Consider the following 55680-nt stretch of genomic DNA (forward strand, 5'->3'; position numbering starts at 1 on the left):
TTGTAGTTGGGGTGCGGCTCGGCACCGAAGACGGTGATGTCGTACATGTCCGGGGCGAGCTTCAGGAGCTCCTCCAGCGTGCGTACGCCGGCCATGCCGTTGCCGACCATCACGAGCTTGAGTTTCTTCATGGGGTGGGGCCTTTCAACGAATCAAGCAAAGGAAGCACGCGGTGCGCGTGCAAAGTGCGTGGAAAGCACATGGAGAATGGCGCCATGAGCTTTGAAGTGGACATCGGCTACAGCAGCCAGCGCGGACCGCGCGAAGTGAACGAAGACTTTGCCGGTGCCGTCAACGCACCGCCGGGAGACGAGTCGCGCGGGCTCATTGCCGCCATTGCCGATGGCGTGTCCACCGGCGGACGCGGCCTGGAAGCGGCGCAGACCACCGTGATGGGCCTCCTGGCCGACTACTTCGCCACGCCCGACACCTGGGAGCCGACCGCCGCGCTCGACCGCCTGGTGGCGGCGCAGAACGCCTGGCTTGCCGATCACAACCGCCGGCGCCAAGGCAGCGCGACCGCGCTCACCACGCTCACGGCGCTGGTGCTGCACGGCCACAGCTACACGCTCGCGCATGTGGGCGACACGCGCGCATGGCGCGTGCGCGCCGACGGCGAGCCGGCCATGCCGCTGACGCAGGACCATGCCTTCGAGCATCCCGACATGCGCAGCCGCTTGACGCGCGCCATCGGCCTGGACGACCAAGTGCGCGTCGACTACGCGCAGGGCGATGTGCGCGTGGGCGACTGCTTCGTGCTCACGTCCGACGGCGTGCACGGTGTGCTCAAGCCGCAGCGCCTGGCCGCTATCGCCTTGCAGGGCAGCGCCGAGCAGGCGAGCGAGGCGCTGGTGAACGCGGCTCTCGAGGCCGGTACGCGCGACAACGCGACCGCCTTGGTCATTCGCGTTGTCGGCCTCGACCCGCGGCAGCTGGACGACGAGCTCGGAGACGGCCGCCGACTGGCCCCGCCGCCCTTGCTGAAGGTGGGCGACGTGCTCGACGGCTACGTGGTTACCGCCCTGGTGGCCGACACCGGCGTGCACCTGCTCTACCAGGGACGCAATGCCGCCACGCGCGAACTGGTCGCGCTCAAGACGCTGCACCCCTCGCGCGCCAGCGATCCGCAGGAGCGCGCGATGCTCGCGCACGAAGCCTGGCTGGGCCAGCGCGTGGGAAGCGGTGGATTCGTGCGCGTGCACGAGCGTGCCGAGAACGCCAGCGCGCTCTACATCGTGTTCGATTGGCACGGCGGACGCACGCTGGAGCAGATGCGCAAATCCGGCGCGCGCGGTGCGGTGGCCGAGGTGGTCGCCGCGGCCATCGACGTGACCAAGGCCCTGGGCCGGCTGCACCGCCACGGCGTGGTGCACCGCGACATCAAGCCCGGCAACCTGCACCTGGGCGATGACGGCCGCTGGCGCATTCTCGACCTGGGCGTGGCGCTGTCGGGCCGCGAAGGCGCGGCCCAGCGCGAGCTGCATGCGGGCACGCCCAGCTACATCAATCCCGAGCAATGGGAGGGCGCCCCCGCCGACACGGGCAGCGACCTGTTCGCGCTCGGCGTCACGCTGTACCAATGGCTTGGCGGACACTTGCCCTACGGAGAGATCGAGCCCTACCAGGTGGCGCGCTACCGGCGCGACCCGGCCGCGCTCTCGCGCCTGCGGCCCGACGTGCCCGTGTGGCTCGACCATCTGGTGCGCAAGGCCGTTGCACGCGATCCGCGCGAGCGCTTCGAGACCGCCGAGGAAATGCTGCTTGCCCTGGAGCGGGGCGCGTCCCGCCCGGTGGGTGCGCCGCCCGCCACGCCGCTGATCCGCCGCGACCCGGCCGCGCTCTACAAGATCGCGCTCGCCGTGTCGCTGCTGTTCAACGCACTGCTCGTGGTGTGGCTGCTGTTCTTGCCACGCTGACGGCGAACGGACAAGGGTCATGGCCGCGTTGCCTTCGGCGGGGCGGTGTACTTGGCCGGAGCCGGTGAGGGCGTGGTGCGCGCACGGCCGCCTTTTTCGGCCCAGGTGCGTGTCCAGCGGATCTGCATCACGCGCATCACGCCCAGCATGACGAGCGACAGCACGCCGAAGAACACGAAGCCCCACACGTAGCTGCCGAGGTATTGCTTCGACAGGCCCATGGCGTTGGGCACCAGGCCGCCGCCCAGCGCGCCGATTTCGCCGATCATCGAACCGGCCACGGCGGTGCTGGTGGGCCAGCGCAGCGGCACCAGCTGGAACAGCGCGCCGTTGCCCGCGCCCAGGGCGGCAAAGCACAAGATCAGGAGCAGCGTGGTGAGCGCAAGCGATGCCGACGAGATGCCCACCAGCACGAGACCGACGGCCACCACAAGCAGCACTACGGTCAGCGTGTTCACGCCGCCCCAGCGGTCGGAGATCCAGCCGCCGACGATGCGCACCGCCGCGCCCATGAAGGCCGCCAGCATGGTGAGTTGCCCCGCCTGCACCTTGCTCACGCCGAACTGGTCGTAGTAGTAAGAGGGCAGGAAGGTGATGAGACCGATGAAGCCGCCGAAGGTCACGCCGTAGATCAGGCTGAACACCCAGCCGTCTTTTTCGAACAGGCAGGCGATGTGTTCGCGGAAGCTCGCGTGGCTGTCGACATCGGGCGGCTCCTTGGCGAACAGCACCATCACGACCATCGGCACCAGAATGGCGGCGGCCGCCACGGCATACACCGCCTGCCAGCCGAGCCATTGCGCGAGCGGCGGCGCCACCAGCACCGACACCGCCGTGCCCACGTTGCCGGCGCCCACCAGGCCCATGGCCAGGCCCTTGTGCTGCGGCGGGAACCAGCCCGAACCCAGCGACAGCGCCACGCCGAAACTGGCGCCCGCAATGCCCAGCAGCACGCCCATGGCCAGCAGGTCGTTGAAGCTCTTCACGAAGAAGAAGCCGAACAGCATCGCCACCGCGATCAGGCCCATCTCGACCAGCGTGGCGTTCTTGCGGCCGATGTATTGCGAGAGGATGCCGAGCGGAAAGCGCATGAGCGCACCCGCGATGATGGGCACCGACAGCATCAGCCCCTTTTGCGCAGGCGAAAGATCGAAGGTTTCGCCGATGAACGGCGCCATGGCGCCGTTGAGCACCCAGATGCAGCAGGAGAACGAGAAGTACAGAAAGGCCGCGAACAGCGTCGGGCCGTGGCCTGAGTGCAAGAAGGTCCTGAAACTGGACATGGCGTTCAATCGTGCGAAATGCCGCGGCGCAGCCTTTGGAGGGCCGAGTCGACAGACGGGGTTGGGGCGGAATGCCGGCAGCGAACGCTGTCGGCGTGGGGGTGCTTCCCGGCCATTGCGCAGCCAGGATGGATGCAGGAGCCTGCAGCCTCACCAAAGCGGTGCTTCGTTACACCGCACCCGTGTCGATGCAAGAGACGTGCCTGCGCAAATGCGCGGGCGTGGCCTATGCTTGCCGTGCCCCCAACCGCTTTTCCATGATGTCCCTTCTTGTCGTTCTGCCCAATGATTTCGCCGAATCCGCGCCGCTGCCGGAGCCTCTGCAGCAGGCGCTGGCGAGCACCGGCGTCGCTGCCGTCGAGCGGAGCACCTGCCACACGCTGGTGCAGAAGGTGGGTGCGCTTGCACCGCAACAGGTGATGGCCTGGCTGCCCGCACCGGCGCAACAGCTGCAGGCGCTGCTCGATGCTGTCGGCGAATGGAAGGCCACGCCTCCTTGCGGGCTGAGCCTCGTCAGCGCACCGCTGGACAGCGCCCAGCACGAAGCGCTGGTTGCTCTGGGCGTGCATGCGTGGCTGCCGATCGAAGCTTTCGATGGCACCTCGCTTCGCGCGCTGATGACCCTCGCGCCGGTCCGGCGTGAACGCGAGGCCGCGCTGCGCACCGAACTCGACGGCTTGCGCACGCGCATGGATGAACGCAAATGGGTCGACCGCGCCAAGGGCCTGCTGATGTCGTCCCGCGGCATCGGGGAGGACGAGGCCTTCGGCTTGCTCCGCGGCGCGGCCATGCATGCCAACCTGCGGCTGGGCGAGGTGTCGCGCTCGGTAATCGAGGCCGCGCAGTGGGCCGACGCGATCAACCGCGCCGGGCAACTGCGCATGCTGTCGCAGCGGCTGGTGCGGATTGCCGCTCAGATGCTTGCCGGCATCGACGTGCAGCGTGCGCGCGTGTTGCGCACGCAATCGGTCGAGCGGGTGCAGCAGAACCTGGATCACCTGGCCACCCTTGAGCTGGGCGCCCCGGGCGCGGGCGCGCTGGGCGATGTGCAGGTGGCGTGGAGCGGGCTTTCCGCCGCGCTGGCGGCGCGCGCGGTGCCGCAGGCGCTGGCTGACATCGACAAGCTCGGCGACGAGCTGCTGGCCGCGGCCGAGGCGCTGACCGATGCGCTCGAAGCCTCCGGCGCGCGGCGTGCGCTGCGCATCGTCAACATCTGCGGGCGGCAGCGCATGCGCGCACAGCGCCTGGCCAAGGACGCGTTGCTGGCTTCGGCGCTCGCTGCAGGGCCTTCGCGCGAACGGCTGCTGCCGACCATGAACGAGTTCGAGGCGGCGCTGCTGGAGCTGGAGCGCGCGCCCCTCAGTTCACCCGAGATTCGCGCCGCACTGGCGGCCGCGCGGGACGAATGGCTGCGCCTGGTCGGCGGCGTGCAGGCACTCGAAAGCCCTGAAGGCCGCGCCACGCTGGTGCGTTCCAGCGAAGCGCTGGTGGACACTTTCGAGCGGCTCACCGCCTGGTACGAGCACAGCCTGCAAGTCATCATGTCCTGACTCCGGTTGTGCCGTGCCGGCGGTGTCAGGCCGCAACCTTCTCCACGTGCGCCTGGCGCGTGTAGAGAAAATCGATCACCGCCTTGCGGGCGTGCACATAGGTCGGGTCTTCGGCCAGTTCGACGCGGTTGCGCGGACGTGCGATGTCGACCTTCAGGACTTCGCCGATGGTGGCGGCCGGGCCGTTGGTGAGCATCACGATGCGGTCGCTCAGCAGCACCGCTTCGTCGACGTCGTGCGTGACCATGACGACGGTGCTCTGGGTCTTCTGCACGATGCCGAGCAGTTCGTCCTGCAGCTTGGCGCGCGTGAGCGCGTCCAGGGCGCCGAAGGGTTCGTCCATCAGCAGCACCTTGGGTTCCATCGAGAGAGCGCGTGCAATGCCCACGCGCTGCTTCATGCCGCCTGAGATTTCGCCGGGGCGCTTTTGCGCGGCAGGCGTAAGGCCGACCATTGCGAGCGCCGCATCGGTGCGTGCGCGCAACTGCGCCTTGTTCTCGGTGGCGGCAAAGACGCGCTCGACGGCGAGGTACACGTTCTCGAAGCAGGTGAGCCAGGGCAGCAGCGAGTGGTTCTGGAAGACCACCGCGCGCTCGGGGCCGGGGCCTTTGATTTCGCGGTTGGCGCACAGAAGCACGCCTTGCGTGGGCGTCGTCAGACCGGCAATCAGGTTCAGCAGCGTCGACTTGCCGCAGCCCGAATGGCCGATGAGCGTGATGAACTCGCCCTTGGCCACGTTCAGGTTGATGCCCTGCAGCGCCAGGAAGCTGCCCTTGGCGGTCTTGAAGCGCTGCTCGACGTTGTGGATCTCGATGTACTTGGAATCATCATTCATGACTTCACCTCTTCAAACGTGAACGCGGTTGCAAGCTTGATGAGCGCGAACTCCAGCACCAGGCCGACGATGCCGATGACGAAGATCGCGATGATGATGTTGGCGACGTTGAGGTTGTTCCACTCGTCCCACACCCAGAAGCCGATGCCGACGCCGCCGGTGAGCATTTCGGCCGCAACGATCACCAGCCAGGCGGTGCCCACGGCCAGGCGAACGCCGGTCAGCATGTAGGGCAGCACGGCGGGGAAGAGAATCTTCGTGAAGATCTTCCATTCGCTGAGGTTGAGCACCTTGGCCACGTTCATGTAGTCGCTCGGCACGCGCTGCACACCCACGGCGGTGTTGATCACCATCGGCCAGATCGAGCAGATGAAGATGGTCCAGATGGCGGCGGGGTTGGCGCCCTTGAACACCAGCAGGCCGATTGGCAGCCAGGCCAGCGGCGACACGGGGCGCAGCAGGCTGATCAGCGGATTGAACATGCGCGAAAGAAACTCGAAGCGTCCGATGGCAAAGCCAGCCGGAATACCGACTGCAGCCGCGAGCCCGAAGCCCAATGCCACGCGCTGCAGCGACGAGAGCACGTTCCAGCCCACGCCCTGGTCGTTCGGCCCCTTGCTGTAGAACGGATCGCTGAACACCGTGAGCGCCTGCTGCCAGGTGGCGAGCGGCGAAGGAAAGCCGGTGGTGCTCTTCATGGCGACCAGCTCCCAGATCAGCACCAGCAGGCCGAAGCCCGCGAGCGGTGGCAGCACGCGCATCCAGAAGGCGCGCAGGTCGATGGAAAAGCGTGGTTTTTGCTCCCTCTCCCCTCTGGGGAGAGGGGTGGGGTGAGGGGCAGCCTCGGCGCGGGGCGCACCTTCACCCCGGCCCTCTGCCGCACGCGGGGGAGAGAGAGATGCGTCCATCGGCGAATGAAATACAGCACTGACCATGGTGTGTTTCTCCTCAGGCGTCTCAGACGTGGATCTTGAAAGAGTCGGCATATTTCTTCGGGTCCTTGCCGTCCCACACGGAGCCGTCGAACAGCTTGCTGGTGCGCATCACGTCCTTGGGAACCGGCGTCTGCGTGGCGGCGGCGGCCTGCTTGTAGATGTCGATGCGGTTGATCTCGGTGGCCACCTTCAGGTAGTCCGGATGCTCCTTCAGCAAGCCCCAGCGCTTGTGCTGCGTGAGGAACCACATGCCGTCCGACAGGTAGGGGAAGCTCACGGCGCCGCCGTTGTAGAACTTCATGTGGTTGGGATCGTCCCAGCTCTTGCCCATGCCGTTGACATAGCGGCCCAGGATGCGCTGGTTGATGGCATCGACGCTGGTGTTGACGTAGCTCTTGTCGGCAATGGTCTCGGCCATCTTGTTCTTGTTCTGCAGGCCGGTGTCGATCCACTTGCCCGCTTCGATGATGGCCGCGGTCACGGCGCGCGCGGTGTTGGGGTACTTCTTGACGAAGTCGCCCGTGGTGCCGAGCACCTTCTCCGGATGGTCCTTCCAGATGTCCTGCGTGGTGATCGCTGTCACGCCGATGCCGTCCATGATCGCGCGCTGGCCCCAGGGCTCGCCCACGCAGTAGCCGTCCATGTTGCCGACGCGCATGTTGGCCACCATCTGCGGAGGCGGCACGGTGATGTTCTTGACGTCCTTGAACGGGTCGATGCCGGCCGAGGCCAGCCAGTAGTAGAGCCACATCGCGTGGGTGCCGGTGGGAAAGGTCTGCGCAAAGGTGTATTCGCGCTTTTCGGTGGCGATGAGCTTGGCGAGCGAGGCGGCATCCACCGCACCCTTGTCGGCCAGCTTCTTCGACAGCGTGATGGCCTGGCCGTTGTTGTTGAGGGTCATGAGCACGGCCATGTCCTTCTTGGGGCCGCTCAGGCCCAGGTGCATGCCGTAGACCAGGCCGTAGAGCACGTGCGCCATGTCCAGGTCGCCATTGGAGAGCTTGTCGCGCACGCCGGCCCAACTGGCTTCCTTGCTGGGCACGATCTTCACGCCGTACTTCTTGTCGATGCCCAGCACCGAGGCCATCACCACGCTGGCGCAGTCGGTCAGGGGAATGAAGCCGATCTTCACTTCTTCCTTTTCCGGCTTGTCGGAGCCCTGGGCCCAGACGGCGGCGCGCAGGGCGGGATCGATTCCCACGGCGCCAATGGCGGCGGCTTGCAGTACGCGGCGGCGGCTGAGGCGGGTTTTCAGCAGGTCGGTCATGTGGCGGGGCTCCGGTTGAAGAACAACAACAAACAAAAGGAAGGACAGAAAACAAAAAAGGCGTCCCGCACCGCGCAGGGGCTGCTCGAAAACGAGCCCTTGCGGGATGGGGGACGCCTTTGTCCAATTTCGGTGGGCAACACCCGCCGTTGGGTGCTGCCTGCCTCGGACCCAGGGGTCCATGTACTACTTCAGCAAACTGCGTGCCAGCTTTATCGACCGTGTTTTGCTATCGCCTTGCTATCGAATAGGCAGCAAAAGAGCGGCTGCCACTGGGTGCGCAGGGCAGCTGAGACGGAAAGTCGGCGCCATGCACGCTTGTTGTGCGCCGCACCATTTCGAACGCAATGCACGCGGCCGTTCAGCGCCGCGACGCCGTATCCAGGGGCAGGTAGTCGGCCATGGCGAGCATCGACTCGGCCACGTCCACCAGGCGGCGCTTCTGGTTCATGGCGGTCTGCAGCAGCATCTTGTGGGCTTCGTTCTCGCTCATGCGGCGGTGCGCCATCAGGAGGCCCTTGGCGCGTTCGACCAGCTTGCGCTCGTTGAGGGAGGCGCGAACGGTTTCGAGCTCTTCGCTCATGGCCTGCAGCCGGTGCGATTGCTCCTGCACCATGTCGAGCACCGAGCGTTCGAGGTGCCGCCCGTACTGCGCCGGCGCCGTGGCCTCCGCACCAATGTCGTCGAAGAAGACCGCGCCTTCGGCCTGCGGCGCGAGGGTGCCGAGCACCTTCTGGTATTTCTGCAGTTCGCCGCGTGCCTGCGCGATCTTGCGGGCGCAGAGTTCGCGCAGTTCTTCCGCCAGCCGGTGTTCGACGGTCTTCATGGCGTCGATGCGGAGGGTGCAGCAGTCGAACCAGTTCTGGCTCAGCCGGGGATCGGGCGCAGCCGCCGATGCCGCCTGGGCCGAGGCCACGCTCATGCGGCGCAGGCGCTCGATCTCGGCCATGACAGCGTCGGACTGGCTCTGGTGCCAGAGCGCAAGCACGCCGCTGCTCGAGAAGTCGATGAACACCTGGAAGCAGCGCTCCTGCAGCTCGATGAGGTGCAGCCATTGCTGGCGCTGCGCTTCGTCGGTACGCCCCACCGCCAGTGACGCGGCTCCGAAGGCGCGCTCCTGGCCGGCAAACTCCTTGCCCTGCATGAAGTTGAACATCGCGACGAGCAGGCGCGAAATCTCGGGGTCGGTGGCGCCGTCGGCTGCCTCGAACACCACCGCCAGCAGGCCGGCAACGAGCTTGGCGAAAGCGGCGGTGGCCTGCGCGGGCGTCAGTTCGAGCGCGGCGACGCGGCGGCGCAGCGCGGGCAAGCCGTCCAGGCCGGGAAGCACCCAGGCAATGCGGCTGAAGAGGCGGGCGCTGTTGCCCGCGGTGGCGCCCGGGCGGCCTTCGGTTTCGAGCTGGTCGAAGCCGGCGCGCACCTCCTGTTCGAGCGCCAGGCATTCGGCGATCTGCGGGTCGCGCTGGTCGGCAAAGCGAACCCCGCGCGAGGCGAGAAACACGTTGGACATGCCGCGCTCCCGCTGCAGCGCATGAACCAGCCGGGCGATCAGCCCGACCAGGTCGCTGGTGCGCGCGAGCTGGTCGAGCTCGTCGATTTCGCACTTTCTGGCGGCGATCAGGAAATTCAGTCCGGATTTCATGGCGGGGAGGGGAGGCAAAAGGTGTGCTGCAACATCCGTGCCGCACGGGCATTCGGCGCCGCCTACACTCCTGCGGATGCTTCTTCTGGGAATCGAATCCTCCTGCGACGAAACCGGCGTGGCGCTGGTCGAATCGCACGGCGACGCGCTGCCGCTGTTGCGCTCGCACGCACTGCACAGCCAGATCGCCATGCACCAGGCCTACGGCGGCGTGGTGCCCGAACTCGCCAGCCGAGACCACATCCGCCGCGTGCTGCCGCTGACCGAAGCCGTCATGGCGGAGGCCGGTCGCTCGCTGGCCGAAATCGACGTGGTCGCCTACACGCGCGGCCCGGGCCTTGCGGGGGCCTTGCTGGTGGGCGCGGGCGTGGCGTGCGCCCTGGGGGCGGCGCTGGGCAAGCCGGTGCTCGGGGTGCATCACCTCGAGGGGCACCTGCTGTCACCCTTCCTGAGTGCGGATCCGCCGGAGTTTCCGTTCGTGGCGCTGCTCGTTTCGGGCGGGCACACGCAACTGATGCGGGTCGACGGCGTGGGGCGCTACGAGCTGCTGGGCGAAACCATCGACGACGCGGCGGGCGAGGCTTTCGACAAGAGCGCCAAGCTCATGGGCCTGCCGTATCCGGGTGGCCCGTGGCTGGCCAAGCTGGCGGAAGAGGGCAATGCCGAGGCGTTCAAGCTGCCGCGGCCCCTCCTGCACAGCGGTGATCTGGATTTCTCATTCGCCGGGCTGAAGACCGCGGTGCTGACGCAGGCCAAGAAGCTCGGCGCCGGGCTGGAGGCGAGCAAGGCCGACCTGGCCGCTTCCACGCAAGCGGCCATCGTCGAGGTGCTGCTGAAGAAGTCGCTGGCCGCGCTCGGGCAGACCGGCCTGAAGCGGTTGGTCGTCGCAGGCGGCGTGGGCGCCAATCGAAGCCTGCGGGAGCAACTGAACGCCGCCTGCGCCAGGCGCGGCGTGCGGGTGCACTACCCCGAGCTGCACCTGTGCACCGACAACGGCGCAATGATCGCAATGGCGGCCGCCATGCGGCTGCAGTCGGGCCTGGCGCAGGCCAGCGCGCGCTATGCCTTCGACGTCAAGCCGCGATGGCCCATGGCTTCGCTGATGGCATCCGAGGCGGCGCCGCAGGTGCCCGCGTAGCAGCGGGGCGCTGCGCCCGGCCAAGCGACGGCACCGGCAGCACGTCGAGCATGTTGCGCCACAGCTGGCGCCACTGCGGCCAGTCGTGGCCGCCTTCGGTGGTGAACACGCGGCCTTCGGGCAGCGCATCCGCCAGCAGCTTGTGGTTGCTCGCAAAACGGTCGCTCAGGCCGAACCCCAGGTAGAGCTGCGGCAGGTTCTTCGATCTTTGGGGTTCCAGGTATTGCTGGAACCAGGGCCACAGCTTGCGGTCGACTTCCTCGTCGGGCTGGGGGCCGGTGGGCGCCTGCCAGGTGCGCAGGCCGCCGGCCTTGTGGATTTCGGCGCCCAGAACGCGCCGCCCCAGGTAGGGTGCCAGCGCGACGATGCCGTCGACCGAGCCCGGCCTGGACAACTCGTGGATCAGCGCGCCGAAGCCGCCGATGGAAATGCCCACGAGCCAGATCGACTTGTAGCCCTTGGCGCGCTGCGGCTCGATGACGTCCGCATGCAGGCGGTCGCTGAGCGTCTGGTCGTAGTAGTAGGAAACGTCGGCGTCCACCAGCAGCGAGTCGGCGGCCAGATGGCGCTCTCGCACGGCGCTGATGAAACCTTCGCGTTCGAATTCGTCGGGTTTGAGATAGGCACCGGGCAGGAATACCAGGAGCGTATCGGACCGTTCATTGTCATTGGCTGACTTGAGGTGCGTGATCATGGCGTGCCTTAAGGGGCACCCGAATCCGCACCGTCAGCGATTCGGTGCGTTTGCGAGACGCCCACGAAGAAGAAAAGAAGAAAAATGTGAATACGTCACATGATGTGACGTTATTCACTGCCCTATTGTGATTAGGGAGCGTCTTCAAAGTCAAAAACAATAGTTAACGACACTTTCCTCTCGTGGGCATTGCAAGATCAGTTGATCTGCAGCTCCGAAACGCGGCTCACCGGCACTTGCTTGCCCAGCTTCAGCGTGAGCACGCCGTTCTCGAGCTTGGCTTCGCTCGCGCTCACGTCGATGTCTTGCGGCAGCTCGTACGCGGCCTTGAACTGGCGCTTGGCTTCGGCCTTGCTGTCGATGCGGACCACGGTGCCCTCGATGCCGATGGTGAGGTCTTCGCGCGAAAGGCCGGGCACATCGATGGAAAGCGTCCAGCTCTTGTCGTCCTGTTCGACGAGCGGCGACTTGCGTGCGCCGGCAAAGGCTTCGTTGACGAAACGCTCGAAGGCGCGGTCGTACGAACGCGGAGCGAAGCGGGCGGTATGAAGGGCGGGTGCGAAAAACATGAAAGAACTCCTGAATGAACACAATGGGGACAAGAATGTGTGTCCCTTACACTGCGCGGCCATTCAATGCTGAGTGCCGCTTGCCACCACATCTAGGCGCGGCCGCAACCGTTTCAAGACAATGAATCCCCCCTTTATTTGGCGTCGCAAGGCCTTGAAATTTGCGGCGCTGGCGCTATGCGCGGCCCCCTTTGCCGCAGCGGCGCAAACGCCGCCGGCGCCCATCCGCCTGGCGCTGATCGAAAGCATGAGCGGTCCCTTCGCCAACACCGGAGAAGCGGTGTTTCGCAATCTGCTGTGGGCCGTGGAGCGCGTGAATGCGCGCGGCGGCGTCAAGCTGCCGGGTGTGCCCGGCGGTGCGCGGCCGCTGCAGCTCGACCGCTACGACAGCAAGGGGCAGAACGAAGAAGCTCTGTCGGCGTTGCGCGCGGCCATGGACGACGGTGCGCGCATCGTGCTGCAGGGCAACTCGTCGGCCACCGCCGCGGCGTTGGTCGATGCCATTGAAAAGAACAACGAACGCGATCCGTCGCGGCGCGTGATCTTTCTCAACTACGCGGCGGTCGATCCGGTGCTCACCAACGAGCGCTGCAGCTTCTGGCACTTTCGCTTCGATGCCCATGCCGACATGCGCGTGGCCGCGCTGATGGATGTGGTGAAGGACGATGCAACGCTCAAGCGCGCCTATCTCATCGGTCAGGACTACAGCTTTGGCCAGGCGGTGCTGCGCGAGACGAAACGCCAGCTCGGCGTGCAGCGGCCCGATGTGGAAATCGTCGGGGACGAGCTGCACCCGATGGGAAGGGTGAAGGACTTCGCGCCTTATGCCGGCAAGATCATTGCAAGCGGCGCGCAGGCGGTGTTCACCGGCAATTGGGGCAACGACCTCACGCTGCTCGTGAAGGCGGCGCGCGAGGGTGGCTTCAATGGCACCTTCTATACCTTCTACGGCAACGCTCTCGGTGCGCCGGCCGCCATCGGCGATGCAGGCATCGGCCGCGTGATCGCGGTGGCCGACTGGCTGCCCAACGTGCAGACCGCGCAGTCCGAGGCGTTCTATCGCGCGTTCCGCGCGCGCTTTCCCAAGCCTGCCGACGACTACGTGCACATGCGCATGCAACTGCTGGTGGAGTCGCTGGCGCAGGCCATCGAGCGCGCCGGCAGCGTCGAGGCGGCGGCCGTGGCTCGGGCGCTCGAACAGGCCGATGTGAGCCTCTACGGACAGCGCGGACGCATGCGCGCGGCGGACCATCAGTTCCAGCAGCAACTCGTGGTCGGCGTGATGGACAGGCAGGGCAGGCCGGGCGTGCAGTTCGATGTCGAAGGCTCCGGCTACGGCTTCCGCGTGATCAAGACCATCGCACCCGAACGCGCCGAACTGCCGACCACCTGCAAGATGAAGAGAAGCTAGGAAAACCAACTCATGCGTGAAGCCATCCACAACCTCGAAGCCTCCAAGATCCGCGAGGTTGCCAATGCCGGACTGGGCCGCGACGACGTGCTCGCGTTCTGGTTCGGCGAAAGCGACGAGGTCACGCCCGAGGTGATCCGCCAGGCGGCCATCGACTCCCTGCAGCGCGGCGAAACCTTCTACGCGCACAACCTCGGCCTGCCGGAACTGCGCGAGGCGATCGCCGGCTACACCAGCAAGCTGCACCCCCAGGTCGATGCTTCGCGCATCGCTGTGACCTCCGGCGGCGTCAGCGCGCTGATGCTCGCGGTGCAGGCGCTGGTCGATGCAGGCGACGAAGTGGTCGCGGTCACGCCGGTGTGGCCCAACCTGACGGCGCAACCCGCGATTCTTGGCGCGGTGGTGCGCACGGTGTCGCTGCTGCCTGCCGATGGCCAATGGACCCTGGACCTTGCAGCCTTGCGGAAGGCCGTCACGCCGAAGACCAAGCTCCTGATCGTCAACGCGCCCAACAACCCGACCGGCTGGACCATGACGCGCGAAGAGCAGCAGGCCGTGCTCGACCACTGCCGCGAAACCGGCACCTGGATCCTGGCCGACGAGGTGTATGAGCGGCTGTATTTCGAGCCCACGCCCAACGGCTGCGCGCCGAGCTTCCTGGACATTTCGAAGCCTGACGACCGGCTGGTGGTGACACACAGCTTCTCGAAGAGCTTTCTCATGACCGGCTGGCGCTTGGGGTGGCTGGTGCTGCCGCCCGCGCTGGTCGAGGGCATCGGCAAGCTGATCGAGTTCAACACCTCCTGCGCAAGCGTCTTTACCCAGCGCGCCGCCGTGGCCGCCATCGAGCACACCGCGGAGATCACGCCCCGCGTGGTCGCCCACCTGAAACAGTGCCGGGACACCCTGGTGCCGCTGCTGGAAGCCTTGCCCGGTGTGCAGGTAGCCCCGGCCAAGGGCGGCATGTACGCCTTTTTCCGCCTTGACGGCTTCGGCGACTCCCTCGAGCTTGCCAAGCGCCTGGTGGTAGAGGCTGGCCTTGGCCTGGCCCCGGGCAATGCCTTTGCCCCGGAAGCCCAGGGGTGGCTGCGCTGGTGCTTCGCTTCGAAGGACCCGCAGCGCCTTGTGCAGGGGGTGGAGCGCCTGAAAACCTGGCTATCCAGACAGTAAACGCGCAAATCCCGGGCGAGCTATAATCCCGAGGCTTTGCATGCCGCAAGGCGCACGGTGAGGGCAGTTCCAGCGCTCACCGCAAGTCAAACATCCCGGAACAAGGAAATTCAACATGATCGCAGCCTCCATCAAGGCCGAAGTCGTCAAAGACAACGCCCGCGCCGCCAACGATACCGGTAGCCCCGAAGTGCAAGTCGCACTGCTGACCGCCCGTATCAACGAGCTCACCCCCCACTTCAAGACGCACGCCAAGGACCACCACGGCCGTCGCGGCCTGCTGCGCATGGTGAGCCGTCGCCGCAAGCTCCTGGACTACCTCAAGTCCAAGGACGCCGATCGTTACACCGCGCTGATCGCCAAGCTGGGTCTGCGCAAGTAAACCGAATCGCATGAAAAAACGCCTGGGTTAGTCCGCTAGCTCAGGCGTTTTTTACTTCGCGATCCACTTTCGGAGTGCCAAAACAGAGCGAAGCTGTGTCATTCCAACGAAGTTCCCGCCGAGCTTCGCTGGAATGGCATCGTGTTCTGAGAAGCCTCCGTCCCTGCGAAACCTGTGATGAATACAGGTCCATCGCTATCAAAACAGGAGCAAACATGAGCCTCTTCAACAAAGTCACCAAGTCCTTCCAATGGGGCGACAAGACTGTCGTCATGGAAACCGGTGAAATCGCCCGCCAGGCCAGCGGCGCCGTGGTGGTCGACATCGACGGAACCGTGGTCCTGGCGACCGTGGTGGCCTCCAAGTCGGCAAAGCCCGGACAGGACTTCTTCCCGCTGACCGTCGATTACATCGAGAAGACCTATGCCGCGGGCAAGATCCCCGGCAGCTTCTTCAAGCGCGAAGCCAAGCCCAGCGAACACGAAACGCTGACCAGCCGCCTGATCGACCGTCCGATCCGCCCGCTGTTCCCCGAAGGCTTCCTGAACGAAGTGCACGTGGTCATCCACACGCTGTCGCTCAACCCCGAAGTCGACGCCGACATCGCCGCCATGATCGGCGTGAGCGCCGCGCTGTCGATTTCCGGCATTCCGTTCAGCGGCCCGATCGGCGCTGCGCGCGTGGGCTACATCAACGGCCAGTACGTGCTGAATCCGGGCCAGACCGCCCGCAAGGATTCGCAGATGGACCTCGTCGTGGCAGGCACCGAAGCCGCCGTGCTGATGGTCGAATCCGAAGCGCAGCAACTCAGCGAAGAAATCATGCTGGGCGGCGTGGTGTTCGGCCACGAACAAGCCAACATCGCGATCAACGCGATTCATGAACTCGTGCGCGACGCCGGCAAGCCGGTGTGGGACTGGCAGCCGCCGGCCGAAGACGAAGCCTTCGTCGCCAAGGTCAAGAGCCTGGCCGAAGAAAAGCTGCGCGCCGTCTATCAAATCCGCAGCAAGCAAGCCCGCACGCAAGCCCTGCGCGAAGCCAATGCCAGCGTGATGAACACGCTGAAGGAAAGCGGCGAGCCCTTCGACGCCGGCAAGGTCAACGACCTGCTGTTCTCGATCGAATCGAAGATCGTCCGCAGCCAGATTCTTTCGGGCGAACCCCGCATCGACGGCCGCGACACGCGCACCGTGCGCCCCATCGAGATCCGCAACTCCGTGCTGCCGCGCACCCACGGCTCGGCGCTGTTCACGCGTGGCGAGACGCAGGGCCTGGTCGTGACCACGCTCGGCACCGAGCGCGACGCACAGCGCATCGATGCGCTGGCCGGCGAGTACGAAGACCGCTTCCTGTTCCACTACAACATGCCTCCCTTTGCCACCGGTGAAGTGGGCCGCATGGGCTCGACCAAGCGCCGCGAAATCGGCCATGGCCGCCTGGCCAAGCGCGCGCTCGTCGCGGTGCTGCCGACCAAGGAAGAGTTCCCGTACACCATTCGCGTGGTGTCGGAAATCACCGAATCGAACGGCTCCTCGTCGATGGCTTCGGTCTGTGGCGGCTGCCTCTCGATGATGGACGCCGGCGTGCCGATGAAGGCGCACGTGGCCGGCATTGCCATGGGCCTGATCAAGGAAGACAACCGCTTTGCGGTGCTGACCGACATCCTGGGCGACGAAGATCATCTGGGCGACATGGACTTCAAGGTGGCCGGCACGACCAACGGCATCACCGCGCTGCAGATGGACATCAAGATCCAGGGCATCACCAAGGAAATCATGCAGGTCGCGCTGGCGCAGGCCAAGGAAGCGCGCATGCACATCCTGGGCAAGATGCAGGAAGCCATGGGCGAAGCCAAGACCGAGGTGTCGCAATTCGCACCGCGCCTGACCACGCTCAAGATCAATCCCGAGAAGATCCGCGACGTGATCGGCAAGGGTGGCGCGGTCATTCGCGGCCTGCAGGAAGAAACCGGCACGACGATCAACATCGACGAAGACGGCACCATCACCATTGCCTCGACCGATCCGGAAAAGGCGGAGTTCGCCAAGCGCCGCATCGAGCAGATCACCGCTGAAGTCGAAATCGGCAAGGTCTACGAAGGTCCGGTCACCAAGATCCTGGACTTCGGCGCGCTCATCAACCTGCTGCCCGGCAAGGACGGCCTGCTGCACATCAGCCAGATCGCGCACGAGCGCGTCGAGAAGGTGACCGACTATCTGAGCGAAGGCCAGATCGTCAAGGTCAAGGTTCTCGAGACCGACGAAAAGGGCCGCGTCAAGCTGTCCATGAAGGCCCTGACCGAGCGTCCGGCCGGCATGGAATTCCAGGAACGTGCACCGCGTGAAGATCGTGGCGACCGCGGTGATCGCGGCGGCGAGCGTCGCGAGCGTTCGGACCGCGGTGACCGTGGTGGTGACCGCGGCGGCGAACGTGCTCCTCGTTTCAACAACGAGCAGCAACAGCCGCGCAACGAGCAGCCGCAGGCCCCCGCCGGCGAGCAGCCGTACGCACCGCGCGAATCGCAAGAGTAAGAAGGGCGCAACGGCAGCTTTGCCGCCGTTGCCAACTTTTTAAACAGCTAACCACGCCCGGAACACGGGCGTTGCAGGCCAAAGACCATGAAAGCCATTGAAATCACTTCGTACGGCGCCCCTGAGGTGCTGCGCGCCGTGGAGCGTCCCGATCCGGTGGCCGGCGTGGGCGAACTGTTGATTCGCGTCGCAGCCAGCGGCGTGAACCGTCCGGACGTGTTGCAGCGCAAGGGACACTACCCGGTTCCGCCGGGCGCCTCCGACCTGCCGGGCCTCGAGGTGGCCGGCGAGATCGTGTCGGGCGACGCCGCGGCCCTGGCCGAGGCGGGCTTCAAGGTCGGCGACCGCGTCTGCGCGCTGATCGCCGGCGGCGGCTATGCCGAGCTGTGCGTGGCCCCCGTGGCGCAATGTCTTCCGGTGCCCAAGGGGTGGAGCGATACCGAGGCAGCTTCGCTGCCCGAGACCTTCTTCACCGTCTGGAGCAACGTGTTCGAGCGGGGGCGCCTGCAAAAGGGCGAAACCCTGCTGATCCAGGGCGGCTCGAGCGGCATCGGCGTGACGGCGATTCAGATCGCCAAGGCGCTGGGTGCCACCGTGATCGTCACGGCCGGCAGCGACGACAAGTGCGAAGCCTGCAAGCAGCTGGGCGCGGACCACGCCATCAACTACCGCACGAGCGACTTCGCCGAAGAGGCGAAGAAGCTCACCGGCGGCAAGGGCGTGGACGTGATCCTCGACATGGTCGCTGGCGACTACGTGGCGCGCGAGATCGAATGCATGGCCGAAGACGGCCGGCTCGTGATCATCGCGGTGCAGGGCGGCGTCAAGAGCGACTTCAATGCGGGCCTGGTGCTGCGCAAGCGGCTGGTGATCACCGGCTCGACGCTGCGTCCCCGGCCTGTGGCGTTCAAGGGCGCCATTGCCAAGGCGTTGCGCGAGAAGGTCTGGCCGCTGCTCGAAGGCGGCGCGGTCAAGTCCGTGATCCACAGCACCTTTGCGGCGGGCGGCGAACCCAGCGGCGCAGCGCAGGCGCATGCACTCATGGAATCCAACCAGCACATCGGCAAGATCGTGCTGACATGGTGACGGGCAACAACACGATGACAACCAAGAAGAAGCTGATCGCCGGCAATTGGAAGATGAACGGCAGCCTGGCTGCCAACGAGGCGCTGGTGAAGGCCCTGTTGCAGGGCTTGGCCGCTGCGCCGGCCAGTTGCGAGGTCGCGCTTTGCGCGCCGGCTCCGTATTTCGCGCAGCTGCAATCGCTGCTGGCGGGTTCGAAGGCCATTGCACTTGGTGCACAGGACATTTCGGCGCATCCGCAAGGTGCGTTCACCGGCGAGCAATCGGCGGCCATGCTGAAGGAATTCGGCGTGCGCTATGCCATCGTCGGCCATTCGGAACGTCGCCAGTACCACGGCGAAACCGATGAAGCGGTGGCGGCCAAGACCGCGGCTGCGCTCGCGAACGGCATCACGCCCATCGTCTGCGTGGGCGAGACGCTGGCCGAGCGCGAAGCAGGGCATACCGAAGAAGTCGTCAAGCGCCAACTGGCCGCGGTGATCCACGTCAATGGCCACTGCATCAGCGAGATCGTCGTTGCCTATGAGCCCGTCTGGGCCATCGGAACCGGCAAGACGGCAACGCCCGAGCAGGCGCAGGCCGTGCACGCCGTGCTGCGCGCACAGCTGCATCATGCGGCCAGCGAACATGCGGCCGGCATCTGCATCCTCTACGGCGGCAGCATGAACGCGGCCAACGCCGCCCAGTTGCTGGCGCAGCCCGACATCGATGGCGGCCTCATCGGCGGCGCTTCGCTCAAGGCAGCAGACTTTTTGCAGATCATTTCCGCTGCCGCTCGCTGAACGCGAGGGGCGGCTGACATCAATTAGGAGTAAGAACGAATGAATGTGGTCCTCAATCTCTTGGTCGGCGTGCAGATGCTGTCGGCCCTTGCAATGATCGGGCTGATCCTGATCCAGCACGGCAAGGGCGCCGACATGGGCGCGGCCTTCGGCAGCGGCAGCGCCGGCAGCCTGTTCGGCGCGAGCGGCAGCGCGAATTTCCTTTCGCGCACCACGGCAGTGCTGGCGGCGGTGTTCTTTGTGTGCACGTTGCTGCTGGCCTACTTCAGCCACGCACGGCCCGCCGGCGGCGGCAGCCTGCTGGAGCGCGCAGCCGTCGGGGCACCTGCCACGCCTGCTTCCGCTCCCGCAGGGCAAATTCCCGGCCAGATTCCTTCGGGTACCTCGGGCGCTGCGCCGGCCAACGCGCCTGCCTCGGCTCCTGCCGCGCCTGTTTCGGGCCCGGGCCAGATCCCGAACAAATAATCAAGTTGTTTTCATGGAGTCGCCAGTGAGAAACGGCTCCATTTCAGGGTAAACTCTAAAGCTGTTCGGAAAGCCAAACACCTTCACAGGTACCTCATGCCATCCGAACAAAAAACCGCGGTCGTGGTGAAATTGGTAGACACGCTATCTTGAGGGGGTAGTGGCGAAAGCTGTGCGAGTTCGAGTCTCGCCGACCGCACCAAATCTCACCGGCAGAAAACTCATCCAGAGCGTTTCTGCCGGTGGCAAGCGGTGAAAATCTCCCGATGAACCTCGATTCCTATCTCCCCGTCCTTTTGTTTATTTTGGTCGGTGTCGGTGTAGGTGTCGCACCGCAAGTCATCGGCTACATCCTGGGTCCCAACCGGCCCGACGCAGCGAAGAACGCTCCCTACGAGTGTGGCTTCGAGGCCTTCGAGGATGCGCGCATGAAATTCGACGTGCGCTATTACCTCGTCGCCATTCTCTTCATCCTGTTCGATCTCGAGATTGCCTTTCTCTTTCCGTGGGCCATTGCGCTCAAGGAAATCGGCGCCGTCGGCTTCTGGGCCATGATGATCTTTCTCGCCATCCTCGTCGTGGGCTTTGCCTACGAGTGGAAAAAAGGCGCGCTCGACTGGGAATGACAAGGAATCATCAAAATGGCCATTGAAGGCGTCATGAAGGAAGGCTTCGTCACCACCACCTACGACTCGGTGGTGAACTGGGCGAAGACCGGATCACTCTGGCCGATGACTTTCGGTCTGGCTTGCTGTGCCGTCGAAATGATGCACGCAGGCGCGGCCCGCTACGACATCGATCGTTTCGGCATGCTGTTCCGGCCCAGCCCCCGGCAGTCCGATCTGATGATCGTGGCCGGCACGCTGTGCAACAAGATGGCGCCCGCTCTGCGCAAGGTCTACGACCAGATGCCCGAGCCGCGCTGGGTTCTTTCCATGGGCTCCTGCGCCAACGGCGGCGGCTACTACCACTACAGCTATTCGGTGGTGCGCGGCTGCGACCGCATCGTGCCGGTGGACGTCTATGTGCCGGGTTGCCCGCCCACCGCCGAGGCCTTGCTCTACGGTGTGATCCAGCTGCAGCAGAAGATTCGCCGCACCAACACCATTGCCCGCGCCTGAGAGACTGCCGACGATGACCGACTTTGCAATATCGCCGGAGGTGCTGCGCGCCACCATCGCCGAGACCCTCGGCGCCAAGGCCAAGAGCGTGACGATCGCGCTGGGCGAGGTGACCGTGGTAGTCGGCGCTGCCGACTACATCGAGGCCGCCACGCTGCTGCGCGATGCGCCCGGCTGCCGCTTCGAGCAGCTGATCGACCTCTGCGGCATGGACTATTCCGACTACCGCGAAGGCGAGTGGCAAGGCGAGCGCTATTGCGTCGTCACGCACCTGCTTTCGGTGAGCCTCAACCAGCGCGTTCGCCTCAAGGTGTTTGCGCCGAACGAAGACCTGCCCGTGGTCGATTCGCTCCAGCCTGTGTGGAATGCCGCCACGTGGTTCGAGCGCGAAGCCTTCGACCTCTACGGCATCGTGTTCGAGGGGCATGACGACCTGCGCCGCATCCTTACCGACTACGGTTTCATCGGCCATCCGTTCCGCAAGGACTTCCCAGTGTCGGGGCACGTCGAAATGCGCTACGACGAAGAGCAGAAGCGCGTCATCTACCAGCCGGTCTCCATCGAGCCGCGGGAAATCACGCCGCGCGTGATTCGCGAAGACAACTACGGCAGCGGTTTGCACTGATATGGCCGAAATCAAGAACTACACACTCAACTTCGGTCCCCAGCATCCCGCAGCGCACGGCGTGCTGCGCCTGGTGCTCGAGCTCGACGGCGAAGTGATCCAGCGCGCCGATCCGCACATCGGCCTGCTGCACCGCGCGACCGAAAAGCTCGCCGAATCGCGCACCTTCATTCAGTCGCTGCCCTACATGGACCGCCTCGACTACGTGTCGATGATGTCCAACGAGCATGCCTACTGCCTGGCCATCGAGCGGATGATGGGCCTCGAAGTGCCGATCCGCGCGCAGTACATCCGCGTGATGTTCGCCGAGATCACCCGCCTGCTGAACCACCTCTTGTGGCTCGGCGCGCACGGTCTCGACTGCGGCGCGATGAACATGCTCATCTATTGCTTCCGTGAGCGTGAAGACCTGTTCGACATGTACGAAGCCGTGTCGGGCGCGCGCATGCACGCGGCGTACTTCCGTCCAGGCGGCGTGTACCGCGACCTGCCGGATGCAATGCCGCAGTACAAGGTCAGCAAGATCAAGAATGCGAAGGCCATCGAGAAGCTCAACGAGAACCGCCAGGGCTCGCTGCTCGACTTCATCGACGACTTCTGCAAGCGCTTCCCCAAGATGGTCGACGAGTATGAAACGCTGCTCACCGACAACCGCATCTGGAAGCAGCGCACGGTGGGCATCGGCGTGGTCACGCCGGAGCGCGCGCTGAATCTCGGCTTCACCGGCCCCATGCTGCGTGGCTCGGGCGTGGAGTGGGACCTGCGCAAGAAGCAGCCCTACGACGTCTACGACCAGATGCAGTTCGACGTGCCGGTCGGCAAGACCGGCGACTGCTACGACCGCTACCTGGTGCGCGTGGAAGAAATGCGCCAGGCCAACCGGATCATCCAGCAGTGCTCGGCATGGTTGCGCGCCAACCCCGGTCCGGTCATTACCGACAACCACAAGGTCGCCGCGCCTGCGCGCGAATCGATGAAGGCGAACATGGAGGAGCTGATCCACCATTTCAAGCTCTTCACCGAAGGCTTCCACGTGCCCGAAGGCGAGGCCTATGCCGCCGTCGAGCACCCGAAGGGCGAGTTCGGCATCTACCTGGTGAGCGACGGCGCCAACAAGCCGTACCGCCTGAAGATCCGCGCGCCCGGTTTCCCGCACCTCGCCGCCCTCGACGAAATGTCGCGCGGCCACATGATCGCCGACGCTGTCGCGGTGATCGGCACGATGGACATCGTGTTCGGCGAAATCGACAGGTGAGAAAGAGCGAATGACGACTTCCTCGACCCACCATGACACGGCGCCTACGGCGCCTTCTGCTCCTCTGAGGCCCGCGATTATCGAGCGCTTTGCGCGCGAGGTTGCCAAGTACCCTGAAGCGGGCAAGCAATCGGCCGTGATGGCCTGCCTGGCCATCGTGCAGCAGGACGAAGGCTACGTGAGCATGCAGCGCGAGCGCGAGATCGCCGAATACCTCGGCATGGCGCCCATCGCCGTGCATGAGGTCACGACCTTCTACAACATGTACAACCAGCACCCGGTGGGCAAGTTCAAGCTCAACGTGTGCACCAACCTGCCTTGCCAGCTGCGTGACGGCGTCACAGCGCTCGTTCACCTCGAGAAGAAGCTCGGCATCAAGATGGGCGAGACCACGGCCGACGGCCTGTTCACGCTGCAACAGAGCGAATGCCTGGGCGCCTGCGCCGATTCGCCCGTGATGCTGGTCAACGACCGCACCATGTGCAGCTTCATGAGCAACGAGAAGCTCGACCAGCTCATCGACGGGCTGCGTGGTTCGACCAAAGGGGAGGCCGCATGATGTCGCCCGAACAAGTGCTCCAGCAGTTCCAGGCCACGGGCGTCCAGACCTGCTTCCATGACCGCCACATCGAGCCGCAGATCTATGCCGGCCTCGACGGCACCAACTGGCGCCTGGCCGACTACGAAGCGCGCGGCGGCTACCAGGCGCTGCGCAAGATCCTCACCGAGGGCCTCACGCCCGACCAGGTGATTGCCGAAGTCAAGGCCTCGGGCCTGCGCGGCCGCGGCGGCGCGGGCTTTCCCACGGGCCTGAAGTGGAGCTTCATGCCCCGCCAGTTCCCGGGCCAGAAATACCTGGTCTGCAATTCCGACGAAGGCGAGCCGGGCACGTGCAAGGACCGCGACATCCTGCAGTTCAACCCGCACATCGTGATCGAAGGCATGGCCATCGCCGCGTATGCAATGGGCATCAGCGTGGGCTACAACTACATCCACGGCGAGATCTTCCAGAGCTACGACCGCTTCGAGGAAGCCCTCGAGGAAGCGCGCGCCGCCGGCTACCTTGGCGACGGCATCATGGGCAGCACGTACAACTTCCAGTTGCACGCGGCCCACGGTTTTGGCGCCTATATCTGCGGCGAAGAAACCGCACTGCTCGAGTCGCTCGAAGGCAAGAAGGGCCAGCCGCGCTTCAAGCCGCCGTTCCCGGCCAGCTTTGGCCTGTACGGCAAGCCGACCACCATCAACAACACCGAGACCTTCGCGGCGGTGCCCTGGATCATCCGCAACGGCGGCCAGGCCTACCTCGAGTGCGGCAAGCCGAACAACGGCGGCACCAAGATCTATTCGGTGAGCGGCGACGTCGAGCTGCCCGGCAACTACGAAGTGCCCATGGGCACGCCGTTCTCCAAGCTGCTTGAACTGGCCGGCGGTGTTCGCAAGGGCCGCACGCTCAAGGCCGTGATTCCCGGTGGATCGTCGTCGCCGGTGCTGCCGGCGTCGATCATGATGGAATGCACGATGGACTACGACTCCATCGCCAAGGCCGGCTCCATGCTGGGTTCGGGCGCGGTCATCGTCATGGACGACAGCCGTTCGATGGTCGAGTCGCTGCGGCGCCTCTCGTATTTCTATATGCACGAATCCTGCGGCCAGTGCACGCCTTGCCGCGAAGGCACGGGCTGGCTGTATCGCGTGGTGGACCGCATCCACAACGGGCAGGGCAGGGCGTCCGACATGGACCTGCTCAACTCCGTGGCAGACAACATTCAGGGCCGCACGATCTGCGCGCTCGGCGACGCGGCGGCCATGCCGGTGCGCGCCATGATCAAGCACTACCGTCACGAGTTCGAGGCCTTGATTCCGGGCTACGTCCCGAAAGCGCCTGTCCAGGCCTGAGCGCGAGAAACACATATATGGTTGAAATCGAACTCGACGGCAAGAAGGTCGAAGTGACCGAAGGCAGCATGGTGATGCATGCGGCCGACAAGGCGGGCACGTACATTCCGCACTTCTGCTATCACAAGAAGCTCAGCATTGCGGCCAACTGCCGCATGTGCCTGGTCGACGTGGAAAAGGCGCCCAAGCCGATGCCGGCCTGCGCCACGCCCGTCACGCAGGGCATGATCGTTCGCACCAAGAGCGAAAAGGCCATCAAGGCGCAGCAGTCGGTCATGGAGTTCCTCCTGATCAACCACCCGCTGGATTGCCCCATTTGCGACCAGGGCGGCGAGTGCCAACTGCAAGACCTGGCGGTGGGCTACGGTGGTTCTTCTTCGCGCTACGAAGAAGAAAAGCGCGTCGTGTTCCACAAGGACGTCGGCCCGCTGATCAGCATGGAAGAGATGAGCCGCTGCATCCATTGCACGCGCTGCGTCCGCTTCGGCCAGGAAGTGGCCGGCGTGATGGAGCTCGGCATGACCCAGCGCGGCGAGCACTCCGAAATCGAAACCTTCCTCGGCGACTCGGTCGACTCGGAACTCTCGGGCAACATGATCGACATCTGCCCGGTCGGCGCGCTCACGAGCAAGCCGTTCCGCTATAGCGCCCGCACCTGGGAGCTGTCGCGCCGCAAGTCGGTGAGCCCGCATGACTCCACCGGTGCCAACCTGATCGTCCAGGTCAAGAACAACCGCGTGATGCGCGTGGTGCCGCTCGAGAACGAAGACGTCAACGAATGCTGGATTGCCGACCGCGACCGCTTTTCGTACGAAGGGCTCAACGGCCCTGAACGCCTCACGCAGCCCATGCTCAAGCAGGGCGGCCAATGGCAGCAGGTCGACTGGCAGACCGCGCTTGAATACGTGGCCAACGGCCTCAAGCAGATCAAGGCCGACCACGGCGCGCAGAGCATCGGCACGCTGGTCAGCCCGCACAGCACGCTCGAAGAACTGCAGCTTGCCGCCATGCTCACGCGTGAGCTCGGCAGCGACAACATCGACTACCGCCTGCGCAATGCCGAATTCACGGCGTTCGAAGGCGTGCGCTGGCTCGGCACCTCGATCGCATCGCTCACGCAGCTGCAGCGTGCATTCGTGATCGGCTCGAACCTGCGCAAGGACCACCCGCTGTTCGCGCAGCGCATCCGCCAGGCCGTGCGCAAGGGCGCCGCGCTGTCGGTGCTGACCTCGTCCGACCTGATGGCCGACCGCGAAGCGTGGGCCATGAGCGTGGCGCAGGCGTCGATCGTCGATGCCGGCCAGTGGGTCGAAGTGCTCGCCGGCATTGCCGCCGCCGTGGGCCAGACCACCGGCCAGGCCGCGCCGCTCGCACCGGCAAACGCACCCGACGCCGCGGCGCAAGGCATTGCGGCTTCGCTGCTGAGCGGCGAGCGCAAGGCCATCCTGCTCGGCAACGCCGCCGCCCACCATGCGCAAGCCAGCAGCCTGCTGGCGCTTGCAAACTGGATCGGCGCGCAAACTGGCGCCACCGTCGGCTACCTGACCGAAGCCGCCAATACCGTGGGCGCGCAACTCGTCGGCGCATTCCCGAAGAACGGCGGCCTCGATGCCGGCCGCATGCTGACAGCCGGTTCCGGCCTCAAGGCCGTGGTGCTGCTCAACACCGAACCGGTGTTCGACTCCGCCGCGGGTGCCGCAGCCGCCGATGTCATCGGCAATGCGCAGATGGTCGTCACGTTGAGCCCCTTCAAGGCCAACCTCGAGTTCAGCGATGTGCTGCTGCCCATCGCGCCGTTCACCGAAACGCCCGGTACCTTCGTCAATGCCGAAGGCCGTGTGCAAAGCTTCCATGCCGTCGTCAAGCCGCAAGGCGAGACGCGCCCGGCCTGGAAGGTGCTGCGCGTGCTGGCCAACCTGCTCGGCCTGCCCGGCTTTGCTTTCGAATCGACCGCTGAAGTGCTCCGCACCATCGGCGACAACGGCGCCGTGCCCGCGGATGCGCTCCGCAACGCCACCGCCGCCAAGGCAGTGGCTGCCAGCGGCGCGGTTCCCGCACCCGCGGTGGCGAGCATCTATCAGCTCGACTCCATCGTGCGCCGCGCACCGTCGCTGCAACTCACCGCCGACGCGCGCAACGCAATGGCGGCCGCACCGGCCCGTGCCGAGGAGGCATTGGCATGATCGACGCAGTGCACGCTTTCGGCCAGGGGCTGATCAACGCCGGCTGGTGGACCTCGGCGGGTTGGCCCGTGATCTGGACGCTGATCAAGATCATCGTGGTCGTGCTTCCGCTGATGGGCGCCGTGGCCTACCTCACGCTGTGGGAACGCAAGGCCATCGGCTTCACGCAGATCCGCGTGGGCCCGAACCGCATCGGACCGCTGGGCCTGCTGCAGCCCATTGCCGACGCGCTCAAGCTGATGACCAAGGAAATCATTCTTCCGACGGTCGCCAACAAGGGCCTGTTCCTGCTGGGCCCGATCATGACCATCATGCCGGCACTCGTCGCATGGGCCGTGATTCCGTTCGGCCCCGAAATGGCGCTGGCCAACATCAATGCCGGCCTGCTGTTCGTGATGGCCATCACCTCGCTCGAGGTCTACGGCGTGATCATCGCGGGCTGGGCTTCCAACTCGAAGTACGCCTTCCTGGGCGCGCTGCGCGCCTCGGCGCAAATGGTGAGCTACGAAATCGCGATGGGCTTCTGCTTTGTCGTGGTGCTGATGGTTTCTGGCAGCCTGAACATGAGCGAGATCGTGAACGTGCAGGGCAAGGGCACCTTCGCCGAAATGGGCGTCGGCTTCCTGTCGTGGAACTGGCTGCCGCTGTTGCCGATCTTCGTCGTCTACTTCATCTCGGGCCTGGCTGAAACCAACCGCCACCCCTTCGACGTGGTCGAAGGCGAGTCCGAAATCGTGGCGGGCCACATGATCGAGTACTCGGGCATGAGCTTCGCGATGTTCTTCCTGGCCGAGTACGCCAACATGTGGCTCGTCTCGATCCTGTGCGTGGTGCTGTTCCTCGGTGGATGGCTGCCGCCGTTCGAGTTCCTGAGCTTCATTCCCGGCTGGATCTGGCTCGGCGCCAAGACCTTCTGCGTGGTCACCATGTTCCTGTGGGTTCGCTCGACGTTCCCGCGCTTCCGCTATGACCAGATCATGCGTCTGGGCTGGAAGATCTTCATTCCGGTCACGCTCGTGTGGCTGGTCGTGGTCGGCGCCTGGATGCAGACCCCGTTCAATATCTGGAAATAACTGGAAGCGCCAACATCATGTCTGCTGCGCATACCGCAACAACGTCCGCTCCGTTCTCGCTCAAGGACTTCCTGGGCAGCTTCATGCTGTTCGAACTGTTCAAGGGCCTGGCCATCACCGGCAAGTACGCTTTCGCCCGCAAGATCACGGTGCAGTTCCCGGAAGAGAAGACGCCGCTGTCGCCGCGTTTTCGCGGCCTGCATGCGCTGCGCCGCTATGAAAACGGCGAAGAGCGCTGCATTGCCTGCAAGCTCTGCGAGGCCGTGTGCCCCGCACTCGCCATCACCATCGAATCCGATGTGCGCGACGACGGCTCGCGCCGCACCACGCGCTACGACATCGACCTGACCAAGTGCATCTTCTGCGGCTTCTGCGAAGAAAGCTGCCCGGTCGATTCGATCGTCGAGACCCACATCTTCGAATACCACGGCGAAAAGCGCGGCGACCTGTACTTCACCAAGGACATGCTCCTGGCCGTGGGCGACCGCTACGAAAAAGAAATTGCAGCGAACAAGGCGGCCGACGCCAAGTACCGCTGATCCCGGCCAGCCCGAACCCCGTACCAATTCGAATTCCAATGGACGTCAAGACCGGTCTGTTCTATCTGTTTGCCGCGGTGCTGCTGTTCGCGGCCTTCCGCGTCATCACCGCCCGCAATCCCGTGTACGCGGCGCTGTACCTGGTGCTCGCCTTCTTCCAGGCGTCCGCTATCTGGCTGCTGCTGCGCGCCGAGTTCCTGGCGATTTCGCTTGTGCTCGTCTACGTGGGCGCGGTGATGGTGCTGTTCCTGTTTGTCGTGATGATGCTGGACATCAACGTGGACGGTCTGCGGCAGGGGTTCTGGAGGCACTTTCCGCTGGCCGCCGGCGTGGGTGCGCTCATTGCGCTTGAAATGGCTGCCGTGCTGATGGGCGGCTTCCGCCTGGCAGAGCCGCCGCGCGCCGGGGCTGCCGCTGCAGCCAACAGCTCCAACACGCTCGAGCTCGGCAAGCTCCTGTACTCCGAGTACCTGTACCCGCTCGAAATTGCGGCCGTCATTTTGCTCGTGGCCATCGTGGCCGCCATCGCACTCACGCTGCGTACGCGCAAGGACAGCAAGTACGTCAACCCGTCCGACCAGGTGCGCGTGAAGGCGCGCGACCGCGTGCGCATCGTGCAGATGCCGGTCACGCGCGCCGCCGAGCCGGTGGTCGAAGCACCCGCCGATGCAGGCGCAGCAGCGGCGGCAAAGGAAAACAAGGCATGACGCTCACGCTCGGACACTTTCTTTCGCTCGGCGCAATGCTCTTTGCGCTTTCGGTGATCGGCATTTTCCTGAACCGCAAGAACCTCATCGTGCTGCTGATGGCGATCGAGCTGATGCTGCTTGCGGTGAACATGAACTTCGTGGCGTTCTCGTACTACCTGGGCGACATGCACGGCCAGATCTTCGTGTTCTTCATCCTGACGGTGGCTGCGGCCGAGTCGGCAATCGGTCTCGCGCTGCTGGTCTTGTTGTTCCGCAACAAATCCAACATCAACGTAGACGAACTCAACTCGCTCAAGGGTTGAAAGCAGTATGAGCGCAACCCTTTCCGCATCCACCCTGCTGGCCGTGCCGCTGGCACCCCTGGTCGGCGCCGCCGTTGCCGGCCTGTTCGGCACGAAGTTCGGCGGCAACCACATCGGCCGCAAAGTCACGCATTCGCTGACCATCCTCGGCGTGCTGGTCGCCTTCATCATCTCGGCCATGACGCTGAAGTCGGTCGTCGTCGACGGCGCCCGCTTCAACGCGACCATCTACGAATGGATGGTGGTCGGCGGGCTGAAGATGGAAGTCGGCTTCCTGGTCGACGGCCTCACGGCCATGATGATGTGCGTGGTGACCTTCGTCTCGCTGATGGTGCACATCTACACCATCGGCTACATGGAAGAAGACGAAGGCTACAACCGCTTCTTCGCCTACATCTCGCTCTTCACCTTCTCGATGCTGATGCTCGTCATGAGCAACAACATGCTCCAGCTGTTCTTCGGCTGGGAAGCGGTGGGCCTGGTGTCGTACCTGCTGATCGGCTTCTGGTTCAACAAGCCCACGGCCATCTTCGCGAACATGAAGGCCTTCCTGGTCAACCGCGTGGGCGACTTCGGCTTCATCCTCGGCATCGGCCTGATTGCAGCCTATGCCGGCACGCTGAACTACGGCGAAGCCTTTGCCAAGGCCAACACGCTGGCCGGCATCACCTTCCCCGGCACCGAATGGATGCTGGTGACGGTGATCTGCATCTGCCTGTTCATCGGCGCCATGGGCAAGAGCGCGCAGTTCCCGCTGCACGTGTGGCTGCCCGACTCGATGGAAGGCCCGACGCCCATCTCGGCGCTGATCCACGCGGCAACCATGGTGACCGCCGGCATCTTCATGGTGGCTCGCATGTCGCCGCTGTTCGAACTCAGCGACACGGCGCTCTCGTTCATCCTGGTGATCGGTGCCATCACGGCGCTGTTCATGGGTTTCCTGGGCATCATCCAGAACGACATCAAGCGCGTGGTCGCGTACTCGACGCTCTCGCAGCTCGGCTACATGACGGTGGCGCTCGGCGCGTCGGCCTATTCGGTCGCGGTGTTCCACCTGATGACGCACGCCTTCTTCAAGGCGCTGCTGTTCCTGGGCGCGGGCTCGGTGATCATCGGCATGCACCACAACCAGGACATCCGCTGGATGGGCGGCGTGCGCAAGTACATGCCCATCACCTGGATCACCTCGCTGCTGGGGTCGCTTGCACTGATCGGCACGCCGTTCTTCTCGGGCTTCTACTCGAAGGACAGCATCATCGAGGCGGTGCACGAAAGCCACCTGTGGGGGGCGCAGTTTGCCTACTACGCCGTGCTGGCCGGCGTGTTCGTCACGGCGTTCTACTCGTTCCGCATGTACTTCCTGGTGTTCCACGGCAAGGAGCGCTACGACCAGAACCCTGACGCACACCACGACGACCATGCCGCGCATGGCGACGATCACGGCCATGGCCACCACGACGACCACAAGCCGCACGAGTCTCCGATGGTGGTGTGGCTGCCACTGGTGCTGCTGGCCATTCCGTCCGTGGTGATCGGCTTCATGACGATCCAGCCGATGCTTTTCGGCGAGTTCTTCAAGGACGCAATCTTCGTGGACGCCGCCAAGCACCATGCCATGAAGGAACTCGGCGAAGCGTTCCACGGCCCGGTGGCCATGGCTATCCACGGCTTGCAGACGGCGCCGTTCTGGCTGGCTCTGGCAGGCGTGGTTGTTTCGTACCTCATGTACATGCAGTTCCCGGCGGTGCCGACTGCGATCAAGCGCGCCTTCGGCCCGGTCTATCGCCTGCTCGACAACAAGTACTACCTCGACTGGATCAACGAGAACGTCATCGCCCGCGGTGCGCGTGCCCTTGGCACCGGCCTGTGGAAGGGTGGCGACCAGGCGCTGATCGACGGTGCCGTGGTCAATGGTTCGTGGAAGGTCGTCGGCCGCATCTCCGGTGTGGTGCGGTGGCTGCAGTCGGGCTACATCTATCACTACGCCTTTGCGATGCTGCTCGGCATCTTCATCCTGATGACGTACTTCGTCTGGTTCAAACGCTGAGCCCGAACGCTGGAGAAAAAGAAAAATGGGTTTGTTGAGCCTTGCCATCTGGGTGCCGATCGCATTCGGTACCGCGCTGCTGGCGTTTGGGCGTGACGAGAACGCCAGGGGCGTGCGCTGGGTCGCACTGGTCGGCGCGATCGTCAGCTTCCTGGTCACGGTGCCGCTTTACACGGGCTTCCAGAACGGCACTGCCGCAATGCAGTTCGTCGAGAAGACGAGCTGGATTGCGCGCTTCAACGTCAACTATCACCTCGGTGTCGACGGCTTGTCGCTCTGGCTGGTGCTGCTGACCTCGTTCATCACCGTGGTGGTCGTGATCTCAGCCTGGGAAGTGATTACCGAGCGCGTCAACCAGTACATGGGCGCGTTCCTGATTCTTTCGGGCTTCATGATCGGCGTGTTCGCCGCGCTCGACGGCGTGCTTTTCTACGTGTTCTTCGAAGCCACGCTGATCCCGATGTACCTGATCATCGGCATCTGGGGCGGTCCGAACAAGATCTACGCGGCGTTCAAGTTCTTCATCTACACCTTGCTCGGCTCGCTGCTGATGCTGGTGGCGTTGATCTACCTGTACAACAAGTCGGGCGGCAGCTTCGACATCCTGAGCTGGCACAAGCTGCCGCTGGACTCGAAGGCGCAGACCTTCCTGTTCTTCGCGTTCTTCGCCGCCTTTGCCGTCAAGGTGCCGATGTGGCCGGTTCACACCTGGCTGCCCGACGTGCACGTCGAGGCGCCGACCGGCGGCTCGGCCGTGCTGGCGGCCATCATGCTGAAGCTCGGCGCCTATGGCTTCCTGCGCTTCTCGATGCCGATTGCTCCCGACGCCTCGCACGAATGGGCCTGGCTCATGATCGCGCTGTCGCTCATCGCGGTGATCTACGTCGGCCTGGTGGCGCTGGTGCAGGAAGACATGAAGAAGCTCGTGGCTTATTCGTCGGTCGCGCACATGGGCTTCGTGACGCTCGGCTTCTTCATCTTCAACGAGCTGGGCGTGTCCGGCGGCATCGTGCAGATGATTGCGCACGGTTTCGTCTCGGGCGCCATGTTCCTGGGCATCGGCGTGCTCTACGACCGCGTGCATTCGCGCCAGATTGCCGACTACGGCGGCGTGGTGAACACCATGCCCAAGTTTGCCGCGTTCGCATTGCTGTTCGCGATGGCCAATTGCGGCCTGCCGGGCACCGCCGGTTTCGTGGGCGAGTGGATGGTCATCCTGGGTGCGGTCAAGTACAACTTCTGGATCGGCCTGGGTTCCGCAACGGCGTTGATCTTCGGCGCTGCCTACACCCTCTGGATGTACAAGCGGGTGTACCTCGGCCCGGTCGGCAACGACCATGTCAAGGAGCTTGCCGACATCAATGCCCGCGAGTTCCTGATGCTCTCGCTGCTGGCCATTGCCGTGCTGTGGATGGGCATCTATCCGAAGCCGTTCACCGATGTGATGGATGTTTCCGTGACGGAGCTCCTGCGCCATGTGGCAACGTCGAAACTGCCTTGATTCCACGCTGAAGAAGAGAACGAGATGATTGACAAACTCAGCTGGGTCGCGATCTACCCCGAAATCGTGCTGCTGGTCATGGCCTGCATCATTGCGCTGGTCGACCTGTCGACCACCAGCCCCCGCCGCACGCGCACCTACATCCTGACGCTGCTCACGCTGGCCGTGGTGGCCGTGCTGACCGGCATGGCCGCCAACGACGGCAAGACGATCTACGGCTTTGGCGGCATGGTCGTGAGCGACCCCATGGGCAACTGGCTCAAGTGCTTTGCCACGGTTGCGCTGATGGTCACGCTGGTCTACGGCCGCCCTTACGCGGCAGACCGCGACATGCTGCGCGGCGGCGAACTGTTCACCATCAGCATGTTCGCGCTGCTGGGCATGTTCGTGATGATCTCGGGCAGCAACTTCCTCCTGATCTACCTGGGTCTCGAGCTGCTCACCTTGTCCAGCTACGCGCTGGTGGCGCTGCGCCGCGACAACGCGGTCGCCAGCGAAGCCGCCATGAAGTACTTCGTGCTCGGCGCCATGGCCAGCGGCTTTTTGCTCTACGGCCTTTCGATGCTCTACGGCGCCACCGGCTCGCTCGACGTGAACGAGGTGTTCAAGATCATCGCCAGCGGCAAGGTGAACCATCAGGTGCTGGTGTTCGGCCTGGTGTTCATCGTGGCGGGCCTGGCCTTCAAGGTGGGCGCGGCGCCTTTCCACATGTGGGTGCCCGACGTGTACCAGGGCGCTCCGACGGCGGTCACTCTGCTGATTGGCGCGGCGCCCGAGCTGGCTGCCTTCGCCATCATCATCCGCCTGCTGGTGGAAGGGCTGCTGCCGCTGGCCATCGACTGGCAGCAGATGCTGGCCCTGCTGGCCATTGCCTCGCTGCTGGTGGGCAACCTGGCCGCCATTGCGCAGACCAACCTCAAGCGCATGCTGGCCTACTCGACCATTGCGCAAATGGGCTTCATGCTGCTGGGCCTGGTGGCGGGCGTGGTCAACGGCAACACCTACAACGCGCAGTTCGCATACAGCGCGTCGATGTTCTACATCGTGACCTACGTGCTGACCACGCTGGCTAGCTTCGGCATCATTCTGCTGCTGGCACGCGAAGGCTTCGAAAGCGAAGAGATCACCGACCTGGCCGGCCTGAACCAGCGCAGCCCGCTGTATGCCGGCGTGATGGCCATTGCGATGTTCTCGCTCGCGGGCCTGCCGCCGCTGGTCGGGTTCTACGCCAAGCTTGCGGTGCTCCAGGCGCTGATCGCGTCGGGCCAGGCGATCTACATCGGTCTTGCGGTGTTCGCGGTGATCATGTCGCTGATCGGCGCCTTCTACTACCTGCGCGTGGTCAAGGTCATGTACTTCGATGCGCCGGTAACCGCCAGCACCGTGTCTGCGCCGCGCGACGTGCGTGCCGTGCTCTCCGTCAATGGCTTGCTCATTCTCGTGCTGGGCATCGTTCCCGGCGGCCTCATGACGCTGTGCGCCAAGGCGATCGTGGCCACGCTGGCCAACTGATCGCGGTTGCCCACGGTGTCGCAAACCGCGTCGGTCTGGGTCGTTCTGCTGGTGGCGCTGGTGGCGGCCAACTTGCCGTTCCTCAATGAGCGGTTGTTCGGCTTCGTGCCGCTGGCCACGCAACCCAAGCCGCTCGCGGTGCGGCTCGCCGAACTGGTGGTGCTGTACTTCGTGGCCGGCGGCGTCGGCCTGCTGTTCGAGAGCCGGGCAGGGCAGATTGCCCCGCAGGGCTGGGAGTTCTACGCCGTGACCGGTGCTCTCTTCATCGTGCTGGCCTTTCCCGGTTTCACCTGGCGCTACCTGATGAAACATAGGCACTGACATGACCGATCCCGCCATCGATTCGCACCTGAAGGAAGAACGCACGGCCAGCGAGGTTCTGCTCAAGGGCAATTTCCTCCAGGTCTGCCGCGACACCGTGCGGCTGCCCGACGGCCACACCGCCACGCGCGAATACGTGATTCATCCGGGCGCGGTGGTGGTGGTTCCTCTTCTGGACGACGGCCGTGTGGTGCTGGAGCGGCAATACCGCTATCCGGTCGGGCACGTGATGGTCGAGTTTCCGGCCGGCAAGCTCGACGCGGGCGAAGATCCGCTCGTTTGCGGCCAGCGCGAACTGCTCGAGGAAACCGGCTACACCGCTCGTGAGTGGGCCTATGCCGGCGCCATGCACCTGGCGGTGGCGTATTCCACCGAGATCATCCACATCTACTTTGCGCGCGGCCTTTCGCTCGGCACACGCCAGCTCGACCACGGCGAATTCCTCGACGTGTTCACGGCCACGCCGCAAGAAGTGGCCGAGTGGTGCCGCGAAGGCAAGATCACCGACGCCAAGTCGCTCACTTGCACGCTCTGGCTGCAGAACGTCCTTTCGGGCACATGGGCACTCGATTGGCAGGGTACCGCTTCGCAAGGCGGCGCGGGATAATCCGCGCATGAAGGTTCTCGATCTCCGCTGCTCGCACGGCCACGGCTTCGAAGGCTGGTTTGCGTCCAACGAAGCTTTTGAAAGTCAACTCGCCGGAGGCCTGGTGGAATGCCCGGTCTGTGCCGACACGCGCATCGTCAAGCTGTTGAGCGCACCGCGCCTCAACCTGGGCAATGCCAAGGCGCCCGCAGAGGCCGCCGCATCGCCGGCACCAGCAGCATCGTCAGCCCAGGTGCCCGCCGAATCGTCTCCCGAAGCGCGCTGGATGCGCGCCGTCCGCGAGGTTCTCGCAAAGACCGAGGACGTCGGCGACCGCTTCGCCGACGAGGCGCGCAAGATGCACTACGGCGAAACCGAAGAGCGGGGTATCCGCGGCCAGGCAACGCGCGAGCAGACCGAAGCGCTGCTCGACGAGGGCATTCCCGTCATGCCGCTGCCGATTCCCGCGGCGCTCAAGGAAACGCTGCAATAGGCCGCGTCTCTGCCGCGTCTCTGCTGCGGACTTGCCGCAGCAACACCAGGTCAAGCAGTGAACTGAAGCGCAGCCAGGCGGGCATACACCCCGCCTTGCGCCACCAGCGTGGCATGCGTCCCTTGTTCCACGATGCCGCCATGATCGAGAACGATGATGCGATCGGCCTTTTGCACCGTGGCGAGCCTGTGCGCAATGACCAGCGTGGTGCGGCCTTCCATGGCCGATTCGAGTGCGGCCTGCACCATGCGCTCGCTCTCCGCGTCGAGCGCACTCGTGGCTTCGTCTAGCAACAGGAGCGGCGGGTTCTTGAGAATGGCGCGCGCAATCGCAATGCGCTGTCGCTGTCCGCCCGACAGGCGAACCCCGCGTTCGCCCAGGAAAGTGTCGTACCCCTCGGGCAGCGCTTGCAAAAAGTCGTGTGCAAAGGCCGCACGCGCGGCCGCATGCACCTCGTCAGCCGTCGCTTCCGGGCGGCCATAGCGAATGTTCTCGAACGCACTGGCCGAGAAGATCACCGCGTCTTGCGGCACCAGGCCAATGCGTGTGCGCAGGTCCGGCAAGGCCAATGAAGCGAGCGGCGCGCCGTCGAGCAGCAGCCGGCCCGACTGCGGATCGTAGTAGCGCAGCAGCAGCTGGAACACCGTGCTCTTGCCTGCGCCGCTCGAACCCACCAGGGCCACCGTTTCGCCCGGAGCAATGTCCAGGCTGAAATCTTTCAGGGCCGGCGTGCCGGGCCTCGACGGGTAGTGGAAAGTGACCGCCTCGAACTTGACGGCGCTGCCCGCCACCGGAACCGGCGCGGCCGCGGGATTCGCCGGCGAGACGATGGCCGCCGGCGCGTGCAGCAGTTCCATCAGGCGCTCGGTGGCGCCCGCCGCCCGCAGCAGGTCGCCGTAGACCTCGCCGAGCACGGCGGTCGCGCTTGCAAGAATGGCGACGTAGACGACCGTCTGGCCGAGGTGCCCGGCCGTGATGTCGCCGCGCAGCACGGCTTGCGTACCCTGGTACAGGCCCCAGAGCAGCGCCGCCGATGTGGCGATGATGATGAAGGCCACCAGCACCGAGCGTGCCTTGGTGCGCCGCACGGCGGTTCTGAAGGCGTTCTCGGTCGACGCATTGAAGCGGCCGGCTTCGCGCGCTTCGGCGGTGTAGCTTTGCACCACCGGAATCGCATTGAGCACCTCCGCCGCAATGGCGCTCGAATCGGCCACGCGGTCCTGGCTGGCGCGCGAGAGCTTGCGCACCCGCCGGCCGAACCACATGCTCGGCAGCACCACCAAAACCAAAATGCCCAGCACCTGCACCATCACATAAGGGTTGGTCCAGATCAGCACCGCCAGCGCGCCCACGCCCATCACGGCGTTGCGCAGTCCCATGCTCAGCGACGAGCCCACCACCGTCTGTACCAGTGTGGTGTCGGCCGTGAGGCGCGACAGCACTTCGCCGGTCTGCGTCGTCTCGAAGAATGCCGGGCTCTGGCGCAGCACGTGGCCGTACACCGCGTTGCGCAAATCGGCCGTCACGCGCTCGCCGAGCCAGCTCACCGTATAGAAGCGTGCCGCCGAGAACAGGCCCAGCGCCACGGCCACGGCGAAGAGGGCGCCGAAATGTTCGCGCAGCGCCATGGTCTGCGCACCCTTGTCGGAGCTGACCAGTCCGCCGTCGATCAGGCTTCTTAGCGCCAGCGGAAACACCAGGGTGGTGACGGCAGCCATCACCAGAAAAATGCCCGCCAGGACGATCTGCACGCGGTAGGGCCGAAGAAAAGGGCTCAGGCCCGACAGCGATCGGGGCGAGCCCTTGGCCGGTGAGGACAGGGGGGAAGAAGCCATGGCGCGGATTCTACCGACCCTTGCCTTCACAAAAGCAGTCTTGACAATAATTGCCGAGGCAACTAATATTCAGGCCATGAGCGATACAGACACTCCGCAAGTCCCGCCGGCTTCTGGCGGCGCCGAGCGCCGGCCCGCCGACTTCTATCGCGCCGAGACCTACCAGGCGGAAGAGAGCATCGGCTACCTCATGCGCCGCATCCTGAGTGCGGTGGCGCAGGCGGTCGAAACCCGCATGTGCGAGCCCGGCAGCCCGACTTTTCCGCAATGGCTGCCGCTGTACAAGCTGCACATCGGTGCCGCGACCACGGTGGCCGAACTTGCCCGCGCCTGCGAGCTCGACACCGGCGCCATGACGCGCCTGCTCGACCGGCTCGAGGCCAAGGGCCTGTGCCGCCGCGTGCGGTCGCTCGAAGACCGGCGCGTGGTGAACATCGAACTCACCGAAGAAGGCCGCGCCGCCGCCAAGGAAGTGCCATACGTGCTCAGCCGCGTGCAGAACGAACACCTGGCGGGTTTCACCAAAGAGGAATGGGAGCAACTCAAGGGCTATCTGCGCCGCATTCTCGACAACGCGCAGGCCCTTGCAGCCCGTGGAGAAAAAAATGACTGATTCTTTCGCCGCCCGCACCGTGCGGCGCACCCCCGTCATGGCCGCCGCACTGCTGGTGGTCGCACTGGCCGGCTGTGCCGACATGGCCGGCATCGGTTCGCATGCCAAGCTGCGCGACACGTCGTCGCTCGGCATTGCCCCGGACACCAGCGCCGCGGTTGTGCCCAGTGTCGACAGCCAATGGTGGCGGGCATTCGGCGACGCGCAACTCAACACGCTGGTCGACCAGGCGGTGGCCGGCAATCCCAACCTCCAGGTGGCACGTGCACGCCTTGCGCGCGCGCAGGCCTCCGCGGACATTGCCGAGTCGGCCCTGAAGCCCAAGGTGAACGGTGAGCTCGACCTGAACCGCCAGAAGTTCAACAGCAACTACATCTATCCCGCACCGCTCGGCGGCTCGACCCAGAACATCGGCCTGCTGCAACTCGGCGCGAGCTGGGAGCTCGACTTCTTCGGCAAGAACCGCACTGCGCTCGATGCCGCCATCGGCGCCGCCAATGCAGCCGCGGCCGATGCCGACGCAGCCCGCGTGCTGCTGGCCAGCAACGTGGCGCGCAGCTACTTTCAATGGGCCCGATTGAACGAGCAGCTCGGCGTGGCCCAGCGCACGCTGGCCCAGCGCGATGAAACGCTCAAGCTCGTGCGCGACCGCGTGTCCGCCGGCCTCGACACTCGCCTCGAGTTGCGCCAAAGCGAAGGCGGCCTGCCCGAGGCACGCCAGCAGATCGAAGCGCTCAAGGAGCAGATTGCGCTGCAGCAGCACGCGCTCGACGCACTCGTGGGCCAGCCCAACCTGTCCGCGTCGCTCAAGCCGCCGATGCTCGAAGCGGTCAAGCCCATCGCGCTGCAGGCCAACATTCCGGCCGACCTGCTCGGCCGCCGCGCCGACATTGCGGCCGCGCGTTGGCGCGTCGAGGCTGCCACGAGCGACGTGGCCAATGCAAAGACGCAGTTCTATCCCAACGTGAACCTCACGGCCTTCGTGGGCTTCCAGAGCCTGGGCTTCGGCAAGCTGCTCAAGTCGGGCAGCGAGCAGTGGGGCGTGGGCCCCGCCATCCACCTGCCGATCTTCGAAGGCGGCCAGCTGCGTGCCAACCTGCGCGGCAAGGCGGCCGATCTCGATGCGGCCATCGAGAGCTACAACGCCACCGTGATCGACGCGGTGCGCGATGCAGCCGACCAGGTATCGAGCGCACAGTCGATCGCGCGCCAGCAGGCCGAACAGCGCGACGCGCAGACCGCGGCCGAAGGTGCCTACGACATTGCCGTGCAGCGCTATCGCGCCGGCCTTGGCAACTACCTCAACGTGCTGACCGCGGAAACCGCCGTGCTCGCACAACGCCGGCTCGCCGTCGACCTTGCCGCGCGTGCACTCGACACGCAGGTGGGCCTGGCGCGCGCCCTCGGCGGCGGCTGGCAAGCACCAGCCACGACCACGGCCAATGCGCCGGCTTCATCCGCCGCACTGAACTGAACCGACTTTTCTCGTCTTCGGAAAGAACTTCATCATGAGCGATAACAACACTCCGACGCCCGCTGCCACTGCAGCATCCGCAACGCCTGAAGCCCCCGCCGGCAACGGCAAGCGCCGCCGCGCACTCACCGCGCTTGCCGCGGTGGTCATCGTCGCCGGCGGCGGCTGGGGCCTCTACGAATGGCTGGTTGCCAGCCACTACGAGAACACCGACAACGCCTACGTGCAGGGCAACGTGATCCAGATCACGCCGCAGATCGGCGGCACCGTCATGGCCATCAACGCCGACGACACCGACTTCGTGAAGGCCGGCCAGCCGCTGGTGCAGCTGGACCCCGCCGATGCGAAGGTGGCGCTTGAACAGGCCGAGGCCGCGCTCGCGCAAGCGGTGCGCCAGGTGCGCACGCTGTACGCCAACAACGGCTCGCTCGCGGCGCAGGTCAGCTTGCGCCAGGCCGACATCGTCAAGGCGCAGAGCGACATCGCCAAGGCGCAGGACGACCTGCAGCGCCGCCGGGCGCTGTCGGGCAACGGCGCGGTCTCGAAGGAAGAACTCAACCACGCCGAAACCGCGCTCGACAACGCCAAGAGCCAACTCGCGGCGGCGCAGGCCGGCGTGGTGGCCGCGCGCGAACAGCTTGCAAGCAACCAGTCGCTGACCGAAGGCACCAGCGTGGCCCAGCACCCGAGCGTGCAGGCCGCCGCCGCCAAGGTGCGCGAGGCCTACCTCGCCACGCAGCGCGTGGCCATGCCCGCGCCCGTGGACGGCTACGTTGCCAAGCGCACGGTGCAGCTCGGCCAACGCGTGGCGGCCGGCACGCCGATGATGTCGATCGTGCCGCTCAACCAGCTGTGGGTCGACGCCAACTTCAAGGAAGTGCAGCTGCGCAACATCCGCATCGACCAGCCCGTGAAGCTCACCGCCGACGTGTACGGCAAGAAGGTCGAGTACACCGGCAAGGTCGCGGGCCTGGGCGTGGGCACTGGCAGTGCATTCGCGCTGCTGCCCGCGCAAAACGCCACCGGCAACTGGATCAAGGTGGTGCAGCGCGTGCCCGTGCGCATTGCGCTCGACCCCGAGCAACTCAAGGCCAACCCGCTGCGCATCGGCCTTTCGATGGACGCGGAGATCGACATCACGCAAAAGGGCGGCAAGATGCTGGCCGATGCACCGCGCGCCACGGCCATTTCGCAGACCCAGGTCTACAGCAAGCTCGACGACGGTGCCAATGCAGAGGTCGATCGCATCGTGGCCGCCAACCTCGGCCGCAGCGCTCCCGCCGCCGCCGCGCAGCCCGCGGGCCGTGCCGCAGCAACGTCCGCAACCGCAGGCAACGCGGGCCACACGGCATCGCAGTCGCACCCCGGCTGATCGGCGCCGGTCTTCAAGGCAAAGCCAATGGCCACTGCTGCCGCTCCCGCTTACGTAGCGCCGCCGCCGCTCGAGGGCTCCGCCCGCGTGTGGGGGACCATCGCGCTCTCTGCGGCAACGTTCATGAACGTGCTCGATTCGTCGATCGCGAACGTGTCGCTGCCGGCCATCTCGGGCGACCTGGGGGTGAGCACCACCCAGGGCACCTGGGTCATCACAAGCTTCGCTGTGGCCAACGCCATTGCGGTGCCGCTCACGGGTTTCATGACCCAGCGCTTCGGCCAGGTGCGCCTGTTCATGGCGAGCGTGATCCTCTTCATGATCAGCTCGCTGCTCTGCGGGTTGGCGCCCAACATGACCATGCTGATCGCGTTCCGCGCGCTGCAGGGTTTCGTCGCGGGCCCGATGATCCCGTTGTCGCAGACGCTGCTGCTGTCGAGCTATCCGCGCGCCAAGGCCGGCCTGGCCATGGCCATGTGGTCGATGACCACGCTGGTGGCGCCTGTGATGGGGCCGCTCCTTGGCGGCTGGATCACCGACAACATCTCATGGCCGTGGATCTTCTACATCAACATTCCCGTGGGCATTGTTGCGGCGGCCATCACGTGGGCGCTTTACCGCGACCGTGAAAGCACCACGCGCAAGGTACCCATCGACGCCATCGGCCTCGCGCTGCTGGTGCTGTGGGTCGGCGCGATGCAGCTCATGCTCGACAAGGGCAAGGAGCTCGACTGGTTCCATTCGCCCGAGATCATCACGATGGCCGTCGTGGCCGTGGTCGGCTTCGCGTTCTTCCTGATCTGGGAGCTGACCGACAAGCACCCGGTGGTCGACCTTTCGCTGTTCAAGCGGCGCAACTTCTGGTCGGGTGCGGTAGCCACCGCGGTGGCCTACGGGCTGTTCTTCGGCAATGTGGTGCTGCTGCCGCTATGGCTTCAGCAGTGGATGGGCTACACCGCCACGCAGGCCGGCATGATCATGGCGCCCGTGGGGCTATTGGCCATCTTCTTCTCGCCGGTGGTGGGGCTCACGGTGTCCAAGATCGATCCGCGCCGCTACGCGACCTTCTCGTTCCTGGTGTTTGCGCTGGTGCTGTGGATGCGGTCGAACTTCAACACGCAGGCCGACTTCGTGACGATCATCATCCCGACCATCATCCAGGGCATTGCGATGGCGTTCTTCTTCATTCCGCTGGTGACCATCACGCTCTCGGGCCTTACGCCCGACCGCATTCCGGCGGCATCGGGGTTGTCGAACTTCCTGCGCATTACCGCGGGCGCCATGGGCACTTCGATCACCACCACGCTGTGGGAGAACCGCGCGGCGCTGCATCACTCGCAACTGGCCGAATCGGTGAACCTGGGCAATGGCGCTGCGACCAGCGCGATGAACGGCTTGGCAAGCAGCGGCTTGAACAGCGAACAGGTGCTGGGCCAGATCAACAGGCTGGTCGACCAGCAGTCGTTCATGCTGGCTGCGAACGACATCTTCTATGCGTCGGCCATTTTGTTTCTGCTGCTGATCCCGCTGGTGTGGCTGGCACGGCCGCAAAAGGGCGGTGCGGGCGGCGATGCCGCGGCAGGCGCGCACTAGGCCTTCAGGCAAAGTCGCGAAGGGGCGCGCTGGTCACGCACCCAGCGCGCGCAGCACGTCGTAGCACGCGCCCATGGTGTGATAGTCGGTCTTGCCGGCGGGGCTCTTCTCGTCGCTGATCTTGCGGTTGTCCGGCGTGAGAATGCGGTACCACGCCCCGTACCGGTGGTCGACAAAGTGCTCCCAGCTGTAGGCCCAGATGCGGTCGTACCAGCTCCAGTAGCCCTCGTCGCCGGTGCGCACGGCCAGCAGCGCCGCGGCGGCGAAGCTTTCGGCCTGCACCCAGAAGTACTTGTCGCCGTCGCACACCTCGCCGTCGGGGCCGAACCCGTAGACGAGGCCGCCATGCTCCGCATCCCACCCCCGTTGCATGGCGGTGTCGAAGAAATGCCTGGCACGTGGCACGATCCAGTCCGCTTCACGGCCCGCCGCAACAAGCGCGCGATCGAGCTGCAGCAGCAGCTTGGTCCACTCGGTGAGATGGCCGGTCTGAAAACCCCAGGGCCGGAAGATGTTGGTCTTGTCGCCGCGGTTGTAGTCCCAGTCGATCGACCAGTCTTCGCGGTAGTGCTCCCACACGAGCCCGCCGGCCAGCGCGGCAAGCTTGCCCGTTACCGATTCCGCAAGCGCCAGCGCGCGATCGAGATAGCGCGCCTCCTTCGTGGCTTCGTATGCGGCAAGCATCGCCTCGCAGGCGTGCATGTTGGCGTTCTGGCCCCGATAGGGCCCCACCTGCCAATCAGGAGTGGCCTCGTCGGCATACAGCGCATGGTGCGGCTCCCAGAAACGCTGTTCCATCAACTGCCAGGTTTGCTCGAGCCCCGCGCGTGCTTCGCCGATGCCCGCCATCAGCGCGTGCGCGTGTGCAAGCAGCACGAAGGCCAGGCCGTAGCAGTGGTGCGTGCTGTCTTGCACGGTTGCGCGCGCATCGTGCCAGTCGATCTGCCATGCATAGCCGCCTCCCGGCTGCGCATGCGCATGCTGCACGAACGCAAGGCCGTGGCGTGCGGCCTCCAGATCCTGTGGTTTGCCGAAGCGCCGGTACGCCATGGCGTGGTTGAAGACGAAGCGCGTGCTGCTTACCAGGTGCCGCGTGCGCCGGTCGTACACCGCGCCGTCGTCCTTGAAGAAATGAAAGAAGCCGCCTGAGGGATCGCGGCTGACAGGCGCATAGAACGCCAGCGTGTTCAGGATGTGGCCGGCAAGAAAGTCGGGTGAGCGGAAGTTCTGCATGGGAGGAACGGGAGGTACACGAGTAAGGGTTCGAACCGATAGGTCATTGTCATTGTGACGACAGTCGCCCGATGCCGGAACCGCCGGCGCGGGCAGGTTGCACTGCAGCATAGGCATTTGCCCCAGTATGCAAGTGCGAGGCGCCCACCAACAATCAGGCCGCGCTCGGTAGTGGCGCATGAGATGGACCGCATGACCGACATATCTTTCCTGAACCCGGGCGACTTCGCGAGATGAGCGACGTCATTCTGGAAACACGCCAGCTCACCAAGGAATTCAAAGGGTTCACCGCGGTCAGCAAGGTCAACCTGTCGGTGGTGCGCGGCTCCATTCATGCGCTCATCGGTCCCAATGGGGCCGGCAAGACCACCTGCTTCAACCTGCTCACCAAGTTTCTCGAGCCGACCAGCGGCACGATTCTTTTCAACGGGCAAGACATCACGGGCGAGCAGCCCGCGCAAATTGCCCGGCGCGGCATCATCCGCTCGTTCCAGATTTCGGCGGTGTTTCCGCACCTCACGCTGCTGGAGAACGTGCGCCTCGGCCTGCAGCGCGCGCTCGGCACTTCGTACCATTTCTGGAAGAGCGAGAAGACGCTCACGCCGCTCGATGCGCGCGCCCGCGAACTGCTGGCCGAGGTCGGTCTGGAGGACCAGGCGGACGAGCTGACCGTGAACCTGCCTTATGGTCACAAGCGCGCGCTCGAAATTGCCACCACGCTGGCCATGGACCCCGAGCTGATGCTGCTCGACGAACCCACGCAGGGCATGGGCCATGAAGACGTGCACCGCGTGGCCGAGCTCATCAAGCGCGTGTCGGCCGGCCGCACCATCCTCATGGTCGAGCACAACATGAGCGTGGTCTCCACCATTGCAGACACCATCACCGTGCTTCAGCGCGGCGCGGTTCTGGCCGAAGGCCCGTACGCGGAAGTCTCGAAGAATCCGCAGGTGATGGAGGCCTACATGGGCACCACCGAAGGACAGCTGCAAGGGGCTCATTGACATGACCGCCGCGCTTGAAATCAAGGACCTCCACGCCTGGTACGGCGAATCGCACGTGCTGCACGGCGTCAACATGGTGGTGCAGCCCGGCGAGGTGGTCACGCTGCTGGGGCGCAACGGTGCAGGGCGCACCAGCACGCTGCGCGCCATCATGGGCCTGACCGGCTCCCGCAAGGGCAGCATCGAGGTGAACGGCGTGCAGACCATCGGCATGGCCACGCACCGCATCGCGCACCTGGGCATCGGCTATTGCCCCGAAGAGCGCGGCATCTTCGCGAGTCTTTCGGCCGAAGAAAACCTGCTGTTGCCGCCGGCGCTCAAGGGTGCCGGGCAGGGCATGTCTGTGGCCGAGATCTACGAGATGTTTCCCAACCTGGCCGAGCGCCGCAACAGCCCGGGCACGCGGCTTTCGGGCGGCGAGCAGCAGATGCTCGCTGTGGCGCGCATCCTGCGCACCGGCGCCAAGCTGCTGCTGCTCGACGAGATTTCCGAAGGCCTGGCGCCGGTGATCGTGCAGGCCCTTGCGCGAATGATCCACACCCTGCGCGGCAAGGGCTACACCATCGTGATGGTGGAGCAGAACTTCCGTTTTGCCGCGCCGCTGGCCGACCGCTTCTACGTAATGGAGCACGGCCGCATGGTCGAGGCCTTCGGCGCCAAGGAGCTCGACGCCAAGATGCCCGTGCTCAGCGAACTGCTGGGCGTGTAGCCGAGCACTAGCCAATCGTTTTTCCGTTGACTCTCTCAAATCATCCAGGAGACACCATGCAAACCAAGCTCAAAATCATTGCTCTCATGCTCGGAGCCGCGGGTCTTGCGAGCCATGCCGTGCAGGCGCAAGAGAAGGTCGTCATCGGCTACATCAGCGACCTCTCGGGCCTGTATGCCGACCTGGAAGGCAAGGGCGGCGCAACCGCCATCCAGATGGCCATCGACGACATGGGTGGCAAGGTGCTCGGCCAGCCGGTGGAAGTGCTGAGCGTCGACCACCAGAACAAGCCCGATATCGCCGCCTCCAAGGCCCGCGAGTGGATCGACACCGCCGGCGCCACGATGATTTTCGCGGGCACCAATTCGGGCGTGGCGCTGGCCACGGCCAAGGTGGCGCAAGAAAAAAAGCGCGTGTTCTTCACCAACGGCGCGGCCACCTCGGCGCTCACCAACGCGCAGTGCAGCCCCTACACCGTGCACTACGCCTACGACACCGTCGCGCTCGCCAAGAGCACCGGCGGCGCCGTGGTCGACACGGGCGGCAAGAGCTGGTTCTTCCTGACGGCCGACTACGCCTTCGGCCATGCGCTCGAGGCCGACACCGCCAAGGTCGTCAAGGCCAAGGGCGGCTCGGTGGTGGGCACGGTGCGAGCGCCGCTCAACGCGTCCGACTTCTCGTCGTTCCTGCTGCAGGCGCAGAACTCCAAGGCCCAGGTGCTCGGCCTGGCCAACGCCGGCGGCGACTTCATCAACTCGATGAAGGCCTCGAAGGAATTCGGCATCGACAAGTCGATGAAGGTCGCGGGCCTGCTGGTGTTCCTTACCGACGTGAAGAGCCTGGGCCTGCCGGCCACGCAGGGCCTGCTGCACACCACCAGCTGGTACTGGGACGCCGACGACGAGTCGCGCAAGTGGGCCGCCCGCTACGAAGCCAAGACCAAGAACAAGCCGACCGACATCCAGGCCGCCGACTACTCGGCCACCATGGCCTACCTCAAGGCCGTGGAAGCCGTGAAGAGCACCGACGCCGACAAGGTCATGGCGCACCTCAAGAAGACGCCGATCAACGACTTCTACGCCAAGGGCGTGATCCGTCCCGACGGCCGCATGGTGCACGACATGCTGCTGGCCGAAGTCAAGAAGCCTTCGGAATCCAAGGGCCCTTGGGACCTGCTGAAGATCGTCAAGAAGGTGCCGGGCGACCAGGTCTACACGACCAAGGAAGAAAGCACCTGCGCCCTCTGGAAGTAAATGTTGCTCGCCCCCCAGTCTTCGCGCACTGCGTATCGCTGCGCCAACCCCCTGACCGGGGGGCGGTCCGGCCGCTTCGGGCGGCCGTGCGCGGCGGCCCCCACGTGAAGTCATTGCTATTTTTCTGAACCTCGTCGAAACGATGAACATCTCTATGCCTGCCCTGTTGAGCCAGCTCCTTCTGGGGCTGGTCAACGGGTCGTTCTACGCGATCCTGAGCCTGGGGCTGGCGGTGATCTTCGGGCTGCTCAACGTCATCAACTTCGCGCATGGCGCGCTGTTCATGATGGGGGCGGTGCTGTCGTGGATGGCGATGAATTACTTCAACGTCAACTACTGGGTCATGCTGGCGGTGGCGCCGCTCATCGTCGGTGTGTTTGGCGTGCTGATCGAGCGGCTGCTGCTGCGCTGGATCTACAAGCTCGACCACCTCTACGGCCTGTTGCTCACGCTGGGCCTCACGCTGCTGATCGAAGGCGGCTTCCGTTCGGTGTACGGCGTCTCGGGCCTGGCCTACAACACGCCGGAGGCACTGAGCGGCGGCACCAACCTGGGCTTCATGTTCCTGCCCAACTATCGCGCCTGGGTGGTGGTGGCGTCTCTGGTGGTGTGCTTTGCCACCTGGTATGCCATCGAGAAGACGCGGCTCGGCGCCTACCTTCGCGCGGGCACCGAGAACCCGCGGCTGGTCGAGGCCTTCGGTGTCAACGTGCCGCTGATGGTCACGCTGACCTACGGCTTCGGCGTGGCGCTTGCCGCATTCGCGGGCGTGCTTGCCGCGCCGGTGATCCAGATTTCTCCGCTGATGGGGCAGAACCTCATCATCATCGTGTTCGCGGTGGTCGTCATCGGCGGCATGGGCTCGATCATGGGGGCCATCCTCACGGGCCTGGGGCTCGGCGTCATAGAGGGGCTGACCAAGGTGTTCTATCCGGAGGCCTCGGCCACCGTGGTGTTCGTGATCATGGTCGTGGTGCTGCTGATCCGTCCGGCCGGCCTCTTCGGCAGCGAGAAGTAAAAGTCCATGAAGAAAATATCGCTCGTCGTCTACGGGGTGCTGCTGCTGGCGCTCATTGCCGCACCCTTCATCGGCTTCTATCCCGTGTTCGTGATGAAGGTGCTGTGCTTCGCACTGTTCGCCTGCGCCTTCAACCTGCTGCTGGGCTACACCGGCATGCTGTCTTTCGGCCATGCCGCGTTTCTGGGCGGCTCGGCTTACCTTACGGGCCAGGCGCTCAAGGTCTGGCATCTCACGCCCGAGCTCGGCCTCATCCTGGGCACGCTCGCCGGTGCGCTGCTGGGCCTGGTGTTCGGCTGGCTGGCCATTCGCCGCCAGGGCATCTACTTTTCGATGATCACGCTGGCGCTGGCGCAGATGATGTATTTCGTCGCGCTGCAGGCCAAGTTCACCGGCGGCGAAGACGGCCTGCAGAGCGTGCCGCGCGGCAAGCTCTTCGGCCTGGTCGATTTGCGCGATGACCTGACGATGTATTACGTCGCGCTGGTCATCGTCGTCGCGGCTTTCCTGCTCATTGCGCGCACGGTGCATTCGCCTTTCGGACAGGTGCTCAAGGGCATCAAGGAGAACGAGCCGCGCGCCATTTCGCTCGGCTACGACGTCAACCGCTTCAAGCTGCTGGCCTTCGTGATCTCGGCCGCGCTGTCGGGCCTTGCCGGTTCGCTCAAGACGCTGGTGCTGGGCTTCGCATCGCTGAGCGACGTGCACTGGACCGCATCGGGTCACGTCATCTTGATGACGCTGGTGGGCGGCCTCGGCACGCTTTCGGGCCCGCTGGTGGGTTCGGCCGTTGTGGTGCTGCTGGAGAACAAGGTCGGCGACTTCGGCACCTTCATGGCGCGCGTCACCGGGGTCGACTGGTTCAACACGCTCGGCGAATCGGTGACCATGGTCACCGGACTGATCTTCGTGATCTGCGTGCTGGCGTTCCGCAAGGGCATCATGGGCGAAGTCATCGCCTTCATCGACCGCCGAAAAGGCAAGGCGCGATGAAACGAAAAAGGCGGACCCTGTCCGCCTTTCTTGCTTCTGGGACAGGAAGCCCGCTCAGGGCAGCACGGTAATGCGGTTGGTCGCTGGCGGCGACAACGGGCTGTTCGCCTTGATGTAGGCCTCCAGCGCATCCACGTCCTGGTCGCCGCCCAGCGTGTCCGTGCCCTGGTTGAAGACCGTGAAGTTGTCTCCGCCGGTCGCCAGAAAGCTGTTCATCGTCACGCGGTAGCTCGCGCCGTCCGTCATCGCGGTGCCGTTGAGTGCCATGTTGCTGATGCGCGAGCCCGCGGGTGCCGAGAGGCTGTAGCTGTAGCTCAGGCTGCGCGAAGGCAGCAGCACCCTTGGCGATGCGACCGTGTTGGTGCCGCTGTTGAACTGCTGCTCCAGCAGCGCCTTGATCTGCGCGCCGGTCATCGTCTTCACTACCAGGCTGTTGCCGAAGGGCTGCACGCTGAAGAGCTGGCCATAGGTCACGCTGCCGTCGTTGGCCGGCACGAGGTCGGCCCGCACGCCGCCCGGGTTCATGAAGGCGATTTGCGCGCCGCCCTTGTTGCTAGGGCTGGTGGCATCGAGCTGCGCATCCGCAATCAGGTTGCCGAGCACGCTTTCGCGCGACGTCGACTGCGTGCGCGTGGCCGGGCCCGAGAGGGTGCCCACCACACGCTGCACCAGCGGGGCCGCAACGGAAAGGTACTGGCTGATGAGCGCGGCCACTTCCTGGTTCTTGCCGAACACGGGGTACTGGTCGGTCACCGCCACCGTGTTGGCGCCGCTGGTGTAGGCCTCGCCCTGGACGATCACGTTGTCGGCCGACTTGGCCGTGACCTTGCGCGTGCGCGTGTCGATCGTCAGGTTGATGTCGGTCAGCAAGGTGCCGTACTGGCCGGCGCTCGTCAGCAGGAAGGGCTTGGCCGGGTTGGTCTTGCTGTAGTCGCAGATGTACGAGCGGTGCGTGTGGCCCGAGATCACCACGTCGACGGCCGCATCGAGCTTGTTGAGAATTGGCAGGATGTCGCCGCTCAGCCCCGCGCAGCTCTTGTCGTTGTAGCCGACGGTGGTCGTGGCGCCTTCGTGCACCACGACGACGATGGCGTCGGCGCCCTCCGCCTTCAGCTGCGGAATCAGCGCGTTGGCGGTGTCCGCCTCGTCCTTGAAGCTCAGGCCCGCAACGCCGGCCGGCGTCACGATGCTCGGCGTGCCCTTGAGCGTCATGCCGATGAACGCCACCTTCACCGTGGCGCCGTCCTTGGTGAAGGTCTTCATGCCCGTGGCGGGGAAGAGCGTGTTGCCGTCGGTCTTCACGGTGTTTGCCGCCAGGAACCCGAAGTTGGCGCCCGGAAAGGCCTTGTTGACCCGGCACGGCTCCAGCGGCGTGTTCTTGGCGCAGCCGCCGTTCTTCATGCGCAGGAGTTCGGTCTGACCCTTGTCGAACTCATGATTGCCGACCGCGTTGAAGTCGATCTTCATTGCGTTGACGGCTTCGATGGTCGGTTCGTCGAGGAACAGCGCCGACACCAGCGGCGAGGCGCCGATCATGTCGCCGGCAGAGACCACCGCGTTGTTCTCGTTTTTTGCCTTGAGAGACGCAATGGCCGAAGCCATGTACGCGGCGCCGCCTGCGGGCACCGGCACCGTGCCGCCGCCGCTGGCCGGCGCGGTGATGGAAAGCCTGGGCGGCTCGAGATTGCCGTGCAGGTCGTTGAAGGCGATGAGCTTCACGTCCACGCTGCCTGGCGTTGCCGGAGCAGGCGGCGGCGCCGGAGGAGCGGGCGCCGGTGCCGGCGGCGGGAGAAACGGAATGAAGCCGTTCGAATCGTTGCTTCCGCCACAGGCGGACAACGTGGCCAGGACAACCCCCGCCATGGCGAGATGTTTCAGCGATGCAGGCATGAGCCTCTCCTCTTTTTGATGGAATGCAGCGCATGCTGGACAAGGCAGATGACGTCGCCATGACCGCTAGCGCATCGCGTCGCACATCGCGGGCTCAGGACAGGGGAATGACGCGGATGGTTACGCCGGGGCCGAAGGCGCGTTGCAGCAGCTGCCTGGCCTGGGTGCTGTGATCGTCATCCGGCGATTGCACGGCCAGCCATGCCTCTGTCGCGTGCCGCTGCAGGTGCCAGCCCTCTTGTCCAAGGCGGATGAGGCTGGCGAGCGATGCGGCATCGGCCACGGGCAGCGCCGCGGGCGCGATGTCGAGCCAGTCCACCACCTGGTTGGCTTCTCCGCCGAGCCGTGCGGTCGCGCCTTCCACCAGCACTTGCTGCGTGGCCGCGTCCCTCACCGCGCCCTGGAGGATGATGCCGTTGCCGTGCCAGCGGATTTCAAGCAGTGCGTTGGTTGCCGGTGATTCGGGCCGCATGGCCGCAAACACCCACGCGGCGCCCACGGCAGCCGCTACAACCATCAGCAGCGCGATGAGCCGGAGTCTTCTGTTCATTCAAGCCTTGGCGCACGTTCAATCGTGCGGTGTCGGAGGCCGAGTTCAGGGCCTCGGCATGACGGCTTGATGACAGACGCGCGCTGGGCGATCTCAGAGCCGCAGCGGTGCGGCGTAGCCGGTCATCTCCAGGTAGCCCCGCCCAACGCGGCGGCCTTGCGCATCGAGCATGTCGCTCACGCCTTCCCAGTACACCCCGCCGGTGGAGCCGCGGCTGTCGAGTTCCTGGTCGTCGAGAAGCGCGCGCACCTCGAAGCTTCCCGACGGGGTCTGCACGCGCCACTGGGTCGGGTACCTGGCCTGCGTGCGCGGGCTGGTCCACGCGTTCGCGCCGTCGAAGCGCACCTCGTCGTTGCTGAAAACACGCAGCGCGCCGTCGCGTGCGCGAAACGAACCGCCGGCCCATAGCGCACTGCCGTCGCGGCGGCGCAGGCGAAAGGCCGTGAGGGCGCTGCCGTCGTCCAGATTCATGCCGATCCAGTCCCAGCCCACCGCCTCGGGATGCATCAGCGCCTCGCTCCATTCGTGGTCGAGCCAGGCCGTCCCGTCGACATCGAAGGCCTGGCCTTTGAGCGTGAGACGGCCCTGCGTCTTGAGCTGGGGTTCGCTGTAGTAGTAGCTCGCCTGCGCGTCTTCGGGGCCTTTGCGCGAGAGTCCGGCCTTGCCTTGCAGCAGCACTGGCTGCGTGGGCGCAAAGCGCAGGTCGAGCGTGAACTCGCCCGCCGGCACGCGGGCCGAATAGCTGCCGTCCTTGCGCACGAGGGACCAATCGCGCAGGCGCACGTCGGTGTCGGCTTCGCTGGCCGACGCAACGCCGAAGCCCGCGCGCGCAATGCGCTGGTCATGCAGCAGCACACGGCCTTCAAGGTCGGTAACCGCGGCATGCGCAAACACGAGGTTCTTGGCCGCGAACGCCGAGCGCATGCCCTGCGCGGCGTCGACGCGCGAACGAAAGAACGTCACCTGAAAACCGAACTCGCGTCCCGCCGAAGTTCTTGCATGGCCCGTGATGTACCACCATTCGGTGCGCAGGTCGGGGTGGCTGCCGAAGTCGCGCGGAAACTGCAGCGTGCGCTCGGGCAGCGCCCAGCTTGCGGGCGCTGCGGCCAGCGCCGCCAGCAGCAGGCTGCGGCGCGAGAGCTTGCAGAAGGCCGGCGCAGGCATCACTGTGCAACCAGCGCGTCGATGCGCTGCTGTGCCGGGCCCACGTCACCAAAGGCGCTCTGCACCCACGCCGCATCGTGATAGCTCGGCAGGTAGCGCTCGCCCGCATCGCACAGCAGCGAAAGAATGGAGCCTTGCTGGCCGGCCGCGCGCATCTCGCGTGCAATGGCCAGCATGCCGACAAAGTTGGTGCCGGTCGATGGCCCGACCTTGCGCCCCAGCAGTGCCGAAAGCGCATGCATGGCCGCCACCGAGTCGAGGTTGGGCACTTCGATCATGCGGTCGACCAGCGTGCGGATGAAGCTCGGCTCCACCCGCGGGCGGCCGATGCCTTCGATGCGCGAGCCCGCCGCCGTCAGCGTTGCATCTCCCGTGCGGTGATAGGCCGAGAACACCGATCCCTCCGGGTCGGGCACGCACACCTGCGTGTCGTGACAGCGGTACCGCACATAGCGCCCGATGGTGGCGCTGGTGCCGCCCGTGCCCGCGCCCACCACGATCCACGCCGGCACCGGATGCCGCTCGCGCGCCATCTGCTGGAACATGCTCTCGGCAATGTTGTTGTTGCCGCGCCAGTCGGTCGCGCGCTCGGCGTACGTGAACTGGTCCATGTAGTGGCCGCCGGTTTGCTCGGCGAGCGCGCGCGCTTCTTCATACACTTGCGCCGCATGGTCGACAAAGTGGCAACGCGCGCCGTAGAAGGCGATCTGCGCCACCTTTTCAGGCGAGGTGCTCCGCGGCATCACCGCGAGGAAGGGCAGGCCGAGCAGGCGTGCGAAGTAGGCTTCGCTCACCGCGGTGGATCCGCTCGATGCCTCGACGATGGTCGTGCCTTCGCGCACCCATCCGTTGCACAGCGCATAGAGAAAGAGCGAACGTGCGAGCCTGTGCTTGAGGCTGCCCGTGGGGTGGGTCGACTCGTCCTTCAGGTACAGGTCGATGCCGGCCGCGGCAAGCGAAGGCAGCGGCAACGGGATCAGGTGCGTGTCGGCGCTGCGCTGGTAGTCGGCTTCGATGCGGCGTATGGCAGAGCCGAGCCAGCCGCCGCATGAGATGGAAGAGGGTGTTTGCTGCATGTAGGAAGAAGTCTACAAGTCATCCCTCGCAGTACCCAGCGGATATGCAAATCGGGATACTGTGCGCTGCCAAATTCCACCCGGCAGGAGACAAGACGCATGAGAACAAGACACCTGCGCCCGGCATCGCGGCGCTCGTTAGGTCAAAGGCATTCCATTGGCACAGCAGCGCTCGCGGCCATCGCAGCCTTCGCGCTTGCGGGCTGTGCATCGGGCCCTCCGGGCGTGCAGACGCCACCGCGCGCGCCGTCGTCCTTCGCCGTGCCCGGCCTCGAGAAACCGGCCGAGGTGCTGGTCGATCGATGGGGCGTGCCGCATCTGTATGCCGGCACGCTGTACGACGCCTTCGTTGCGCAGGGTTTCATGGCCGCGCGCGACCGGCTCTGGCAGATGGACCTGTGGCGCAAGCGCGGCCTCGGCGAAATGGCCAAGGACTTCGGCCCCGCATGGGTCGAGAGCGACCGTGCCGCGCGTGCCGTGCTGTATCGCGGCGATATGTACCGCGAGTGGCTGGCCTACGGCTCCGATGCCAAGCGCGTGGCCGAGGCCTTTACCGCCGGCGTCAACGCCTACGTTGCCCAGGTGCGCGCGCAGCCTGCGCTGCTGCCGACCGAATTTGCATTGCTGGGCTACCAGCCGGCGGTATGGTCGCCTGAAGACGTGGTGCGCATCCGGCACCACGGCCTCACGCTCAACTTCACATCCGAGATCGACCGCGCCCGCGCTTTCTGCGCTGGCAGCGAAGGCATCAAGGCCGATTGGCTGCGCCGCGAACTCGATCCACCGGTCACGCCGCAGGTGCCGCCTGGCTTCGATCCCTGCACCATTCCGGCAGCCGAGTTGCGCGCTGCCTACCTGCGTGCCACCGAGTCGCCGCGCTTCACGAAGGAGAACACTCGGCTGGCCGGTGCGGCCGCAGCTTCGGTGGCCGCAAAGACCGATGAAGAAGATGAGCAGCAGGCCATGCAAGGCGACCCCACGGCCGCCTATGGCAGCAACAACTGGGTCATCGCGCCACAGCTCACATCCACCGGAAGGCCCATCCTCGCCAACGACCCGCACCGGGCCCATGGCGCGCCGAGCCTGCGCTACATGACGCATCTGAGCGCGCCCGGCATGGACGCCATCGGCGCGGGCGAGCCCTTCCTGCCCGGTCTTTCGATCGGCCACAACGGCACCATCGCATTCGGCCTCACGCGCTTCTACATGGACCAGGAAGACCTGTACATGTACCAGCTGAACCCGCAGAACCCGAACGAGTACCGCTACCAGGGCCGATGGGAGCCGATGACGAGCGTGACCGAGCGCATTGCGGTGCGCGGGGAGAGCGCCCCGCGCGAAGTGGTTAACACCTTCACCCGCCACGGGCCGGTGCTGCTTGCCGAGCCCGGCAAGCAGCGCGCCTTCGCGCTGCGGGCCGCGTGGCTCGAGCCCGGCATGGCACCGTACTTCGGTTCCATGGACTACATGCGCGCGCAGAACTGGGACCAGTTCCGCGCCGCGATGAACCGCTGGGGCGCCCCGGGCGAGAACCAGGTCTATGCCGACCGCCATGGCAACGTCGGCTGGATGCCGGGCGGCCTGACGCCCATCCGACCCAACTGGGACGGCCTGATGCCCGTGCCGGGCGATGGCCGCTACGAGTGGTCGGGCTTTCGCAACGGCGACGAACTGCCTTCGGAATTCAACCCCGCGCGCGGCTACGTGGTGACAGCGAACGAGAACAACATTCCGCCCGATCATCCGGCCGCAAGGAAAGGCATCGGCTACGAATGGAGCGATGCGGCCCGCGCGCGCCGCCTCAAGGAGCTGTTCGCGGCAAAGGCGGCCGCGGGCTCGCGCTTCACCATCGAGGACTCGGAACGCATGCAGAACGACATCGTTGCGACGCCCGCGCAGCGGCTGCTGAAGCTCCTGGCCGGCTTGCGCAGCGACGATGCGCAGACCGCGGCCGGCCTGCGCCTGCTGCAGGGGTGGGACGGCACCATGCACCGCGACAGCGCAGCCGCTGCGTTGTACGAAGTTTGGAGCAGCAAGACCCTGCGTGCCGCCGTGCTCAAGGCCGGCGCCGGAGATGCCGGTG

At 65.3% G+C, this 55680-nt stretch carries 50 protein-coding genes and 1 tRNA gene (1 of these 51 only partly in view); 38 read left to right on the forward strand and 13 right to left on the reverse strand.

Annotation, left to right across the window (positions count from 1 at the left end; translation table 11 throughout):
* Positions 1-215: 215 nt before the first annotated feature.
* Positions 216-1916 (forward strand): bifunctional protein-serine/threonine kinase/phosphatase, encoded by a 1701-nt coding sequence (locus V9L20_RS07715; protein WP_337296135.1) that lies wholly within the window; start codon positions 216-218, stop codon positions 1914-1916.
* Between the two features lie 17 nt (positions 1917-1933).
* On the opposite strand, the gene V9L20_RS07720 is transcribed toward V9L20_RS07715, so the two are convergent.
* Positions 1934-3199 (reverse strand): MFS transporter, encoded by a 1266-nt coding sequence (locus V9L20_RS07720; RefSeq protein ID WP_258508001.1) that lies wholly within the window; start codon positions 3197-3199, stop codon positions 1934-1936.
* Between the two features lie 257 nt (positions 3200-3456).
* On the opposite strand from V9L20_RS07720, the gene V9L20_RS07725 reads away from it, so the two are divergent.
* Entirely contained in the window at positions 3457-4749 is a 1293-nt protein-coding gene (locus V9L20_RS07725) for an ANTAR domain-containing protein (RefSeq protein ID WP_337296136.1), read from the forward strand.
* A 25-nt stretch (positions 4750-4774) separates the two neighbouring features.
* Here V9L20_RS07725 and V9L20_RS07730 read toward each other — a convergent pair whose 3' ends face one another.
* From V9L20_RS07730 to V9L20_RS07745, 4 genes are all read right to left on the reverse strand, one after another.
* Positions 4775-5584, reverse strand: coding sequence for an ABC transporter ATP-binding protein (locus tag V9L20_RS07730; protein WP_337296137.1), 810 nt, complete (start codon positions 5582-5584; stop codon positions 4775-4777).
* Positions 5581-6519 carry a nitrate ABC transporter permease gene (gene ntrB, locus V9L20_RS07735; RefSeq protein WP_337296138.1) on the reverse strand — a complete coding sequence of 313 codons (939 nt, stop codon included), beginning with the start codon at positions 6517-6519 and terminating at the stop codon, positions 5581-5583. The genes V9L20_RS07730 and ntrB overlap by 4 nt, the downstream gene beginning before the upstream one ends.
* Before the next feature lie 22 nt (positions 6520-6541).
* Entirely contained in the window at positions 6542-7786 is a 1245-nt protein-coding gene (locus V9L20_RS07740) for a CmpA/NrtA family ABC transporter substrate-binding protein (RefSeq protein ID WP_157614755.1), read from the reverse strand.
* 361 nt (positions 7787-8147) lie between these two features.
* Positions 8148-9428 (reverse strand): nitrate- and nitrite sensing domain-containing protein, encoded by a 1281-nt coding sequence (locus V9L20_RS07745; RefSeq protein ID WP_337296139.1) that lies wholly within the window; start codon positions 9426-9428, stop codon positions 8148-8150.
* Positions 9429-9504: 76 nt separating this feature from the next.
* Between V9L20_RS07745 and tsaD the strand changes: the two genes are divergently transcribed.
* Positions 9505-10566 (forward strand): tRNA (adenosine(37)-N6)-threonylcarbamoyltransferase complex transferase subunit TsaD, encoded by a 1062-nt coding sequence (gene tsaD / locus V9L20_RS07750; protein WP_337296140.1) that lies wholly within the window; start codon positions 9505-9507, stop codon positions 10564-10566.
* On the opposite strand, the gene V9L20_RS07755 is transcribed toward tsaD, so the two are convergent.
* Both V9L20_RS07755 and V9L20_RS07760 read right to left on the reverse strand, forming a co-directional pair.
* Complete coding sequence (locus V9L20_RS07755; RefSeq protein WP_258507991.1) at positions 10502-11260, reverse strand: esterase family protein; 759 nt, start codon at positions 11258-11260, stop codon at positions 10502-10504. The genes tsaD and V9L20_RS07755 overlap by 65 nt on opposite strands.
* Positions 11261-11457: 197 nt before the next feature.
* Complete coding sequence (locus V9L20_RS07760) at positions 11458-11829, reverse strand: Hsp20/alpha crystallin family protein (RefSeq protein ID WP_258507990.1); 372 nt, start codon at positions 11827-11829, stop codon at positions 11458-11460.
* Positions 11830-11950: 121 nt separating this feature from the next.
* Between V9L20_RS07760 and V9L20_RS07765 the strand changes: the two genes are divergently transcribed.
* The 25 genes from V9L20_RS07765 (at position 11951) to V9L20_RS07885 (ending at position 35820) form a co-directional block, all read left to right on the forward strand.
* Positions 11951-13240: a branched-chain amino acid ABC transporter substrate-binding protein gene (locus tag V9L20_RS07765; protein ID WP_337296141.1), complete on the forward strand. Its 1290-nt coding sequence runs from the start codon at positions 11951-11953 to the stop codon at positions 13238-13240.
* Positions 13241-13252: 12 nt separating this feature from the next.
* Positions 13253-14410 (forward strand): pyridoxal phosphate-dependent aminotransferase, encoded by a 1158-nt coding sequence (locus V9L20_RS07770; protein WP_337296142.1) that lies wholly within the window; start codon positions 13253-13255, stop codon positions 14408-14410.
* 115 nt (positions 14411-14525) lie between these two features.
* A complete protein-coding gene (gene rpsO / locus V9L20_RS07775; protein ID WP_007837783.1) occupies positions 14526-14792 on the forward strand; it encodes a 30S ribosomal protein S15 in 267 nt (88 codons plus the stop codon).
* Between the two features lie 215 nt (positions 14793-15007).
* Positions 15008-17323, forward strand: coding sequence for a polyribonucleotide nucleotidyltransferase (gene pnp / locus V9L20_RS07780; RefSeq protein ID WP_337296143.1), 2316 nt, complete (start codon positions 15008-15010; stop codon positions 17321-17323).
* 87 nt (positions 17324-17410) lie between these two features.
* On the forward strand, positions 17411-18409 hold the full coding sequence (locus V9L20_RS07785) for an NAD(P)H-quinone oxidoreductase (RefSeq protein ID WP_337296144.1): 999 nt from the start codon (positions 17411-17413) through the stop codon (positions 18407-18409).
* Positions 18403-19188 (forward strand): triose-phosphate isomerase, encoded by a 786-nt coding sequence (gene tpiA / locus V9L20_RS07790; RefSeq protein WP_337296145.1) that lies wholly within the window; start codon positions 18403-18405, stop codon positions 19186-19188. Before V9L20_RS07785 ends, tpiA begins: the two co-directional genes overlap by 7 nt.
* Before the next feature lie 39 nt (positions 19189-19227).
* Positions 19228-19653, forward strand: a complete 426-nt coding sequence (secG, locus tag V9L20_RS07795) for a preprotein translocase subunit SecG (protein WP_126749731.1) — start codon at positions 19228-19230, stop codon at positions 19651-19653.
* Positions 19654-19770: 117 nt separating this feature from the next.
* A tRNA-Leu gene (locus V9L20_RS07800) sits at positions 19771-19855 on the forward strand.
* Positions 19856-19919: 64 nt separating this feature from the next.
* The gene (locus V9L20_RS07805) at positions 19920-20279 is read left to right on the forward strand and encodes an NADH-quinone oxidoreductase subunit A (protein ID WP_012748607.1); all 360 of its coding nucleotides are present in this window, start codon (positions 19920-19922) and stop codon (positions 20277-20279) included.
* Positions 20280-20294: 15 nt separating this feature from the next.
* Positions 20295-20774 (forward strand): NuoB/complex I 20 kDa subunit family protein, encoded by a 480-nt coding sequence (locus tag V9L20_RS07810; protein WP_012748606.1) that lies wholly within the window; start codon positions 20295-20297, stop codon positions 20772-20774.
* Positions 20775-20787: 13 nt separating this feature from the next.
* On the forward strand, positions 20788-21399 hold the full coding sequence (locus V9L20_RS07815) for an NADH-quinone oxidoreductase subunit C (RefSeq protein ID WP_258507957.1): 612 nt from the start codon (positions 20788-20790) through the stop codon (positions 21397-21399).
* 1 nt (position 21400) lies between these two features.
* The gene (locus tag V9L20_RS07820) at positions 21401-22654 is read left to right on the forward strand and encodes an NADH-quinone oxidoreductase subunit D (RefSeq protein ID WP_157614743.1); all 1254 of its coding nucleotides are present in this window, start codon (positions 21401-21403) and stop codon (positions 22652-22654) included.
* Positions 22655-22664: 10 nt separating this feature from the next.
* Positions 22665-23213 (forward strand): NADH-quinone oxidoreductase subunit NuoE family protein, encoded by a 549-nt coding sequence (locus tag V9L20_RS07825; RefSeq protein ID WP_337296146.1) that lies wholly within the window; start codon positions 22665-22667, stop codon positions 23211-23213.
* Positions 23213-24553 (forward strand): NADH-quinone oxidoreductase subunit NuoF, encoded by a 1341-nt coding sequence (gene nuoF / locus V9L20_RS07830; protein WP_409050471.1) that lies wholly within the window; start codon positions 23213-23215, stop codon positions 24551-24553. Before V9L20_RS07825 ends, nuoF begins: the two co-directional genes overlap by 1 nt.
* A gap of 17 nt (positions 24554-24570) precedes the next feature.
* Complete coding sequence (gene nuoG, locus V9L20_RS07835) at positions 24571-26736, forward strand: NADH-quinone oxidoreductase subunit NuoG (RefSeq protein ID WP_337296147.1); 2166 nt, start codon at positions 24571-24573, stop codon at positions 26734-26736.
* Positions 26733-27809 carry an NADH-quinone oxidoreductase subunit NuoH gene (nuoH, locus tag V9L20_RS07840; protein WP_281146864.1) on the forward strand — a complete coding sequence of 359 codons (1077 nt, stop codon included), beginning with the start codon at positions 26733-26735 and terminating at the stop codon, positions 27807-27809. Before nuoG ends, nuoH begins: the two co-directional genes overlap by 4 nt.
* A 17-nt stretch (positions 27810-27826) precedes the next feature.
* Positions 27827-28348 (forward strand): NADH-quinone oxidoreductase subunit NuoI, encoded by a 522-nt coding sequence (nuoI, locus tag V9L20_RS07845; RefSeq protein ID WP_055805171.1) that lies wholly within the window; start codon positions 27827-27829, stop codon positions 28346-28348.
* 38 nt (positions 28349-28386) lie between these two features.
* A complete protein-coding gene (locus tag V9L20_RS07850) occupies positions 28387-29055 on the forward strand; it encodes an NADH-quinone oxidoreductase subunit J (RefSeq protein WP_337296148.1) in 669 nt (222 codons plus the stop codon).
* On the forward strand, positions 29052-29360 hold the full coding sequence (gene nuoK / locus V9L20_RS07855; RefSeq protein ID WP_012748597.1) for an NADH-quinone oxidoreductase subunit NuoK: 309 nt from the start codon (positions 29052-29054) through the stop codon (positions 29358-29360). The genes V9L20_RS07850 and nuoK overlap by 4 nt, the downstream gene beginning before the upstream one ends.
* Before the next feature lie 7 nt (positions 29361-29367).
* A complete protein-coding gene (gene nuoL, locus V9L20_RS07860) occupies positions 29368-31407 on the forward strand; it encodes an NADH-quinone oxidoreductase subunit L (protein ID WP_337296149.1) in 2040 nt (679 codons plus the stop codon).
* 25 nt (positions 31408-31432) lie between these two features.
* Entirely contained in the window at positions 31433-32908 is a 1476-nt protein-coding gene (locus V9L20_RS07865) for an NADH-quinone oxidoreductase subunit M (protein ID WP_337296150.1), read from the forward strand.
* A gap of 24 nt (positions 32909-32932) precedes the next feature.
* Positions 32933-34420 (forward strand): NADH-quinone oxidoreductase subunit NuoN, encoded by a 1488-nt coding sequence (nuoN, locus tag V9L20_RS07870; protein ID WP_258507935.1) that lies wholly within the window; start codon positions 32933-32935, stop codon positions 34418-34420.
* Positions 34421-34435: 15 nt separating this feature from the next.
* Positions 34436-34741 carry a DUF2818 family protein gene (locus V9L20_RS07875; protein WP_258507915.1) on the forward strand — a complete coding sequence of 102 codons (306 nt, stop codon included), beginning with the start codon at positions 34436-34438 and terminating at the stop codon, positions 34739-34741.
* Between the two features lies 1 nt (position 34742).
* Positions 34743-35348 (forward strand): NUDIX hydrolase, encoded by a 606-nt coding sequence (locus V9L20_RS07880; RefSeq protein WP_337296151.1) that lies wholly within the window; start codon positions 34743-34745, stop codon positions 35346-35348.
* A 7-nt stretch (positions 35349-35355) separates the two neighbouring features.
* Positions 35356-35820 carry a DUF1178 family protein gene (locus V9L20_RS07885; RefSeq protein WP_337296152.1) on the forward strand — a complete coding sequence of 155 codons (465 nt, stop codon included), beginning with the start codon at positions 35356-35358 and terminating at the stop codon, positions 35818-35820.
* Between the two features lie 50 nt (positions 35821-35870).
* Here the strand turns inward: V9L20_RS07885 and V9L20_RS07890 are convergent, their stop codons facing one another.
* Positions 35871-37655, reverse strand: a complete 1785-nt coding sequence (locus V9L20_RS07890; RefSeq protein WP_126749719.1) for an ABC transporter transmembrane domain-containing protein — start codon at positions 37653-37655, stop codon at positions 35871-35873.
* 76 nt (positions 37656-37731) lie between these two features.
* Here V9L20_RS07890 and V9L20_RS07895 point away from each other — a divergent pair, with 76 nt between their 5' ends.
* From V9L20_RS07895 to V9L20_RS07910, 4 genes are read left to right on the forward strand one after another with little or no spacing between them, the layout of a single operon-like run.
* Positions 37732-38268, forward strand: a complete 537-nt coding sequence (locus V9L20_RS07895; protein ID WP_258507912.1) for a MarR family winged helix-turn-helix transcriptional regulator — start codon at positions 37732-37734, stop codon at positions 38266-38268.
* Positions 38261-39742 carry an efflux transporter outer membrane subunit gene (locus V9L20_RS07900; RefSeq protein WP_337296153.1) on the forward strand — a complete coding sequence of 494 codons (1482 nt, stop codon included), beginning with the start codon at positions 38261-38263 and terminating at the stop codon, positions 39740-39742. The genes V9L20_RS07895 and V9L20_RS07900 overlap by 8 nt, the downstream gene beginning before the upstream one ends.
* Before the next feature lie 34 nt (positions 39743-39776).
* Positions 39777-41114, forward strand: coding sequence for an efflux RND transporter periplasmic adaptor subunit (locus V9L20_RS07905; protein WP_337296154.1), 1338 nt, complete (start codon positions 39777-39779; stop codon positions 41112-41114).
* Positions 41115-41141: 27 nt separating this feature from the next.
* Positions 41142-42707 carry a DHA2 family efflux MFS transporter permease subunit gene (locus V9L20_RS07910; protein WP_337296155.1) on the forward strand — a complete coding sequence of 522 codons (1566 nt, stop codon included), beginning with the start codon at positions 41142-41144 and terminating at the stop codon, positions 42705-42707.
* 33 nt (positions 42708-42740) lie between these two features.
* Here the strand turns inward: V9L20_RS07910 and V9L20_RS07915 are convergent, their stop codons facing one another.
* A complete protein-coding gene (locus V9L20_RS07915; RefSeq protein WP_337296156.1) occupies positions 42741-43940 on the reverse strand; it encodes an AGE family epimerase/isomerase in 1200 nt (399 codons plus the stop codon).
* Between the two features lie 233 nt (positions 43941-44173).
* Here V9L20_RS07915 and V9L20_RS07920 point away from each other — a divergent pair, with 233 nt between their 5' ends.
* The 5 genes from V9L20_RS07920 (at position 44174) to V9L20_RS07940 (ending at position 48917) form a co-directional block, all read left to right on the forward strand.
* Positions 44174-44944, forward strand: coding sequence for an ABC transporter ATP-binding protein (locus V9L20_RS07920; protein ID WP_337296157.1), 771 nt, complete (start codon positions 44174-44176; stop codon positions 44942-44944).
* Position 44945: 1 nt separating this feature from the next.
* Positions 44946-45653, forward strand: a complete 708-nt coding sequence (locus tag V9L20_RS07925) for an ABC transporter ATP-binding protein (RefSeq protein WP_126749713.1) — start codon at positions 44946-44948, stop codon at positions 45651-45653.
* A gap of 56 nt (positions 45654-45709) precedes the next feature.
* Complete coding sequence (locus tag V9L20_RS07930; RefSeq protein ID WP_157614728.1) at positions 45710-46906, forward strand: ABC transporter substrate-binding protein; 1197 nt, start codon at positions 45710-45712, stop codon at positions 46904-46906.
* A 142-nt stretch (positions 46907-47048) separates the two neighbouring features.
* The gene (locus V9L20_RS07935) at positions 47049-47924 is read left to right on the forward strand and encodes a branched-chain amino acid ABC transporter permease (RefSeq protein ID WP_337296158.1); all 876 of its coding nucleotides are present in this window, start codon (positions 47049-47051) and stop codon (positions 47922-47924) included.
* A 6-nt stretch (positions 47925-47930) separates the two neighbouring features.
* A complete protein-coding gene (locus V9L20_RS07940) occupies positions 47931-48917 on the forward strand; it encodes a branched-chain amino acid ABC transporter permease (RefSeq protein WP_337296159.1) in 987 nt (328 codons plus the stop codon).
* Between the two features lie 54 nt (positions 48918-48971).
* Here V9L20_RS07940 and V9L20_RS07945 read toward each other — a convergent pair whose 3' ends face one another.
* The 4 genes from V9L20_RS07945 to V9L20_RS07960 all read right to left on the reverse strand — a co-directional run bounded on the left by V9L20_RS07945 (position 48972) and on the right by V9L20_RS07960 (position 53597).
* A complete protein-coding gene (locus V9L20_RS07945) occupies positions 48972-50807 on the reverse strand; it encodes a bifunctional metallophosphatase/5'-nucleotidase (protein ID WP_337296160.1) in 1836 nt (611 codons plus the stop codon).
* A 94-nt stretch (positions 50808-50901) separates the two neighbouring features.
* A complete protein-coding gene (locus tag V9L20_RS07950; protein ID WP_337296161.1) occupies positions 50902-51357 on the reverse strand; it encodes a hypothetical protein in 456 nt (151 codons plus the stop codon).
* Between the two features lie 93 nt (positions 51358-51450).
* Entirely contained in the window at positions 51451-52521 is a 1071-nt protein-coding gene (locus V9L20_RS07955) for a lipocalin-like domain-containing protein (protein WP_337296162.1), read from the reverse strand.
* Positions 52521-53597 carry a PLP-dependent cysteine synthase family protein gene (locus V9L20_RS07960; RefSeq protein WP_337296163.1) on the reverse strand — a complete coding sequence of 359 codons (1077 nt, stop codon included), beginning with the start codon at positions 53595-53597 and terminating at the stop codon, positions 52521-52523. Before V9L20_RS07960 ends, V9L20_RS07955 begins: the two co-directional genes overlap by 1 nt.
* A 99-nt stretch (positions 53598-53696) precedes the next feature.
* Between V9L20_RS07960 and V9L20_RS07965 the strand changes: the two genes are divergently transcribed.
* Positions 53697-55680: the 5' portion of a penicillin acylase family protein gene (locus V9L20_RS07965; RefSeq protein WP_337296164.1), read on the forward strand. Its footprint extends 533 nt past the window's final position; the window shows 1984 of its 2517 coding nt (coding positions 1-1984); it begins with the start codon at positions 53697-53699; the stop codon falls past the right edge of the window.

It is taken from the genome of Variovorax sp. CCNWLW225 (assembly GCF_037204045.1).
Taxonomy (GTDB): domain Bacteria; phylum Pseudomonadota; class Gammaproteobacteria; order Burkholderiales; family Burkholderiaceae_C; genus Variovorax.

What these genes read in the sequence shown, in the direction of transcription:
- V9L20_RS07925 (WP_126749713.1), top strand. Translation starts at nt 44,946, where the DNA reads ATGACCGCCGCGCTTGAAATCAAGGACCTCCACGCCTGGTACGGCGAA.
- nuoG (WP_337296147.1), top strand. Translation starts at nt 24,571, where the DNA reads ATGGTTGAAATCGAACTCGACGGCAAGAAGGTCGAAGTGACCGAAGGC.
- nuoL (WP_337296149.1), top strand. Translation starts at nt 29,368, where the DNA reads ATGAGCGCAACCCTTTCCGCATCCACCCTGCTGGCCGTGCCGCTGGCA.
- V9L20_RS07850 (WP_337296148.1), top strand. Translation starts at nt 28,387, where the DNA reads ATGGACGTCAAGACCGGTCTGTTCTATCTGTTTGCCGCGGTGCTGCTG.
- V9L20_RS07920 (WP_337296157.1), top strand. Translation starts at nt 44,174, where the DNA reads ATGAGCGACGTCATTCTGGAAACACGCCAGCTCACCAAGGAATTCAAA.
- V9L20_RS07815 (WP_258507957.1), top strand. Translation starts at nt 20,788, where the DNA reads ATGACCGACTTTGCAATATCGCCGGAGGTGCTGCGCGCCACCATCGCC.
- V9L20_RS07865 (WP_337296150.1), top strand. Translation starts at nt 31,433, where the DNA reads ATGGGTTTGTTGAGCCTTGCCATCTGGGTGCCGATCGCATTCGGTACC.
- V9L20_RS07820 (WP_157614743.1), top strand. Translation starts at nt 21,401, where the DNA reads ATGGCCGAAATCAAGAACTACACACTCAACTTCGGTCCCCAGCATCCC.
- V9L20_RS07945 (WP_337296160.1), bottom strand. Translation starts at nt 50,807, where the DNA reads ATGCCTGCATCGCTGAAACATCTCGCCATGGCGGGGGTTGTCCTGGCC.
- V9L20_RS07930 (WP_157614728.1), top strand. Translation starts at nt 45,710, where the DNA reads ATGCAAACCAAGCTCAAAATCATTGCTCTCATGCTCGGAGCCGCGGGT.
- V9L20_RS07950 (WP_337296161.1), bottom strand. Translation starts at nt 51,357, where the DNA reads ATGAACAGAAGACTCCGGCTCATCGCGCTGCTGATGGTTGTAGCGGCT.
- nuoN (WP_258507935.1), top strand. Translation starts at nt 32,933, where the DNA reads ATGATTGACAAACTCAGCTGGGTCGCGATCTACCCCGAAATCGTGCTG.
- V9L20_RS07955 (WP_337296162.1), bottom strand. Translation starts at nt 52,521, where the DNA reads ATGCCTGCGCCGGCCTTCTGCAAGCTCTCGCGCCGCAGCCTGCTGCTG.
- V9L20_RS07825 (WP_337296146.1), top strand. Translation starts at nt 22,665, where the DNA reads ATGACGACTTCCTCGACCCACCATGACACGGCGCCTACGGCGCCTTCT.
- V9L20_RS07890 (WP_126749719.1), bottom strand. Translation starts at nt 37,655, where the DNA reads ATGGCTTCTTCCCCCCTGTCCTCACCGGCCAAGGGCTCGCCCCGATCG.
- V9L20_RS07905 (WP_337296154.1), top strand. Translation starts at nt 39,777, where the DNA reads ATGAGCGATAACAACACTCCGACGCCCGCTGCCACTGCAGCATCCGCA.
- V9L20_RS07895 (WP_258507912.1), top strand. Translation starts at nt 37,732, where the DNA reads ATGAGCGATACAGACACTCCGCAAGTCCCGCCGGCTTCTGGCGGCGCC.
- V9L20_RS07770 (WP_337296142.1), top strand. Translation starts at nt 13,253, where the DNA reads ATGCGTGAAGCCATCCACAACCTCGAAGCCTCCAAGATCCGCGAGGTT.
- tsaD (WP_337296140.1), top strand. Translation starts at nt 9,505, where the DNA reads ATGCTTCTTCTGGGAATCGAATCCTCCTGCGACGAAACCGGCGTGGCG.
- V9L20_RS07940 (WP_337296159.1), top strand. Translation starts at nt 47,931, where the DNA reads ATGAAGAAAATATCGCTCGTCGTCTACGGGGTGCTGCTGCTGGCGCTC.
- V9L20_RS07740 (WP_157614755.1), bottom strand. Translation starts at nt 7,786, where the DNA reads ATGACCGACCTGCTGAAAACCCGCCTCAGCCGCCGCCGCGTACTGCAA.
- V9L20_RS07960 (WP_337296163.1), bottom strand. Translation starts at nt 53,597, where the DNA reads ATGCAGCAAACACCCTCTTCCATCTCATGCGGCGGCTGGCTCGGCTCT.
- V9L20_RS07885 (WP_337296152.1), top strand. Translation starts at nt 35,356, where the DNA reads ATGAAGGTTCTCGATCTCCGCTGCTCGCACGGCCACGGCTTCGAAGGC.
- V9L20_RS07760 (WP_258507990.1), bottom strand. Translation starts at nt 11,829, where the DNA reads ATGTTTTTCGCACCCGCCCTTCATACCGCCCGCTTCGCTCCGCGTTCG.
- nuoF (WP_409050471.1), top strand. Translation starts at nt 23,213, where the DNA reads ATGTCGCCCGAACAAGTGCTCCAGCAGTTCCAGGCCACGGGCGTCCAG.
- V9L20_RS07730 (WP_337296137.1), bottom strand. Translation starts at nt 5,584, where the DNA reads ATGAATGATGATTCCAAGTACATCGAGATCCACAACGTCGAGCAGCGC.
- V9L20_RS07785 (WP_337296144.1), top strand. Translation starts at nt 17,411, where the DNA reads ATGAAAGCCATTGAAATCACTTCGTACGGCGCCCCTGAGGTGCTGCGC.
- V9L20_RS07910 (WP_337296155.1), top strand. Translation starts at nt 41,142, where the DNA reads ATGGCCACTGCTGCCGCTCCCGCTTACGTAGCGCCGCCGCCGCTCGAG.
- V9L20_RS07715 (WP_337296135.1), top strand. Translation starts at nt 216, where the DNA reads ATGAGCTTTGAAGTGGACATCGGCTACAGCAGCCAGCGCGGACCGCGC.
- V9L20_RS07935 (WP_337296158.1), top strand. Translation starts at nt 47,049, where the DNA reads ATGAACATCTCTATGCCTGCCCTGTTGAGCCAGCTCCTTCTGGGGCTG.
- V9L20_RS07900 (WP_337296153.1), top strand. Translation starts at nt 38,261, where the DNA reads ATGACTGATTCTTTCGCCGCCCGCACCGTGCGGCGCACCCCCGTCATG.
- V9L20_RS07765 (WP_337296141.1), top strand. Translation starts at nt 11,951, where the DNA reads ATGAATCCCCCCTTTATTTGGCGTCGCAAGGCCTTGAAATTTGCGGCG.
- V9L20_RS07725 (WP_337296136.1), top strand. Translation starts at nt 3,457, where the DNA reads ATGATGTCCCTTCTTGTCGTTCTGCCCAATGATTTCGCCGAATCCGCG.
- V9L20_RS07810 (WP_012748606.1), top strand. Translation starts at nt 20,295, where the DNA reads ATGGCCATTGAAGGCGTCATGAAGGAAGGCTTCGTCACCACCACCTAC.
- pnp (WP_337296143.1), top strand. Translation starts at nt 15,008, where the DNA reads ATGAGCCTCTTCAACAAAGTCACCAAGTCCTTCCAATGGGGCGACAAG.
- nuoK (WP_012748597.1), top strand. Translation starts at nt 29,052, where the DNA reads ATGACGCTCACGCTCGGACACTTTCTTTCGCTCGGCGCAATGCTCTTT.
- secG (WP_126749731.1), top strand. Translation starts at nt 19,228, where the DNA reads ATGAATGTGGTCCTCAATCTCTTGGTCGGCGTGCAGATGCTGTCGGCC.
- V9L20_RS07720 (WP_258508001.1), bottom strand. Translation starts at nt 3,199, where the DNA reads ATGTCCAGTTTCAGGACCTTCTTGCACTCAGGCCACGGCCCGACGCTG.
- nuoI (WP_055805171.1), top strand. Translation starts at nt 27,827, where the DNA reads ATGTCTGCTGCGCATACCGCAACAACGTCCGCTCCGTTCTCGCTCAAG.
- V9L20_RS07805 (WP_012748607.1), top strand. Translation starts at nt 19,920, where the DNA reads ATGAACCTCGATTCCTATCTCCCCGTCCTTTTGTTTATTTTGGTCGGT.
- rpsO (WP_007837783.1), top strand. Translation starts at nt 14,526, where the DNA reads ATGATCGCAGCCTCCATCAAGGCCGAAGTCGTCAAAGACAACGCCCGC.
- V9L20_RS07915 (WP_337296156.1), bottom strand. Translation starts at nt 43,940, where the DNA reads ATGCAGAACTTCCGCTCACCCGACTTTCTTGCCGGCCACATCCTGAAC.
- V9L20_RS07755 (WP_258507991.1), bottom strand. Translation starts at nt 11,260, where the DNA reads ATGATCACGCACCTCAAGTCAGCCAATGACAATGAACGGTCCGATACG.
- nuoH (WP_281146864.1), top strand. Translation starts at nt 26,733, where the DNA reads ATGATCGACGCAGTGCACGCTTTCGGCCAGGGGCTGATCAACGCCGGC.
- V9L20_RS07880 (WP_337296151.1), top strand. Translation starts at nt 34,743, where the DNA reads ATGACCGATCCCGCCATCGATTCGCACCTGAAGGAAGAACGCACGGCC.
- ntrB (WP_337296138.1), bottom strand. Translation starts at nt 6,519, where the DNA reads ATGGTCAGTGCTGTATTTCATTCGCCGATGGACGCATCTCTCTCTCCC.
- V9L20_RS07745 (WP_337296139.1), bottom strand. Translation starts at nt 9,428, where the DNA reads ATGAAATCCGGACTGAATTTCCTGATCGCCGCCAGAAAGTGCGAAATC.
- tpiA (WP_337296145.1), top strand. Translation starts at nt 18,403, where the DNA reads ATGGTGACGGGCAACAACACGATGACAACCAAGAAGAAGCTGATCGCC.